Annotated in this window: 49 protein-coding genes and 2 pseudogenes (1 of these 51 cut by a window edge); 28 read left to right on the top strand and 23 right to left on the bottom strand. The window is 66.7% G+C overall.

The window, feature by feature from the left end:
• The 3 genes from ftsY to ODE13_RS13330 all read right to left on the bottom strand — a co-directional run.
• Positions 1–573, bottom strand: the 5' portion of a protein-coding gene (ftsY, locus tag ODE13_RS13340; RefSeq protein ID WP_322479702.1) for a signal recognition particle-docking protein FtsY. 633 nt of this gene lie to the left of the window's left edge; only the first 573 of its 1,206 coding nucleotides appear in the window; it begins with the start codon at positions 571–573; the stop codon falls past the left edge of the window.
• 123 nt (positions 574–696) lie between these two features.
• Positions 697–1,935, bottom strand: coding sequence for a UDP-N-acetyl-D-mannosamine dehydrogenase (gene wecC / locus ODE13_RS13335; protein WP_322479701.1), 1,239 nt, complete (start codon positions 1,933–1,935; stop codon positions 697–699).
• Between the two features lie 217 nt (positions 1,936–2,152).
• Entirely contained in the window at positions 2,153–4,234 is a 2,082-nt protein-coding gene (locus ODE13_RS13330) for an acyltransferase family protein (RefSeq protein WP_322479700.1), read from the bottom strand.
• Between the two features lie 310 nt (positions 4,235–4,544).
• Here ODE13_RS13330 and ODE13_RS13325 point away from each other — a divergent pair, with 310 nt between their 5' ends.
• The gene (locus tag ODE13_RS13325) at positions 4,545–6,704 is read left to right on the top strand and encodes an acyltransferase family protein (protein ID WP_322479699.1); all 2,160 of its coding nucleotides are present in this window, start codon (positions 4,545–4,547) and stop codon (positions 6,702–6,704) included.
• Here the strand turns inward: ODE13_RS13325 and ODE13_RS13320 are convergent.
• From ODE13_RS13320 to ODE13_RS13305, 4 genes are all read right to left on the bottom strand, one after another.
• Positions 6,691–8,085, bottom strand: a complete 1,395-nt coding sequence (locus ODE13_RS13320; protein ID WP_322479698.1) for an ATP-grasp fold amidoligase family protein — start codon at positions 8,083–8,085, stop codon at positions 6,691–6,693. The two genes, ODE13_RS13325 and ODE13_RS13320, sit on opposite strands and share 14 nt — an antisense overlap.
• 140 nt (positions 8,086–8,225) lie before the next feature.
• Complete coding sequence (locus ODE13_RS13315) at positions 8,226–11,036, bottom strand: glycosyltransferase family 2 protein (protein WP_322479697.1); 2,811 nt, start codon at positions 11,034–11,036, stop codon at positions 8,226–8,228.
• On the bottom strand, positions 11,033–11,413 hold the full coding sequence (locus tag ODE13_RS13310; protein ID WP_322479696.1) for a hypothetical protein: 381 nt from the start codon (positions 11,411–11,413) through the stop codon (positions 11,033–11,035). The genes ODE13_RS13315 and ODE13_RS13310 overlap by 4 nt, the downstream gene beginning before the upstream one ends.
• A gap of 145 nt (positions 11,414–11,558) precedes the next feature.
• Complete coding sequence (locus tag ODE13_RS13305; RefSeq protein ID WP_322479695.1) at positions 11,559–14,987, bottom strand: glycosyltransferase; 3,429 nt, start codon at positions 14,985–14,987, stop codon at positions 11,559–11,561.
• 105 nt (positions 14,988–15,092) lie between these two features.
• Here ODE13_RS13305 and ffh point away from each other — a divergent pair, with 105 nt between their 5' ends.
• From ffh to ODE13_RS13240, 13 genes are all read left to right on the top strand, one after another.
• On the top strand, positions 15,093–16,721 hold the full coding sequence (ffh, locus tag ODE13_RS13300) for a signal recognition particle protein (protein WP_179543268.1): 1,629 nt from the start codon (positions 15,093–15,095) through the stop codon (positions 16,719–16,721).
• 204 nt (positions 16,722–16,925) lie between these two features.
• A complete protein-coding gene (gene rpsP / locus ODE13_RS13295) occupies positions 16,926–17,351 on the top strand; it encodes a 30S ribosomal protein S16 (protein WP_322479694.1) in 426 nt (141 codons plus the stop codon).
• A gap of 18 nt (positions 17,352–17,369) precedes the next feature.
• Positions 17,370–17,612, top strand: a complete 243-nt coding sequence (locus ODE13_RS13290; protein WP_179543267.1) for an RNA-binding protein — start codon at positions 17,370–17,372, stop codon at positions 17,610–17,612.
• A gap of 25 nt (positions 17,613–17,637) precedes the next feature.
• Positions 17,638–18,222 carry a ribosome maturation factor RimM gene (rimM, locus tag ODE13_RS13285; protein WP_322479693.1) on the top strand — a complete coding sequence of 195 codons (585 nt, stop codon included), beginning with the start codon at positions 17,638–17,640 and terminating at the stop codon, positions 18,220–18,222.
• Between the two features lie 61 nt (positions 18,223–18,283).
• Positions 18,284–19,072, top strand: coding sequence for a tRNA (guanosine(37)-N1)-methyltransferase TrmD (gene trmD / locus ODE13_RS13280; protein WP_322479692.1), 789 nt, complete (start codon positions 18,284–18,286; stop codon positions 19,070–19,072).
• A 289-nt stretch (positions 19,073–19,361) separates the two neighbouring features.
• Entirely contained in the window at positions 19,362–19,754 is a 393-nt protein-coding gene (rplS, locus tag ODE13_RS13275) for a 50S ribosomal protein L19 (protein WP_179542883.1), read from the top strand.
• A gap of 55 nt (positions 19,755–19,809) precedes the next feature.
• Positions 19,810–20,622, top strand: a complete 813-nt coding sequence (gene lepB, locus ODE13_RS13270; protein ID WP_322479691.1) for a signal peptidase I — start codon at positions 19,810–19,812, stop codon at positions 20,620–20,622.
• Positions 20,612–21,370, top strand: coding sequence for a signal peptidase I (gene lepB, locus ODE13_RS13265; RefSeq protein ID WP_179542881.1), 759 nt, complete (start codon positions 20,612–20,614; stop codon positions 21,368–21,370). The genes lepB (ODE13_RS13270) and lepB (ODE13_RS13265) overlap by 11 nt, the downstream gene beginning before the upstream one ends.
• Positions 21,370–22,044, top strand: a complete 675-nt coding sequence (locus ODE13_RS13260) for a ribonuclease HII (protein WP_322479690.1) — start codon at positions 21,370–21,372, stop codon at positions 22,042–22,044. Before lepB (ODE13_RS13265) ends, ODE13_RS13260 begins: the two co-directional genes overlap by 1 nt.
• A gap of 174 nt (positions 22,045–22,218) precedes the next feature.
• The gene (locus ODE13_RS13255; protein WP_322479689.1) at positions 22,219–22,671 is read left to right on the top strand and encodes a YraN family protein; all 453 of its coding nucleotides are present in this window, start codon (positions 22,219–22,221) and stop codon (positions 22,669–22,671) included.
• Positions 22,668–23,414 carry a magnesium chelatase domain-containing protein gene (locus ODE13_RS13250; protein ID WP_322479688.1) on the top strand — a complete coding sequence of 249 codons (747 nt, stop codon included), beginning with the start codon at positions 22,668–22,670 and terminating at the stop codon, positions 23,412–23,414. Before ODE13_RS13255 ends, ODE13_RS13250 begins: the two co-directional genes overlap by 4 nt.
• A gap of 134 nt (positions 23,415–23,548) precedes the next feature.
• Positions 23,549–25,081, top strand: coding sequence for a hypothetical protein (locus ODE13_RS13245; RefSeq protein ID WP_192477168.1), 1,533 nt, complete (start codon positions 23,549–23,551; stop codon positions 25,079–25,081).
• A 96-nt stretch (positions 25,082–25,177) separates the two neighbouring features.
• The gene (locus ODE13_RS13240) at positions 25,178–26,059 is read left to right on the top strand and encodes a hypothetical protein (protein ID WP_237428433.1); all 882 of its coding nucleotides are present in this window, start codon (positions 25,178–25,180) and stop codon (positions 26,057–26,059) included.
• Here the strand turns inward: ODE13_RS13240 and ODE13_RS13235 are convergent.
• Positions 26,056–26,508 carry a DUF488 family protein gene (locus ODE13_RS13235; RefSeq protein WP_192477076.1) on the bottom strand — a complete coding sequence of 151 codons (453 nt, stop codon included), beginning with the start codon at positions 26,506–26,508 and terminating at the stop codon, positions 26,056–26,058. The genes ODE13_RS13240 and ODE13_RS13235 overlap by 4 nt on opposite strands.
• A gap of 1,046 nt (positions 26,509–27,554) precedes the next feature.
• Here ODE13_RS13235 and ODE13_RS13230 point away from each other — a divergent pair.
• The gene (locus tag ODE13_RS13230) at positions 27,555–28,934 is read left to right on the top strand and encodes an MFS transporter (RefSeq protein ID WP_254590240.1); all 1,380 of its coding nucleotides are present in this window, start codon (positions 27,555–27,557) and stop codon (positions 28,932–28,934) included.
• Between the two features lie 84 nt (positions 28,935–29,018).
• Here the strand turns inward: ODE13_RS13230 and ODE13_RS13225 are convergent, their stop codons facing one another.
• Positions 29,019–30,851, bottom strand: a complete 1,833-nt coding sequence (locus ODE13_RS13225) for a sigma-54-dependent Fis family transcriptional regulator (RefSeq protein WP_192477086.1) — start codon at positions 30,849–30,851, stop codon at positions 29,019–29,021.
• A 13-nt stretch (positions 30,852–30,864) separates the two neighbouring features.
• Positions 30,865–31,923 (bottom strand): alcohol dehydrogenase, encoded by a 1,059-nt coding sequence (locus ODE13_RS13220; RefSeq protein WP_192477088.1) that lies wholly within the window; start codon positions 31,921–31,923, stop codon positions 30,865–30,867.
• Positions 31,924–32,168: 245 nt separating this feature from the next.
• Here ODE13_RS13220 and ODE13_RS13215 point away from each other — a divergent pair, with 245 nt between their 5' ends.
• From ODE13_RS13215 to ODE13_RS13205, 3 genes are all read left to right on the top strand, one after another.
• Positions 32,169–33,104, top strand: coding sequence for an alpha/beta hydrolase (locus tag ODE13_RS13215; protein WP_192477090.1), 936 nt, complete (start codon positions 32,169–32,171; stop codon positions 33,102–33,104).
• Entirely contained in the window at positions 33,025–34,800 is a 1,776-nt protein-coding gene (locus ODE13_RS13210; RefSeq protein ID WP_322479687.1) for a flavin-containing monooxygenase, read from the top strand. The genes ODE13_RS13215 and ODE13_RS13210 overlap by 80 nt, the downstream gene beginning before the upstream one ends.
• Before the next feature lie 98 nt (positions 34,801–34,898).
• Positions 34,899–36,278 (top strand): NAD-dependent succinate-semialdehyde dehydrogenase, encoded by a 1,380-nt coding sequence (locus ODE13_RS13205; RefSeq protein ID WP_192477095.1) that lies wholly within the window; start codon positions 34,899–34,901, stop codon positions 36,276–36,278.
• A 53-nt stretch (positions 36,279–36,331) separates the two neighbouring features.
• On the opposite strand, the gene ODE13_RS13200 is transcribed toward ODE13_RS13205, so the two are convergent.
• A complete protein-coding gene (locus ODE13_RS13200) occupies positions 36,332–36,874 on the bottom strand; it encodes a TetR/AcrR family transcriptional regulator (RefSeq protein ID WP_225668760.1) in 543 nt (180 codons plus the stop codon).
• 204 nt (positions 36,875–37,078) lie between these two features.
• On the opposite strand from ODE13_RS13200, the gene ODE13_RS13195 reads away from it, so the two are divergent.
• Both ODE13_RS13195 and ODE13_RS13190 read left to right on the top strand, forming a co-directional pair.
• Complete coding sequence (locus ODE13_RS13195) at positions 37,079–37,492, top strand: carboxymuconolactone decarboxylase family protein (protein ID WP_192477099.1); 414 nt, start codon at positions 37,079–37,081, stop codon at positions 37,490–37,492.
• Between the two features lie 61 nt (positions 37,493–37,553).
• The gene (locus ODE13_RS13190) at positions 37,554–38,390 is read left to right on the top strand and encodes an NAD(P)-dependent oxidoreductase (RefSeq protein WP_237428431.1); all 837 of its coding nucleotides are present in this window, start codon (positions 37,554–37,556) and stop codon (positions 38,388–38,390) included.
• A gap of 180 nt (positions 38,391–38,570) precedes the next feature.
• Here the strand turns inward: ODE13_RS13190 and ODE13_RS13185 are convergent, their stop codons facing one another.
• The 5 genes from ODE13_RS13185 to ODE13_RS13165 form a co-directional block, all read right to left on the bottom strand.
• Positions 38,571–39,452 carry a 3-hydroxyacyl-CoA dehydrogenase family protein gene (locus tag ODE13_RS13185; protein ID WP_192477103.1) on the bottom strand — a complete coding sequence of 294 codons (882 nt, stop codon included), beginning with the start codon at positions 39,450–39,452 and terminating at the stop codon, positions 38,571–38,573.
• Complete coding sequence (locus ODE13_RS13180) at positions 39,453–40,259, bottom strand: enoyl-CoA hydratase/isomerase family protein (RefSeq protein WP_192477105.1); 807 nt, start codon at positions 40,257–40,259, stop codon at positions 39,453–39,455. It lies immediately after the preceding gene.
• A complete protein-coding gene (locus tag ODE13_RS13175; RefSeq protein WP_192477107.1) occupies positions 40,259–41,482 on the bottom strand; it encodes a thiolase family protein in 1,224 nt (407 codons plus the stop codon). The genes ODE13_RS13180 and ODE13_RS13175 overlap by 1 nt, the downstream gene beginning before the upstream one ends.
• Before the next feature lie 66 nt (positions 41,483–41,548).
• Positions 41,549–42,754 carry an acyl-CoA dehydrogenase family protein gene (locus ODE13_RS13170; RefSeq protein ID WP_192477108.1) on the bottom strand — a complete coding sequence of 402 codons (1,206 nt, stop codon included), beginning with the start codon at positions 42,752–42,754 and terminating at the stop codon, positions 41,549–41,551.
• Positions 42,755–42,820: 66 nt separating this feature from the next.
• Complete coding sequence (locus ODE13_RS13165; RefSeq protein ID WP_192477110.1) at positions 42,821–44,065, bottom strand: CaiB/BaiF CoA transferase family protein; 1,245 nt, start codon at positions 44,063–44,065, stop codon at positions 42,821–42,823.
• 106 nt (positions 44,066–44,171) lie between these two features.
• Between ODE13_RS13165 and ODE13_RS13160 the strand changes: the two genes are divergently transcribed.
• Entirely contained in the window at positions 44,172–45,092 is a 921-nt protein-coding gene (locus ODE13_RS13160; protein ID WP_192477111.1) for a LysR substrate-binding domain-containing protein, read from the top strand.
• 91 nt (positions 45,093–45,183) lie between these two features.
• Entirely contained in the window at positions 45,184–45,615 is a 432-nt protein-coding gene (locus ODE13_RS13155; RefSeq protein ID WP_192477112.1) for an acyl-CoA thioesterase, read from the top strand.
• A gap of 127 nt (positions 45,616–45,742) precedes the next feature.
• On the opposite strand, the gene ODE13_RS13150 is transcribed toward ODE13_RS13155, so the two are convergent.
• Positions 45,743–46,180, bottom strand: a complete 438-nt coding sequence (locus ODE13_RS13150) for a helicase associated domain-containing protein (RefSeq protein ID WP_237428430.1) — start codon at positions 46,178–46,180, stop codon at positions 45,743–45,745.
• A gap of 457 nt (positions 46,181–46,637) precedes the next feature.
• On the opposite strand from ODE13_RS13150, the gene ODE13_RS13145 reads away from it, so the two are divergent.
• The 6 genes and pseudogenes from ODE13_RS13145 (at position 46,638) to ODE13_RS13120 (ending at position 51,238) form a co-directional block, all read left to right on the top strand.
• Positions 46,638–46,889, top strand: a complete 252-nt coding sequence (locus ODE13_RS13145; protein WP_234752110.1) for a helix-turn-helix domain-containing protein — start codon at positions 46,638–46,640, stop codon at positions 46,887–46,889.
• A gap of 246 nt (positions 46,890–47,135) precedes the next feature.
• Positions 47,136–47,660: pseudogene (locus tag ODE13_RS13140) on the top strand (ATP-binding protein); the annotation flags it as partial.
• Between the two features lie 18 nt (positions 47,661–47,678).
• On the top strand, positions 47,679–48,017 hold the full coding sequence (locus tag ODE13_RS13135) for a hypothetical protein (RefSeq protein WP_322479789.1): 339 nt from the start codon (positions 47,679–47,681) through the stop codon (positions 48,015–48,017).
• Positions 48,014–49,402 carry a DNA-processing protein DprA gene (locus ODE13_RS13130; protein WP_322479685.1) on the top strand — a complete coding sequence of 463 codons (1,389 nt, stop codon included), beginning with the start codon at positions 48,014–48,016 and terminating at the stop codon, positions 49,400–49,402. The genes ODE13_RS13135 and ODE13_RS13130 overlap by 4 nt, the downstream gene beginning before the upstream one ends.
• A gap of 62 nt (positions 49,403–49,464) precedes the next feature.
• Positions 49,465–50,457: a tyrosine recombinase XerC gene (locus ODE13_RS13125; protein ID WP_322479684.1), complete on the top strand. Its 993-nt coding sequence runs from the start codon at positions 49,465–49,467 to the stop codon at positions 50,455–50,457.
• A 277-nt stretch (positions 50,458–50,734) separates the two neighbouring features.
• Positions 50,735–51,238 carry a DUF3145 domain-containing protein gene (locus ODE13_RS13120; protein WP_179542875.1) on the top strand — a complete coding sequence of 168 codons (504 nt, stop codon included), beginning with the start codon at positions 50,735–50,737 and terminating at the stop codon, positions 51,236–51,238.
• Positions 51,239–51,461: 223 nt separating this feature from the next.
• Here the strand turns inward: ODE13_RS13120 and fabF are convergent, their stop codons facing one another.
• The 6 genes and pseudogenes from fabF to ODE13_RS13090 form a co-directional block, all read right to left on the bottom strand.
• The gene (gene fabF / locus ODE13_RS13115; RefSeq protein WP_179542874.1) at positions 51,462–52,706 is read right to left on the bottom strand and encodes a beta-ketoacyl-ACP synthase II; all 1,245 of its coding nucleotides are present in this window, start codon (positions 52,704–52,706) and stop codon (positions 51,462–51,464) included.
• 119 nt (positions 52,707–52,825) lie between these two features.
• Positions 52,826–53,071 (bottom strand): acyl carrier protein, encoded by a 246-nt coding sequence (locus tag ODE13_RS13110; protein WP_179542873.1) that lies wholly within the window; start codon positions 53,069–53,071, stop codon positions 52,826–52,828.
• Positions 53,072–53,214: 143 nt separating this feature from the next.
• Complete coding sequence (locus tag ODE13_RS13105) at positions 53,215–54,219, bottom strand: beta-ketoacyl-ACP synthase III (RefSeq protein WP_322479788.1); 1,005 nt, start codon at positions 54,217–54,219, stop codon at positions 53,215–53,217.
• Positions 54,220–54,327: 108 nt separating this feature from the next.
• Positions 54,328–55,266, bottom strand: a complete 939-nt coding sequence (locus ODE13_RS13100) for an ACP S-malonyltransferase (protein ID WP_322479683.1) — start codon at positions 55,264–55,266, stop codon at positions 54,328–54,330.
• A gap of 103 nt (positions 55,267–55,369) precedes the next feature.
• Positions 55,370–56,545 carry a helix-turn-helix domain-containing protein gene (locus ODE13_RS13095; RefSeq protein WP_322479682.1) on the bottom strand — a complete coding sequence of 392 codons (1,176 nt, stop codon included), beginning with the start codon at positions 56,543–56,545 and terminating at the stop codon, positions 55,370–55,372.
• Positions 56,546–56,705: 160 nt separating this feature from the next.
• Positions 56,706–57,106: pseudogene (locus ODE13_RS13090) on the bottom strand (pyruvate dehydrogenase (acetyl-transferring), homodimeric type); the annotation flags it as partial.

The following is a 57,106-nucleotide window of genomic DNA, read 5'->3' as shown; positions in this document are numbered from 1 at the left end:
GAGGCTGCGGTCCAGGGAGGGGTCGACCAGCGCGGTCAGCTCCTCCCGCAGCAGAGAGCGCACCCTTTCGGGGTCGCGGGAGCCTTCGACGGTGACCCGCTCGCGCAGCCGCTCGACCAGCTCCATGGTCGGCTCGGTGCCGAGGTCGGCCATCAGCAGGGTCTCTTCGATCTCGTCCCAGACGTCCTCGTCGATGGAGTCGGAGGAGAGCAGGGCCAGCAGCGACTTGCCGAAGACGTTGTTGGACTTCACCAGCCGGGCGCGCAGCCGCGCCAGACGGCCGGCCACCGGCTCGGGGGTCTCGACCGCAGGGGCCGTCGTCTCAGGGGCCTCCTCGACCGCTTCGACGGACTCGGCCGCCTCGACTGCGGCCTCCTCCTCCGAGGTCAGCGGCGCGGTGTCAGCCTCTGCGACAGCGGTGCCAGTCGGCCCCTCAGGGTGGTCGTCGGCGTCGCGGGTCTCCGGATAGGTCCCTTCGGGGAGCTTCCTGCCGCCCTGCAGCAGTAAGAAGCCGACGGTCCCGGCCAAGATGACTGCCAGAACGATGAAAAGGGTCAGAACGTCAAAATCCACCCGCCCAGTGTGTCACAGTCGGTGACTCTGGAGGGTGGATTTCGCCCGTGCCGCCGCAGGCTTCGGCCGGTGGGACCGCACCGGGGCCGCGGTGGGTGTCGGAAGCCCCTCACGGGGTGGGGATCAGCGCCAGATGCCGCGGGAGTCGATCACCGTATGACCAGCCAACCGGGCCGGATCAATGGCCTTGAACTGCCCATGATCCACCAGCAGCACCAACACCTGCGCAGAATCCAACGCCTGATCGATCCCCGCCAGAGACACATTCGAGGCCTGCGCCAGAGACTCCGGCAGCTCCTCGATATGAGGCTCCACCGCCAAGATCCGCGCCTCCGGAGCACGCTCAGCCAGACGCTCAGCGATCGAGAGCGAAGGAGACTCCCGCAGATCATCGATATCAGCCTTGAACGCCAGACCCATCAACGCCACCGTGGCCTCACGACCATGATGCTCCAAGGCCTGCTCGATCCGCCCCAGCACCCACTCAGGCTTGGCATCATTGGTCTCCCGAGCAGTACGGATCAACCGCGCCGCCTCCGGAGCCGCATCGACGATGAACCAGGGATCCACCGCGATGCAATGCCCACCCACCCCAGGGCCAGGCTGAAGAATATTGACCCGCGGATGATGATTGGCAAGACCGATTAGCTCCCAGACATCGATGCCCAGCTGATCACAGATCACCGAGAGCTCATTGGCGAACGCGATGTTGACATCCCGGAAGCTGTTCTCGGTCAGCTTCGCCATCTCCGCCGTCTTGGCATCAGTGAGCAGCACCTCACCGGTGCAGAAGTTCTCATAGAGGACCTTCGCCGCCTGCGCCGCCTCGACGGTCAGACCCCCCACGATCCGGTCATTGGTGATCATCTCCACCATGATCCGCCCCGGCAGCACCCGCTCCGGACAGTGCGCGACCAACAGATCCCCGGCCGAGAGATCCGGACGAGCCTTCAGGATCCGCTCGGCCATATGCTCCGTGGCCCCCGGCGGAGAGGTCGACTCCAGGATCACCAGCTCCCCACCGGTCAGCTTCGGAGCGATCCCATCAGCAGCAGCCTCGATATAGGACAGATCAGCAGAATGACCCTCGGTGAACGGGGTCGGCACCGCCACGATATAGGCATCCGCACTCGGGGTCTGGGTCGAGGCAGAGAGCATCCCCGCAGCCACCGCACGCTGCAGGACCTCCCGCAGACCAGGCTCCACGAAGGGCACCTGACCATCATTGATCGCCTCGACATTGCCCGCCGAGACATCCATGCCGATGACCCGCACACCACTGTCAGCCAGAATCGCGGCCGTGGGCAATCCGATATACCCCAGACCGATCACACCGACAGTCGAGAACTCCCTCGAAACCACAAGAACTCTTTTCCTCGAACTACACGAAACAAGACCATGAGACCTCAGCCGCGAGACCGGCCCACCCCCGCTCCGGGCCAGGCCTGAAGAGATTCCGCAGGCAGACAAGGGAGCGCAGACGGGCACAGCACGGCAACGCCAGCAACTCTATATCACGTCACTATCACCAGCCCCTCCACAGCGCCGACCGGAGGCGGCGGATGACCGGGCCGTGCCCTCAGCGGAACAGCTCCGGGATCTCCTCCTGGAGCTGGTCCTCCAGGATCGGGGCGAGGGTCTCCACGTAGTAGGTGCTCAGGTGGCTGCCGTCATACCAGACAGGCACATTGCCGACGACGGCGTCACAGGTCCGTCCCGGGCAGATGTGCTCGGTCAGGTCCACGGTGTGCACTCCCTGGGGCAGGTCCTGGACCTCCAGCGGATCGGTCTCGGCGATCTGCGCAGGATCGCCTCCGCAGTCCTGCGGAGTGCCGCCCTCTGCGAGGCAGTCGGCGACCCGCTGGGAGGGACGTGGGGTGCCGCGGATCAGCAGCATCTCGGCCCCGGTGTCGACGATCTCCTCCCAGCGTTCCGGAGCGTCGTCCACGATGAACTCGCCGTCCCGGTCCATGACGGTGCCGGGAGTGACCACCAGATCAGGCGCCCGCTCGGCCACAGCGTCGATGAGGTTCTCGTTCCAGGCCGCACAGGCGTTCGTCGCGGCGTTCTCGGTGGACTGGAGCCGGCAGCCGGACTTGTCGGCGATGATCAGTTCCCAGCCATAGGTGTCGGCGAGCATCATCCAGGCGTGGTGCCACTGTCCGGCGTGGGAGCCGCCGGTGATCATGACCGTCCGTGAGGGATCCGGCGGCGGATCCGGATCCTCGCAGATCAGCACCTCGGCGGTGTCCATGCCGCCGTAGGGAGGCTGCCGGCAGTCCCAGGTGTAGTACTGCGGCCGGTCGGCGGCCAGCAGCTCGGGTCCGGGGAACATCTCCGCTCCCGCCGGGGCGGAGTCGGCATCCTCGACGGTCACGGCGGCTCCGGGGTGCTGCTGTCGGTCTGCGCCGGCCATGGAGTAGCCCTCGGGAAGCTGCAGCGTCGTGCCGATCAGGGCGATCGTGGTGGCCGCTGCGCCGATGGCCAGCGATCCCGCGGCCGCAGTGAGCGGAACGCGCGGCGCCAGTGATCCCCCGGATGCCGTGCGGCGTTCGATCCCCTGGAACGTGGCCCAGCCAGCCAGCAGCGAGAGTGCCACCAGGGCCATCCCGTCGAGCACGCCCACCTGATCACGGCCGGAGAGCTCGAGATGGAAGATCAGCAGGGGCCAGTGCCACAGGTACAGGCCGTACGCGATGTTGCCCACCCACGCCAACGGTCGCGTGGAGAGCATCCGTGTCGCCGACGTCGCGGGGTCTGCCTGTCCGCCCTCCGGGCCTGCGGAGGCCAGCACCAGGGCCAGGCCGAGCAGCGGCCAGAGCGCCCAGGGTCCCGGGAACAGGGCCGCGCCGTCGAGGACGAATCCGCAGGAGAGGATCAGCAGCAGTCCGGTCCATCCTGCCGCCCCGCGCAGTCGACGCGGCAGGGTCAGGCGCGCGCCGAGCAGAGCCAGCAGCCCGCCGAAGGCCAGCTCCCACATCCGGGTGCGGGTCATCAGATAGGCGGCCTCCTGGTGCTGCTGCTGCATCAGCAGTGCGTAGGCCAGGGAGGCGATGAGCACCAGGGAGACACATACCGTCATGACCTGGATCGCGGGTCGGCGCAGCGCGCGGGCCACCAGGACGGAGAGCACAGCCAGGATCGGCCAGAGCAGGTAGAACTGCCCCTGGACCGAGAGCGACCAGAAGTGCTGGAAGGGGCTGCTTCCGGGGCCGGCAGCCTCATAGGCCAGTTGGGAGGCCACCAGCTCGATGTTCTCGAAGTATAGGAGCGCCGCGCGTGCCTCGGTGAGCATCTGGTGGTGCTGAGTGCTGGGCAGGATCAGCAGTCCGGCCATCGTGGTCACCGCGACGGCGACGACGGCCGGCGGCAGGATCCGCCGGGCCAGCCGGGCGAGATACCGTGCCAGGCTGATCCTCCCGCCACGGGAGGCTGCCTCACGCAACAGCATCGCGGTGAACAGGAACCCGGAGATCGCCAGGAAGATGTCGATGCCGCCGGAGACACGTCCACCGCCGAAGATGTGGAACAGCACCACGCCGAGGATCGCCACGCCACGGACTCCGTGCAGCTCGGGCCGGAAACGGCTGACGGGGACACCGCGGTCCAGGGATCGGGAGTGGGCGGCCGACGACGGCGCAGAGGGCGGCGGTGTGGACAAGGTGGGGTGCTCCTGGAGTCTCGTGGCGGCATCCACTGTAGTCCGACCATGATCAGGTCAGGAGACTTCGTCGGTGAGTCCCCCGTCACCTCCAGCCGCAGCGTGACGAGGCGGACCGGCACGTGGCGGACGTGCAGGTTGGCGGAGAAATCTGGGAAGTCCCCATGAACTTGCTGGAAGAGCCGCCGAATGGATCCTCGCTGCGGCGGCGCATCGGCTACTGTTCGCTGGGACGGTGCGACGCCAGGACTCGGGCCGACCGCCACTATCCCTCCCAGATCAGATCCGCTGAGACAGGACAGCCACGCAGATGACCGCATCCTCCACCACGCCCCAGGCGACGCCGGCCCCCACGCCGTCCATGTCGGGTCGGTCGCGGCGGGGGAGCCGATTCCAGCCCGAGATCCAGGGGCTGCGTGCTCTTGCCGTGCTGCTCGTCGTGGCCTACCACTTCTGGCCCGAACGTCTGCCGGGCGGCTATGTCGGCGTCGACGTGTTCTTCGTGATCTCCGGATATCTGATCACCGCTCACCTGTTCAAGGAGGCGGCCCGCACCGGCACCTTGAAGCTCGGACAGTTCTGGGCCCGTCGGATCCGTCGCCTGCTGCCGCTGAGTCTGCTGGTGCTGCTGGTCACCGCTGTCACCGCTGTCCTTGTGCTGCCCTCCACCGCGTGGCAGTCCACGCTGCGCCAGATCGTCGCCTCCACCCTCTACGTGCAGAACTGGATCCTCGCCGCTGACTCGGTGGAGTACTCCAAGCTCGACGAGCAGGCCACGGCGGTGCAGCACTTCTGGTCCCTCTCCGTCGAGGAGCAGTTCTACGTCCTCTGGCCGTTGCTGCTGGTGCTGGCCCTGCTGGTCACCCGGGCCCGCGTGGCCCGCACCCCTCAGGCTGTCCGCACCACGTTCATCGCCGTGCTCTCCGTGCTCGGCGTGGCGTCCTTCGTCTTCTCCGTCTGGTACACCGGCCAGGATCCCGCCCAGGCCTATTTCGTCACCCCGACTCGGATATGGGAGTTCGCGCTCGGCGCGCTGCTCGCGCTGGTGATGGGTTCCAGCCAGTTCACCGGCCGGCTGGCCGACCTGCTGGGCTGGCTCGGCCTGGCGATGATCCTCTCCTCGGCCTGGTTCTACTCCGAGACCACGGCCTTCCCCGGCTGGGCCGCGCTGCTGCCCACTGTGGGAACTGTGCTGATCCTGATGTGCGGTGGGCGAGGGGCCGGCACCGGCATCCACTGGTGGCTCTCGCGGCGCCCCGCCACGGCTGTGGGTGACTGGTCCTACGCGATCTACCTCTGGCACTGGCCGGTGGTGATCTTCTCGCCCTACCTCAGCGATGAGGCCGATCGCTGGTACGTCAAGGGCCTCCTCATCCTGGCTGTCATCGGTCTCTCCGCCTTCAGCACCCGGTACGTGGAGACCCCGCTGCGTCGTGCGCGCCTCCTGCGCCCCACCTGGGGCAGCCTGGTGGCCGCGGCCGCCGGGATGGCCCTGGTGATCTCCACCGCGCACGTCGCCGTGGCCGCCGTGGAGCGGGGCTTCGCGGACACGGAGCTCTCCGAGGACCACCCCTGCTACGGGTATGCCGCGCTGGCGAACCCGGACCAGTGCGGGGATCCGCTCGAGGGCGATCTGGGACTGATGCCGAATCCGGCGCAGGTGACCGCGCAGAACAGCGAACCCGCCTACCCGGACTGCCAGGCCGAGACCGACGCAGAGGGCATTCCGGAGTGCTGGCTCGGTGCCGGAGCCTCTGCTGCCGAGGGCACCATCGCCGTCGTCGGCGACTCCCATGCCACCATGTGGCTGCCGGCCCTCGACGAGATCGCTCAGGAGCACCACAAGCGCCTGCTCGTGCTCACCCGGTCGGCGTGCACGCCGCGAGCCGGCGAGATCGACGAGGACTCCGGAGAATGTGCTCGGGCCAACGCCGAGATCGTCGAGAAGCTGGCTCAGGACGAGGACGTCGAGACCGTGGTGATCGCGGCCAGCCAGATGCACAGTTCCTTCGGGGATCCGGGCACGGACCTCGACCTGCCTGCGCACGACATCGAGCTGACCGACACCGCTCGGGCGATGTACGCCCCCATCGACGCGTGGCTGGAGGCCGGCAAGGAGGTCGCCGTCTTCGGTGAGGTCCCACGGATGAACAAGGAGAGCCAGGAGGAGCAGACCCTGCCCGAGTGTGTGGCGCTCCACGAGGACGACGTCACCGCCTGTGATGACGACCTGGAGGACACCCGGGTCGGTGACCGCTGGCTGACCCGGTCTGACGAGGTCTTCGGGGGCGTGGAGAACTTCCACTTCGTCCCGACCGAGGATCTGCTCTGCGACGAAGTCACCTGCCATGCGGTGCTCGGCGGGGCGATCACTTTCCGGGACAACAGCCACCTCTCGGAGAACTTCGTGCGTTCCGTCACCGATGAGATCGGTCAGAGGCTTGAGGACGCGATCCTCAGCGCGGACTGAGCGCGGAGGGCGTCGCCGCATCCTGGTGCGGCGCGGGCACGCCGTCGACGGTGGAGCCCTGGGACTCCTCCAGGGTGGGGCGCTGCCCGGTCTCCTCCGGGGCGGTGAAGTGCTTTTGGGCCTCGGCCTGCAGCCGCGGCCAGGTCGAGGGACCCTGCGGCTCGGCAGAATCCCTGGCGTCGGCATCGACCTCCGGGTACCACCAGGTGTACTCCTGAGGGCCGAACAGCGTGCCCGCAGGCCGACCGCGGGCGATGTCGCGGGAGAGCCGGACCTCGGCGCGCATCCAGGCCGCCCCGAGCGCCAGGTCATGGTCCAGCAGGTACTCCTGGGCGCCGCCCGGAGTGGGCGTGAGCTCACCGAGCACGGGGCCGTCCTGGGTGGCGTAGAGGTCCACGCGCACGAAAGGGGTCCCCACGGCGACCGAGAGTCGACGGGCTGCGGCCATCAGATCCGCCCACTGCCGCGGCGCGGTGATGGTGTCGTCGTAGGCGGCTCCGGGGAGCACCTCTCCGAGGCACCTGGCCTGCGCGTCGAAGTACCGTCGGGTGAAGGACTTCCGGTCCATGATCTCCACACCCTGGGTGCGCATCACCAGCACCTGGAGGATCTCTCCGTAGGCGGTATAGACCTTGATGTCCTCGGGGATCCGCACCTCGGCATCGGGAACTCCGTCCGCGACGGCCCCGGGAGCAGACCCGGAAGCTGACTCAGGCTGGAGGAAGGACTCCAGGAAGAACGGCCCCCGGGCGCGATCCAGCCGGCGCATCACAGGGGCCTCGAGCACGCCGTCCTTCGACGCACGGTGCCCGGTCAGGGTCTCCCATCCGTGGGCGGTCCGCCGCAGCGGCACGACAGCAAGCCCACTGTGACCACCGTCGGCCTTGAGCACGAAGTGGTCGACACCGTCAGCGCTGCCGAGGTCGTCCTCGAGGCGGATGTCCTCGGCGCGCTCCCACACCCGGTGGACGGTCGGGATCCTCACCCCGTGGCTCTGGGCCAGCGCGTAGCTGCGCAGCTTGAACGGCAACTGCGTCGCCGGGGAGGTTGCCTGCCAGCCGGAGAACTTCGCGGTGTTCACCGCAGCGATGTGGGAGGAGAGCTTCGCCTTGAACGAGGAGCGACGATAGCGCGCGCGGTCCTCTTCCGCGGCCTCGAGCCTCCGTTGGGTCTCCTGCAGCTCCTCACGGAGGCGGGCCTTCTCGGCATGGGACTGCTGGAGCCGTTCCCGGAACGAGGTGCGTGCCGCGGAGAGCAGGTCCTGCAGCTCCTGCCGCGAAGCGGCCAGCTGGTCGACGCGGGTCTCCAGGAACGCGATCTTCCGGTCGCGCCAGCCGATGCCTGGGATCCTGCGGCGCAGCCCCGGAGGGACATGAGGCATGGCATTCCTTCCCGTGGCTGACAAGCGTCGACCGTCCCGGCCCGCGGTGGCGGACGTCGCTGGATCCAACGTACTGTGCGGCCGCGGTTTCGGGAAGTCGCCGCAGGCGGAGTTCTGGGCTGAGCGGCGGCTGGGGAGGCTCAGCGGCGCTTCGCCGAACTCTTCCGTGCCTCCTCCAGGTCATCCCAGAACTCCAGCGCGGCAGGGTCGGTCCAGACATGCTCGCCGTAGCAGGCGAGCAGCTCCGCCAGGTTCTCCGCGGCCTCGTACCACTCCTCGGGTCGGACCTTCTTCAGCTTCGGCAGGTGCCAGGAGACCAGGAAACGCTCCAACCGGTCCCGGCGGTAGGCCTTCAGCAGCCCGACGTCGTCCAGCCACCGGGCCCGTGCGCTGTCCAGCGGCAGGTACTTCTTGAAGTAGCTCGGATTCAGGGTGTTGATCGTCGAGTTGCTCACGGCCATGTAATACGTGTGCACGCCGACGTCGAGGGTCCGGATCCGATGCGCATAGTGCAGCATCTGCTGGAAGAAGTAGGAGTCCTGCCCGACGGCCCCGGGGGGCTGGCTGATGCCCAGCCCCTTGAGCCAGTCGGTGCGCGCGACGACGGTCTGGATGCCCAACGGACGGAAGCTCAGCGTTTCCAGCGCGCGGTCAGGCACCGCCAGAGAACCGTCCTCCTCGATCTGGGCGGCGAAGGTCTCCGCAAGGATCCCCGCGTAAGGCAGCCGGGTGTGTCGGCGCGCCCATTGCGACATGTTCCCCAGCACGAAGTCCACGTCCGGGTGGGCTGTGATCTCCTCGTGGAGGCGGGCATAGCCGTCCTCGATGGCCTCATTGTCCGGGTCCAGGTAGGTGAGGTACGGGGTCTGCGCCAGTTCGAGTCCGGTGTTCCGGGGGCGGGAGGCCGAGCCTGATCCGCCACGGGCATGGTGGAAGGAGCTGACGTTGCGGTGCGCCGTGGTCAGCTCCTCGACGGTGTCCAGGGTCACCGGGTCGGTGGAGCCGTCGTCGATCAGCAGGATGTGCATCTGGTCGAAGACGGTGGACCGCCGCAGCGAGGCGAAGGCCTTGTGCCGCAGGTGCTCGCCGTTGTTGTAGACCGGGACGATCACCGAGAGGTCCAGCTCTTCACGTGCGGCCGTCCGGACGATCTCCCTGCGGACCGCCTCGAGGTCCTCACCGTGGGTGAGAGCGCTCGGGGCCCGCCGGACGGTGTCTTCCGCAGGACCTCCGGCAGAGTCTTCTGCCGCCGTGGTCTCGTGGGAGCGGACGTGGATCTCCGTGAGCCCCGGCTCGCGGAGATGGTGCCCCAGGTGGTCCTGCAGGTGGATTCGGCCGGCACCGGCGCACAGCGCCTCGGGCGAGGCCAGCCGCGCGGCATCCGGGTGCAGCCACGCGCTGAGCGAGATGTCGGTGAGCGGCCCGTCAGGGGCCGCTGCCGGCCAGGCCCGATCGGCGCTCAGCCCGGGACCCTCCAGGTCGCGATGGGCGTGGCGGTCTGCGGCCTCTGCACTGTCGGCGTCGATCTTCCCGGTCACCGGCGCGGACTGGTACGAGAGCGCGGCCAGGTGGTCGTCCACATAGGTGGGGGAGTAGCGTCGGCGGGCAGAGACCGGCAGCAGCACGTCGAAGGTGCCTTCTCGTCCGGGAAGTTCGGACCAGCTCACGAGCTCTACTGCGCCGGACTGCTGGACCTGCAGCTCCTCCGCCAGGAGCTGGTCGGCGCGCTCGTCCTCGGTAGTGACCGCCAGGACCCGGTCCGCGGCGTCCGGGACCCGGAGCCCGGCGATCCTGAGTGCCTCGCGCAGCACGTCGACGGCGTGGTGCCGGCGGAAGGCATGGCGCACGCCGTCGCCCTGAGCGCGGCGAAGCTCCTCCAGGTGCAGCTCCTCCAGGCCTGCGGCCACGTCCTCGGCCGAGTTCGCGATGTGCACTTCCGGGTAGTGCGAGTTGAGCCCTTGGTTGTAGGTGGAGAGCACCAGGGAGCTCGAGGCCAGCAGGTCCAGCGTCCGTGGTGAGAAGAAGGTCTGTGAGCCGGCCACCTCCTGGGTCACCACGCTGACCGGGGCGAGCCGGTCCAACTCGGAGACGAGCGTCCGCGCCGAGGGAGCAAGGTGCGGTCGGTGCCGCACCGGGGTCCTGTGACGCCAGGCCCCACGGCCGTGGACGTTCTCATCGATCAGCAGCTGTGACCCCGAGGCGATGACCCCGTCGTGGATCCACTGCAGGCTGCAGCGGGCATCCTTGTCGAGAGCTCCGGCGCGCCGGCTTTCCAGGTGTGAGACCAGGCGCATCGGCTGCTGACGAGATCCCAGCGGGGATCGGCGCAGCGGGCTGATGGGGTGCACCAGCTCGGCGACCTGCACGGAGGCGGGGACCCCGCCGCGGTATTCCTCGGCTGCCGTGTCCGAGACGGCCAGGACGACGTCGCAGCGCGCGGCGAGCCTGATCTCCGGCGGCTGGGGCACCGGGAGCGTGAGGTCCAGGTAGATCAGCGGGATGGAGGCCTCCCGGGCGGCGGCGATGACTCGCCCGCGCGCTCGCGGTGACTTCACCGTCTGGGGGGAGAGCAGCACCGCGTCGGCAGGAGCCACTGCAGACTCCCAGTCGTCCGGGTCGACGGCCTGCAGATCGGCCGAGCCCTGCAGGATCTCTGCCAGCTGCGGATCACCGAGGACGGCGATCGAGCAGGGCAGGGCAGGCCGTGAGGCGCCGGACTCCAGCGCAGGGAGTGCCCCCACGGCGGGGAGCAGCTCTGTCACCAACGCCTCGGTGCCCGACCGTCCGCCCCAGAAGGGGGACGAGTCCCGGACGCCGAGAGTGTCCAAGGAGCCGTGGACGCGCAGCGCCGCCAACGGATCGGCTGAGCTCATCAGCTGGCCGACCTGCTCGCGCGCGCGGTCGAGCTCGGCCTGACGCGCGGCAGGGCCCACCAGACGGGTCGGGGTCACCGGGAGAGCCCTGCTCGTCGGGCAGCCTTCCCGACCTGGCGGCGCACGCGGCGCTTCGCCGCTCGGAAGGTGCGCTCCGGCTCCTGGACGGCGTTCTCCACACGTTTGAGCACCTGGCCGACGCGGGAGTCGGCGGAGTCCGGTGCCGAGGGCGCGGAGGCGGGTGCGGTGACATGCCTGCCTGCGGCCACGCGGTGTTCGAGCTTGGCGACGCGGGCGCGGAGCTCGACGATGTCGGACTCCTGGGTCCGCTCCAGCTGGTCGTAGGCCCAGCGGAGCTCGGCGAGCAGAGCCTCCTGCTGGCCGAGCAGCGCGACGATCACGTCGCGTGCGTCCTCCGACAGGGGCTGCTGCTCGGTCGCGGCATCTGCACTCATGCGGGTCCTCAGTACTCCTCGTCATGGAACGGGCCGGGCCCTGAGCTCCGCAGGGGAGACAGGACCCGCGCGGGGCGGTGGGCTCTGGTTCACGCTAGCGGCTCTTCCTGGGAGAGGCGCTAGCGCGGTGCACACATCCGGATGGTCAGTCGAGCTGGCCCTGGATGAAGCTGCGGGCCTTCGGTGACGTCCAACTGTACTCGCCGTAGGCGTCGGCGATCTCCCGCAGCACGGCGGCGGCCTCTTGGCGCTCATGCGGCAGGACGCGCTTGTACTTGCTCAGGTACCAGGTCACGAAGAAGCTCTCGAAGCGCTGCTCCATATAGGCCTCCAGCAGCCCTGTCTCGCGGAGCCAGGCGGAACGCGCCTGCTCGAGGATCAGATACTTCCGGAAGTACTTCGGGGACACCACGTTCACGATGGAGGTGTCCACCGCGCCGTAGTAGGTGTACACCGGGCGGTAGACCGGGGCGTAGGCCCTCGTGTGGTAGAGCAGCTGCTGGAAGAAGTATGTGTCCTGACCGACGGCTCCCTCGGGCTGAACCAGCTGCAGCGACTTGAGCCAAGCGGTGCGGGCCACGAGGGCTTCGATGCTCGCGGGCCGGAAGCCGATCGCGGGGAGCGTGTCCCGGTCCACCCGGAAGAGTCCGTCGCGGTGAGGGATCGAACCGGCGAACCAGGCGTGGTAGTCGTGCACTGTGCGCCGGGAGGTCCAGACGGCCATCGTGCCCAAGGCGAAGTCGGCGTCCGGCTCCTCCTCGAGACGTTCCATGAGCTCCCAGTAGCCGTCGTCGAGCTCCTCGTCATCCGGGTCCAGGTAGGTCACGTACGGAGTGAAGCTCAAGGCGAGGCCGGTGTTGCGAGGCCGGGAGGCGGAGCCTGATCCGCCACGGGCATGGTGGTAGGCGGTGACGTGGGGCCAGTCGTGGGCCAGCTCCTCCACGGTGTCCACCGTGGCCGGGTCCGTGGAGCCGTCGTCGACGAGCAGGATGTGCATCTGTTCGAAGACGCTGGAGCGGCGCAGCGAGGCGAAGGCCTTGTGCCGCAGATGGTCTCCGTTGTTGTAGATCGGCACCACCACGGCGAGCTTGAGGTCGAGCTCTTCGGCGGTGCGCCGGGCCTGCTCCTGCACCTGGGGCAGATCGTCGCCCTGGTGCGGATCCGGCAGCGGGCGGCGAGGACGTGCCGCCGGGGAACCGGGGGCGGGGGCCACCGCGGTGGATCCGGCGGAGGGGGTGGGTGACGACTGGGAGGACGGCGACGGCGCCGACGAGGGCCGCGCAGCGTCTCCCCTTCGGCGCATCACCGTGGGGGTGTGCCTTGAGGTGTGGGCCTCCCCGCGGACCACCTCCCAGAACGAGGGCCGGGCCATGGTGGTGCCCGGTGAACCCTTGGTGCCCGACGACGCCTCTCCGCTCGACGATCCGGAGATCCTGCGCGCACGGTGGTGTCCCAGGTGGTCCAGGCAGTACACCCGCTCCTGCTCGGCGGCCTGGTGCAGCGACTCCACCGAGGAGAGCAGCGTCGGTTCCGGCCGCCACCAGGCGGTCAGGTCCAGGTCCACGACGCCGGTGCGGTGCCGGTGGGCCTGCGCGTCGGTGGCGGCGGCGTCACCGACGAGCTTCTGGGTGACCGCAGCCGACTGATAGCGGAACGCCGCCACATGGTCGGCCACATAGGTGGGGGAGTGCTGTCGGTCCGCAGAGACCGGAAGCAGCACGTCCAGCTCGGCGGCCACGGTCTCGGCGCCCTCGGCGGTGATGCGCCGTTCCAGCTCCTCCCAGGTGATGAGCTCGACCTCGCCGTGACTCTGCTCAGCCATCTCGCGTGCCAGGGCCGTGGTGTGCTCGGTCGTGACGGCGAGCACGCGTTCACGGACCGGAGCGACCTCGAGGCCGGCACGGGCACAGATGCGGCGCAGCACATCCGAGGCGTGGTGGTCCGTGAAGACCTTCCGGATGCCGTCGGCCTGGACGCGGCGCAGCTCCTCCCGCGACGTCAGCTGCAGGGTCTTGGCCACATCCTCGGCGGAGTTCGCGATGTAGGTGTGCGGATGGTACGAGTTCAGCCCCTGGTTGTAGGTGGCGATGACCATGGTGCCGCAGGCCTGCAGCTCCAGCACCTGGGGGTCGAACACCGCCTGGGAGCCGACCACGGCGTTGATGGCGAGCGCCACGTCCATGCCGCGCTGCAGGCTCTCTGTGCCGTAGGTCAGGTCGATGTCGGCGGCCTCGTCCGCGGAGATGGTCCATGGGCCGTACCGGGTGGGGATCACCCAGTGCTCGGAACCCGGGGCCTGGGAAGGGTCCGGCTGGAGGAACACCGCCGGACGGCCGGAGATCAGCGCTCCGTCCAGCAGGGCCGGGGCATAGGGCGGTCGGGAGAGATGGGGGGCGGGATGAGACTGCTCGCAGCCCAGCAGCGCCACCAGGTCGGTGCGAGCAGGGCGGGTCCCGAGGGGGCTGTGGATCAGCGGATTGACCCCTGCGGGCACCACGTCCACGCTGATCGACTCGGTCTCCTGGGCGCGGTACAGTGCGGCGGCCTCGGCATCGGTGGTCACGATCCGGGAGCAGGCGCGGGCGAGCTCCCCGGTAGCTGCGATGTCGGTGCCCGCCGTGGAGAGCAGCACGGTCGGGATGCCGCGTCCGCGGAAGGCGGGGATCACGGTCTGGGCCAGGTGGCGCAGTGCCAGGGCGTGCTCGAGCGCCTGCCGCTCCCCGGGCTCCTCGGCCTCGTCCAGGGTCTCGAGCAGCGCGCGGGCCTCGGGGTCGGCCGCCAGCGCCTCCTCCCACTGCAGCGGCAGCGGGCCGGTGTCGGTGGCCACCAGGAGCAGGTCCAGGTCGTCGAGGAGCTCCCGCCAGGTGCCCCCGGTGAGCCCGACGACGTCGGCGAGGCCGGTGAAGCGGGCGTGCACCCGTGGCGAGGCGATGAGCCCCACTCGGACCGGCAGCTTCGGCCGGGAGATGCCCAGTTCGCCGTCGGGCAGGCCCTGAGACGCCTCGAGCGCGTCCTGGAGCTGGCGGGCGGGCGTGTGCAGAGCCTCGGCGCCGATCTCGGCCGGGACGGTGAGCGCCTCGAGGTCCTGCGCGCCGAGTGCTGACACCGCCGAGGGGGCGATGGAGGAGATCTGGTCGAGGAACTCGTGGCGCTGCCGGTGCTCGTCGGCCCGCAGCCGGTGGGCCTGGGCGTGGGCTCGGCGCAGCCGGTCCGTCGGGCGGGCCGAGGAGTCGGCGGCGGCAGCATCGGCTGAGCTGCCCGCCCCGGTCGCGAGGGAGCGCGCACGGCCGTTGCGGGCTGTGGCGGAGGCGTCGTCGGAGGTGCCGGACTCCCAGCTGCTGGCGGCCCGGTGATGGGCGTCCTCCACTGTGCGCAGCATCGCCTGGTGGGTGCCCAGGGCGGCCGCGACGACCTCGGCATCCGTGCGCGTGCCGGCCGAGGCGACCGCGGGTGAACCGTCGTCCGAGTGCCCGTCCGCAGACGGAGCAGGGGCGGGTGGGGAAGCCGACGAGGCGGCGACATGGGAGGCGGGCACCGTCTGCGGCCCTGCCGGGGGAGTCTCTGTCCAACGCACATTGCTACTCTAGAGGTTCGGCAGTTGACACGCCCGGTCGGCCACGCAGGCCGGAGCTGCTCTGCCATGCCTGCCCCAGCACTGTCGATCAAGGACCTGCACCCCGTGTTCAACTCCCTCTCCGATCGCCTCACAGCGACTTTCAAGAACCTGCGCGGCAAGGGGCGCCTCACCGAGGCTGACATCGACGGCACCGCCCGTGAGATTCGTCGTGCCCTGCTTGACGCCGACGTCGCCGTCCCGGTCGTCCGCGAGTTCATCGCCCGTGTGAAGGCGCGCTCCCTGGGCTCCGAGGTCTCCGAGGCCCTCAACCCGGGCCAGCAGGTCGTCAAGATCGTCAATGAGGAGCTCGTCGGCATCCTCGGCGGGCAGACCCGTGAGCTGCAGTTCGCCAAGCATCCGCCCACGATCATCATGCTCGCCGGCCTCCAGGGCGCAGGCAAGACGACTCTGGCGGGCAAGCTGGCCTATCGCCTGAAGAACCAGGGCCACACCCCGATGCTGGTGGCCTGTGACCTTCAGCGACCCAACGCGGTCAACCAGCTCCAGGTGGGCGGAGGCCGCGCCGGCGTGCCGGTGTACGCGCCGCACCCGGGCGTGTCCTCGGAGGCCGAGACCCCCACCGGTGACCCGGTGCAGGTCGCGCGCGCCGGCGTCGCGGAGGCCCGTGAGAAGCTGCACGACGTCGTCATCATCGACACCGCCGGCCGGCTCGGCGTCGACACCGAGCTGATGCAGCAGGCCGCCGACATCAAGAGCGCCGTCGGAGCACATGAGGTCCTCTTCGTCATCGACGCGATGATCGGCCAGGACGCGGTCACCACCGCCCAGTCCTTCAACGAGGGCGTCGACTTCACCGGTGTGGTGCTCTCCAAGCTCGACGGCGACGCCCGCGGCGGTGCGGCGCTGTCGGTGGCCTCGGTGACGGGGAAGCCGGTGATGTATGCCTCCACCGGCGAAGGTCTGAAGGACTTCGAGGTCTTCCACCCGGACCGCATGGCCCGGCGCATCCTCGACATGGGCGACGTGCTCTCGCTCATCGAGCAGGCCGAGGCCAGCTGGGACAAGGCCGAGGCCGCCAAGATGGCCCAGAAGTTCGCCGACCAGGAGGACTTCACGCTCGAGGACTTCCTCGCGCAGATGCAGCAGCTCAAGAAGATGGGCTCGATGAAGAAGATGCTGGGCATGATGCCCGGCGCCCAGGGCATGCGCCAGCAGCTGGAGCAGTTCGACGAGTCCTCCATCGGTCGGGTGGAGGCGATCATCTACTCGATGACCCCCCATGAGCGGGTGGCCCCGAAGATCATGAACGGTTCGCGTCGGGCGCGTATCGCCAAGGGCTCCGGCGTCCATGTCTCTGAGGTCAACCAGCTCCTCGAGCGGTTCGCCCAGGCCCAGAAGATGATGAAGAAGATGGCCGGCGGCGGGATGCCGCAGATGCCCGGCGGCGGAGCGATGCCCGGCGGCGGAGGCATGCAGGGCATGGGCGGGATGCCCGGCATGGGTCCCGGAGCCGGCAAGGGGAAGAAGAAGGCCGTCAAGGGCAAGGGGAAGAAGAAGGCGCGCTCCGGGAACCCTGCCCGCGCCGCGCAGGAGGCCCAGGAGGCCGAGCGCCGGAAGGCCGAGGCCGCGAGCAGGCGCATGGACGGTTCGAGCTTCGGGGCCGGTGCGGAGGATGACTTCGACCCGTCCCAGCTGAACCTGCCCAAGGGCTTCGAGAAGTATCTCAAGTGAGCTCAGTGCCGTCAGCGCGCGCCGAATCGCGCGACGGCGGTTTCTCTGACAGAATAGGCAGGTACTTTGATCAGCCGTGGCGACCCTCTATTCCCGCGGCGGGTTCATCGGCATTGAGCGGTCGCATCGATCTGAGCAGCAATCCCCACGCAGCGCGATGCTCGACCGCGCCCCTGACACCAGAAACAGGAGTGGACCACTCAAGTGGCAGTCAAGATTCGTCTGAAGCGGATGGGCAAGATCCGCGCACCGTACTACCGTGTCGTCGTCGCCGATTCCCGCACCAAGCGTGACGGTGCGGCCATCGAGCAGATCGGGAAGTACCACCCGACCGAGGAGCCCTCGTTCATCGAGATCGACTCCGAGCGTGCCCAGCACTGGCTCTCCGTCGGCGCCCAGCCGACCGAGCAGGTCCTGGCACTGCTGAAGATCACCGGCGACTGGCAGAAGTTCAAGGGTCTCGAAGGTGCCGAAGGCACCCTGCGGACCCGGGCCGCCAAGGAAGAGTTCGTGATCCCGCAGAAGGGTTCGGTCCTCTCCGAGAAGGCCGGCGCCCCCAAGGCCGAGGCCACCGCCGCGGCCCCCGCCGAGGAGGCTGCGGAGCAGGTCTCCGAGGACAAGGCTGAGTGATCCACAGTGGCTGATGCAGTGCTGTCCGACGCCCTCGAACATCTCGTGCGCGGCATCGTCGACTCGCCTGACGACGTCGACGTGCGCCGCCGCAGCGGCCGCCGCCACGATGTGCTCCAGGTCCGGGTCCACCCGGACGACCTCGGCCGAGTCATCGGCCGGGCCGGACGCACCGCCAAGGCACTGCGCACCGTGATCGCGGCGCTCCCCGACGGGGACCACGTCCGGGTCGACGTCGTCGACACCGACCGTCGCCGCTGAGCGGCGTCACGGTCATCGGACACCCATGAGCTCTGCTCATCAGCGCCGGGAGCACCCCGACACGAGCGACCCGCAGGCACTGCCGGAGACGGCGGAGCGCCTGCGGGTCGCTCGTGTCGGCAAGCCGCACGGCGTGCGCGGCGAGGTCACCGTGCAGCTGTTCACCGATGAGCCCACGGTGCGTCTCGCACCGGGCGCCGTGCTCATCCGCACCCCTGGTCGCGACACCCCCGACCGCACGACCGCCTCGCTGACCGTCTCCGGCCAGCGGTGGAACAAGAGCATCTGTCTGCTGACCTTCGCCGGCATCGGCGACCGCGACGCCGCGGAGGCGCTGCGCGGCTCCTTCCTCCATGTCGAGGTCCCCGCCGAGCCGGAGGACGAGGACGGCTGGTACAGCCACCAGATCGCCGGCTTCCGCTGCGTGGGAGCTCAGGAGCAGGACCTCGGTACGGCCCGTGAGATCATCACCGGCGCGGCCCAGGACCTGCTGTCCGTCGAGACTCCGTCCGGCGAGGAGGTGCTCGTGCCCTTCGTCGAGGAGCTCGTTCCCGGGATCGACGTCGAGGCTCGCACGATCCGACTGGACCCGCCGGTCGGGCTGTTCTGACATCTCCTCCGCTTCGACGCTGAAGGCGCCGCGGCGGAAGCACAGGAAGGCATCCCTCACGATGCGCATCGACGCCGTCTCGATCTTCCCCGAGTTCTTCGACGCCCTGGACCTCTCGCTCATCGGCAAGGCCCAGCGTGAAGGCCCGCTCGACCTGCGCCGTCACCAGCTGCGCGACTTCACCGTGGATCGGCACCGCACCGTCGACGACACGCCCACCGGCGGAGGAGCCGGAATGGTCATGACCCCCGAGCCGTGGGCGCTGGCACTGGAGCACGTCCTCGCTGATGCCGGGCGGAACCCGTCCCCCCGAGAAGACGAGCCCGGTCAGCGGCACCCTGCCGGCGAGCCTCCGGTGCTCATCGTCCCGACCCCCGCGGGGGAGCTCTTCACCCAGCGCACCGCCGAGGAGCTGTCGGAGCGCGAGCACCTCGTCTTCGCGGCGGGCCGGTACGAAGGCATCGATCAGCGTGTCACAGCCTGGGCCGGACATCACTTCGAGGTCCGCCCGATGAGCATCGGCGACTACGTCCTCAACGGGGGAGAGGTCGCCATCATCGTCATGGTCGAGGCCATCACCCGCCTGCTGCCCGGAGTGCTCGGCAACCCGGAGTCGCTGGAGGAGGAGTCCCACGCCGACGGTCTGTTGGAGTATCCCGTCTACACCAAGCCTGCGGTCTGGAGAGGCCTCGAGGTGCCCGAGATCCTGCTCTCCGGCAACCATGCCCGGATCGAGGAGCATCGCCGCGAGGAGCAGCTGCTGCGCACGCGCCGCATCCGCCCCGACCTCTATGCCAAGCACATCGTCGCCCAGGAGCAGGCGGCGAGGCGCGAGGCGGAGGGAGACTGAGTCGGCTCGTGCGGCGATTCGCAGGGGCTCACCTGCCTCGGCGCCTCATTGGGCGTGCCCCTGGTCGCCACTCCCTGCGCCGATCTGGCATAATAGGTCCCTGTGCCTGCTGGATGGCCGCATCTGCCACGGGGGATGACCATCAACAGCCGGGCCGCCGGTGCCGCTGATCCTGTCGGCGCCGGAGAACCAGCCTGATGACCCCGCCGCAACGGCGCGCCCGCACTCCGGGCGAGAGGTCTGTGACCAAGACGAGTGACCTGTGGCAGTCGTCTGAGGAGAAAGCACCATGCACACTCTCGACTTCGTCGACGCGGCCAGCCTGCGTCAGGACATTCCCGCGTTCGGCCCCGGCGACACCGTCAACGTGCACGTGAGCATCGTCGAAGGCAAGACCACCCGTGTCCAGGTCTTCAAGGGCTATGTGCTCGGCCGCCAGGGACACGGCGTCGGTGAGACCTTCACCGTCCGCAAGGTCTCCTTCGGCGTCGGCGTGGAGCGCACCTTCCCGGTGCACTCACCGGTGACCGAGAAGATCGAAGTCGTCGCCCGCGGTGACGTCCGCCGTGCGAAGCTCTACTACATGCGCGACCGCCACGGCAAGGCCGCCCGCATCCGTGAGAAGCGCGAGTCGGCCATCGCCCGCCAGAAGTCCGAGGGCGCCGAGGCCCCCGAGGCCTGAGCGGTCCGGGGCCGGCCTGAGCGACGGGCGCGTCCCTGAGATCAGGCTCCTCATCATGTCTGCCTCCACGAGCCCCGAGTCATCCGGCGACGCCGGAACGACTCGGGGCTCGTCGCATGCTCACCCCCCGGCGGTGGGGGCGGGGCGCCGGCGCGTACGTCTGCGGCTGTGGCATCTCGGGGTGCTCACCGTGCTCGTCGCCGTGCTGGCCGCCACCGCGGTGCGCACTCTGGTGATCGACGTCTACACGGTCGACCAGGTCTCCATGCAGCCCACTCTCGACGACGGCGAACGGATCCTGGTGGACCGGTCCTACCCCGATGAGGACGGAGTCCGGCGTGGTGACGTCGTCGTCTTCGACGGCACGGGGTCCTTCGCCCCCTATCAGCGCGACCAGGGTGCCATGGTGCGGTTCGTCCAGCACATCGGTCACTGGTTCGGGCAGGGGTCTCCGCCGCAGACCTACGTGAAGCGGGTCATCGGAGTCGGCGGCGACACTGTGGCCTGCTGCGATGCCCAGGGTCGAGTCACCGTCGGGGACGAACCCCTGGAGGAGCCCTACCTGCTTCAGCCGGCCACCCGGTCCACCCCGGCCTCGGAACAGAGCTTCGAGGTCCAGGTGCCTGAGGGACGGTTCTGGGTGATGGGGGACAACCGGACGGAGTCGGTGGACTCCCGTGCCCTGCTCGGAGCCCCCGGTGGCGGTATGATCAGCGAAGATCGGCTGATCGGCCGGGCCACCGACGTCTTCCTGCCCTGGAGCTCACGACGCCATCTTGCTGAGCTTCCCGCATCGGAGGCAGTCCGCACCGGCGGGCAGGCCTCTGCCGACGACCACGAGAGCCAGGAGATCCCGGATGACCAGTGAGGACGAGACGTCCGCGGTGCCGCACGAACCGGAGGACACGTCCTCGCACGAGCGCCCCGACGGGACCCGTCGTCGCCTCAAGGACAGGAGTCCTGCTGCGGCGTTCCTGGTCGAGGTCGGCACCATCATCGTGCTGGCGCTCGTCATCTCCTTCGTGGTCAAGACCTTCCTGATGCGCGCCTTCTACATCCCCTCGGAATCGATGGAGGCCACCTTGGAGGTCGACGATCGCATCGTGGTGAACCTGCTGGCGCCCGAGGTCATGGACGTCGAGCGCGGTGACGTCGTCGTCTTCGAGGACACCCGCGGCTGGTGGGGCTCGGCCGAACAGACGGAGACCACCGCGGCTCAGGATGCGCTGGTCTTCCTGGGACTGATGCCCGACACCTCCGCCCACTACGTGGTCAAGCGCGTCATCGGCTTGGACGGCGACGAGGTCGAGTGCTGCGACGACTCCGGCCGGCTCAGCGTCAACGGCGAACCCGTCGATGAGCCGTACCTGTTCCCGGGAGACGTGCCCAGCCAGGCCGAGTTCGCCGTGACCGTGCCCGACGACCACGTCTGGCTGCTCGGTGATCATCGCTCCGCCTCAGCAGACTCCCGAGCGCATGTCCAGGACGGAGACATGGGCGCGGTGCCGATGGAGGACGTGATCGGGCGGTCCACTGCGATCATCTGGCCCCTGGATCGGTGGTCCGGCGGCGGCTCGGACAGGGAGCCGTTCCTCGACGTGCCCGAGGCACCCTGATGCCGGAGGACGCGACCCTGCTCCCCGAGCTGGAGCTGGCCGCCGCCACTGGGGCCCGCTACGTGGCCGGGGTCGACGAGGTGGGCCGCGGCGCGCTGGCGGGGCCCGTCAGCGTCGGGGTCACCGTCTATGACCTGCACGAGCCGGAGCTGCGGCTCTGCCGGGCCACCGGGGTGGCCGAGGGGCTCCACGGCGTCCGGGACTCCAAGCTGCTCACGGCCAAGGCCCGCGGGCGCTGGGCCCCGATCGTCACGGCGCGGGCCGCTGCATCCAGCGTGCAGCATCGGGCGGCAGCCAGAATCGATGAGGTCGGCATCACCGCGGCCCTCCGCGAAGCTGGTCTGGCCGGGCTCGACGAGGTCGAGGACCGGCTGGGACGGGCCGTGGACGCGGTGATCCTCGACGGCTCCCATGACTGGCTCACCGGTGGGCGGTCGTCGCGGGTCACCTCCATGGTGAAGGCCGATGTGAAGGCGCTCTCGGTGGCCTCGGCGAGTGTGATCGCCAAGGTCCGGCGTGACGCCCTGATGGAGGAGCTGGCGCTCCAGCACCCCGGCTATGGGTGGGACTCCAACCGGGGCTATGGCTCGGCGGCTCATCGCGCTGCTCTCGTCGAGTCGGGGATCACCCCGCATCATCGACGGTCCTGGAACCTGCTGCCTGTTCCGGCGTGAGCGGAGGAGGGCCCCACGAGCGGGACCGCCGAGGCGGGACCCGCCGGTGTTCCTCCACAGCCGGCCGCGTTCGGCTGACGACACGCCCGACATTCCACAGACGCCGCTGCGGCGTCGTCCCGACAGGCCGCGCAGCGGCACAGTGGTGCTCACCGAAGAAGGGAGCACCACCGCATGGACATCACACCGCCGCCGAGCGTGCCGAAGGCCTCGTCAGGTCCGCTCCGGACGGCTCCCACCAAGGATGAGCTCGGAATCCTGGGGGAGCAGCACGCGGAGGCCCACCTCGTCGCACGAGGGCACATCGTCCTGGAACGGCGGTGGCGCAGCCGGCACGGCGAACTGGACCTGATCACCCTCGACGACGACGTGCTGGTCGGCGTCGAGGTCAAGACTCGTCGGGGACTGGGATATGGGCACCCCTTCGAGGCCGTCACCGGGGTGAAGCTGGCTAGGCTGCACCGTCTGCTGCGGGAATACGCGGCCCAGCACCCCGGAGTCCGAGTTCCGCTGCGCATCGACGTCGTCGCGGTGCTGTTCCCACCTGGTCGTCGCGGTGCGCCGGCGCTGGCCGAGGCAGGGCTCGGGGTGCCCCAGATCGAGCACCTGGAGGATGTCCGGTCATGAGCATGGGACGCGCGCGGTCGGTGGCGCTGGTCGGGGTGGAGGGGCATCTCATCGAGGTGGAGGCCGACATCGGCCAGTCCCTGCCCGCCTTCATCCTGCTGGGGCTCCCAGACGCCTCGCTGCGGGAGAGTCAGGACCGCATCCGATCTGCGGCGAAGAACACGGGTCTCGACCTCCCGGCCCGGCGACTCACGGTGAACCTGCTGCCGGCTTCGCTGCCCAAGTCCGGCTCTGCGCTGGATCTGGCGATCCTGATCAGCGCATGGGCGGCCCAGGGGCTGGTCGTCGGCACGGAGGACGTCGTCTTCCTCGCCGAGCTGGGCCTGGACGGTCGGCTGCGACCCGTGCGGGGCGTGCTGCCGGCTGTCGCCGCGGCGGCCCGGGCAGGAGCGGTGCGGTTCGTGGTCTCCCGGCAGAACGCTGCGGAGGCGGCTCTGGTGCCCGGCGTGGAGGTGCTCGCCGCCTCGCACGCCTACGAGGTGGCGAAGGGCTTCGCCGCCCCGGCAGGACGTGACGGGGGCGTCGACGCCGTCGACCGGAGCCGTCTGCCCCTGGACCCTGACGCTGGGATGGACCGGCACATCGGCGGTGCCGCCGCTGGGCTCGACACCGAGGACCCTGGTCCAGACGTGGCCGATCTCGCAGACGTGCGCGGACAGCATCAGGCACGATTCGCACTGGAGGCGGCGGCCGCAGGGGGTCATCACCTCCTCCTCATGGGAGCTCCGGGTCCCTGTCCTTAACCATCGATATGACGTTGCGCTCGTATATCAGGATTATCTGGTGTTGGCACTGTCGCCGTGGACGTTCTGTAACCGAGTGATCAGTGGCAGTGTCAAAGAGAACCGGGCACCGACCAGCCCGTTAGGATCGGAGCATGATCATCACCAGCAGCACACCTGGATATCCATATCAACAAGGACGGAAATCTGCTAGCTGGGAAGACTTCAAGGGCCAAATCCGCAGCGTTGATCGCGATACTCTCCTGATTCAATGCGCCGCGGCGAGTGCGGCGATTACTCCCAATGACGACCGCGACGATTCCCTGAGTCGGCGGGGGCTCAACCCGTGGAATATTGCCGACGTTGCGCGCACGTCACTTGCATGGGGATCGTTCCAACGACCACAAGCTGACAGCAAAGTCCTTCTGCGCCTTTGTAATATGAACGTGCACCTGACCGATGAGGAACTTCGCTCAAACCCCGATCGGTCTGATGCTTTCGCGAAGACCCTCACGCGGATGTACTTCGAGCAGTTCCCCGGCCAGCGAAATATTTTCCCGGCGCTCTCAAGAACCATTCTCCTCTTTGGCTCAATGAGCGAACATCCAAACGGCTTTTCGCCGGAAAAGATGACCGCAGGTTGGTTCGAGGAGATCACGAACGGCCTGACGCTTGACGACTACGTCGAATCGGTGTTTGTCATATCTGTTGGCGCTCATTCCAACAACGGCGTATTTAGTCTTCAGTGGCTAACCGGTGAGGCATTTCAGGGGCTGGGGGAGGTGCTCTCGTTTAAGGCGCTGCGGCAGACGTTTACTGAGCAGCTCGTCACCTCCGTGGCCGAGTTCAAGCGGGTGAACCGTCAGTTCCAAGACCATGCGACCTCGGCTCAGAAGAAGTTCGCGTTTAACCCCCTTGCGAATCGACCATTCATCGACGGAATTACTGATGATCCGATCGCGCCTTGGTGCCAGGCGATCATTGCCAAGGCCCTTCCGCCGGCCATCTATTTTCTCGGCGTCCAAGCATTCGGCGACGGTTTCGCTCGAGATCTGGGTCACGTGTTTCAGCATTATGTAGGCCGTCACCTGGAACTCGTCAGCGGTGATTGCTCGTCCAAGCCTGAGGTTCCGTATCTTTTCAAGAAGAACCGCATCGATTCTTGTGACTGGTTCCTTGACCTCCCCGGGTTGCTCGTGCTGATTGAGTGCAAGGCAAGACAGCCCATTGAGGCTCTTAGGGTCGGTAGGGACAGCTGGCTCGATTCGGTCTCCGGCTCAATCGGCAAAGGCATTGACCAGCTGAACCGGTCGCATCGAGATATCGAAGCTATCGCAGCCGTCAACCCGGAAATCGACCCGACAAAAACACGCGTAGGGCTCGTCATTACCTTGGAACCGTTCTATATGGACCAAAACTGGCCGATGCGCGCGCAACTACCGGATGCGGATTTCCCTGTGGGGGTGCTGTCCATCGAAGAACTGGAGTCGCTTGTCACGCTCTCGGGCGATGAACTGGCCGACCTACTAACGAAAGCAGCGCACGATTCCGTTGACGGAGTATTGCTGATGACGCCTACCCTGAAGGCGGCGGCCGGACGGGAGAACCTGCTCCTGGCGTCCACCTGGGATTCAATTGGGCTGTTCAAGCGCATTGATGACGAGCAGAACCGCAAGGCAGCTACCTAAGTGTGCTTCGAAGCTTCCGCGTCGATGTTGCCCGGTGCAACGCCAAGGCACAGTGGCACCGACCGCTAGGATCGAAGGGATGGTCCCGATAGTCGAATGACTGCGGGTTATTTTTTGGGGGCAGCTGAAATGATGTTCGGGGAAGGGCTGTTCGCCAACGGCCGGCCTGAGTATGAAAAGGAACTCGGAGCGGGTATCACGGAGGCGAAAGTGCTGATTACGGTCAAGGCCGCTCCACAGCCCTCGGCTAACCATGGTGACACTGTTTGCGTGGCCGGTCTCAGACTTGCGGAAGGTGGCCCGGAATGGATCCGTCTTTACCCGATTCCTTTCCGCTATCTCCAGGCTGACGCGAAATTCAAGAAGTACGACATCGTGAAGCTAAAGCTCACACCAGCGGCCAAAGATCGACGACCCGAGAGCTACACCCCTATCCTTGATTCCTTGACCATCGACTCCCACCTTGAGCCGTGGAAGCCACGGCACCCACACGTTGACCCGCTTATCGATGCATTCAACACCTGCGAACTCAACTCCCGCGCTTTGAACGGATCGGCCGGCCCATCCCTGGCTGCCGTAGTGCCGGCGGACATCGACAAGCTGGAATTACGACTTTTCGACGGGTGGACCTCGGAGCAACAAGCCAAGATGGAAGCCCATCTGAACCAAGACACACTCTTTGGACCCAAGACGGACAAATCGATCCTGTCCCCGCCGAGGTTTGAAGGTCATTATCGCTACCGCTGCACTGGCAGGATTTGCAAAGGACACCGGCAAGGTCTGCTGGATTGGGAATTCACCGAACTTCAGCGGCGGCACGCGGGGGACACCGATGAAGCCGCCAAAGCGGCAATCCAAAAGAGATTCCTGGATCAGCTGTGCGCTCCGGCCCGCGGTCCGGTGTTTTTCCTGGGTAACCAGCTGAAAAGACCCCAGGCGTTCGGAGTCTTGGGCGTTTATGCAGCAGGGGTTCGTTAGCTGCCGACCAGAGCCGCCAGGCGTTCTTTTACGCGCGTGAGAACGTATTTGCGGTGGCAGCACAGCTCGCTGGCCTCAAAGCACAGCACGGCCACACGCTGCCGGGAGGCAAGGTCGGTGAGCTCAATAATCTTTTCAGCAGCTGATTCGCTGTCAAGCAGAGACTCGAAACGCTCGCCCGCAACCTTTGCAGCCGGAGTTCCCGGAGCCCAGAAACCTTCACGGTTGTCTTTGGGATTCCCTAACGCCGGCATGTGGCTGTAGCCGATGCCGGCTTCGGCTAGTGCTTCGCTCAGCGCCCTCTTTGAGAAGCCTTTTTTCCTTGAGATCGGGTTCAACCGAACGTCCACGACCGTCCCGATTTTCCAAGCCGTCAGTTCCTCAAGGAACGACGCAATGTCCTTCCCTTCGTAACCAACACCGATGACGCCGCTCGTTTCAGTCCACATGGTTTCATTCTTGCACGGGCGCAAAATCGGCCGACGTCGCACCGCTTTGCCGCAGCCTCTACCGGTGCGGTCAATCCCATGTCTGGCCGCACCAGCAGCGGCCCTCCTGGTGCTCCTGGATGACAAGGACACGTTCCTCTCCGAGCAGGATGATGTCTTCGTAGCTGAGCATGCCCCCAGTGCAGCATCAGCGGGCCGGCTGCCGGTAGGGGCGTCTTGGTCTATGTGGAAAACCGCAGGTAACGGCATCGGAGCCCTCTGTCCGTGAGCCTGCTGTGACTACCACCGAAATCCGAACGGCGGCGAACCAGGGACGAGTCTCCAGTTCCGGGGACCTACGCTGATGCACCATCAACTCTTTCCCTCACCCTCGACGGCGGGTTTGGCCAGCGTGTGCTGTCGGAACTCGACAGTTAGTGAACATGTGGTGATTGCAGTGGAAGGGGGACGTTTGTGCTGATTTCGCAGGGATCTTCCCCCCTCGTTTATGAGGTGGGAAACATACCCCTCACATAGACCTCCGGGGGTATGACCTTAAACATGTATATGAGAAGGGGCCAGCACGCCAAGCCATCTCACGGCCGTCTCTGGTCTTCAGATGGTCCTGAACTCCATCAGCCCTCGGCCTCGGCCCGTTCTTCCGCACGCCTGCATCGACCCGAATGCCTCTAGGACGACGGGGCCTCCAAGAGGAGAAGGTTTTCGCCCCGACGCGTCAGGTTGTGGTGTGTGCCCTAGCCGGACTCGCCTAGCGCCTGCGTCGCTGTGATGTTAGACGGGAAGGGCGTCCCTGCCGACATCTCTGAACAGTAGCTGGGATTCATGCGTCACTTCACGACTGGGGCCCGGTTGATAGCGGCGGAGGCTGTTTCACAGTTGGAACACTGTGGGCTGCGACACACTCTTTACCGTGGATACAGATGCCGTGGCGGCTGTCACATTTGGGGGCGCCGCGGCATGACTACCCGCGCTTCTTAGAGCGGGTGCAAGGACATTCCCACCTATCTGTTCCGCTGGCCAATGAGCCTGTTTCAAGGGAGAAACACATGACAAGCACCAAAGCATCGCCGCCGGCGATGACGCCCCGCCGGGCGGCGACAGCCGCCCTCCTCGGTAGTGCACTGGAGTACTACGACTTTTTTGTTTACGGCGCGGCAGCGGCCCTCGTTTTCAATGTGCTGTTCTTTCCTTCCGGAGATCCCGCTGTTGCCTTGATCGGATCGTTCGCGACTTTCGCGGTGGGTTATGTGGCACGGCCCGTCGGCGCAATGGTGATGGGGCACTTCGGCGATCGTCTTGGCCGCAAGAAGGTCATGCTCGCCACGGTGGTCATGATGGGTGCCGCCTCGTTCTCCATCGGATGTCTTCCGACATTTGACCAGGTGGGACTGCTGGCCCCGGCACTGTTGGTGGTCTTGCGAGTGGTCCAGGGTTTCTCCGCGGGGGCTGAATCCGCAGGCGCCTCGACGTTGACAGTTGAACATTCCCCCGTTGGACGCCGGGGCTTCTTCACCAGCTTCGTTATGGTTGGCTACGCGGTCGGCTGCTCGTTGGCGACCATTGTTTTCCTTCCCGTGGCGCTCCTGCCCGCCGAACACCTCTATGGCTGGGGCTGGCGGGTTCCCTTCTGGCTCAGCGCGGTCGTTGTCGTGATTACTTACTACGTGCGGAGCCATCTGGAGGAAACGCCCGTGTTCGCTGAAGCGAAGGAAGAACGCGCAGTCCGGAAGCTGCCGCTGAGCGATGTTTTCAAGTACCACTGGCGCAGTGTGATTTGTGTTGCCGGGGCATCGCTGATGGCAGCGATGCAGACTTTGTTCGCTGTTTTCAGCTTGTCCTACGGAACCTCGGTCGGGGTGGACCGGAGTGCGATGCTCGCGGTCATCTCGGGCGCCATAGCGCTGTCCGTCTTCACTCTTCCGGCAGCGGGCTACCTCTCTGATGTCATCGGCAGGAAGCGGACGATGCTGATTTCCTCTGTAGGGTGTGCGGTCACGATCTTCGGTTACCTTTGGGCGATATCGACGACGGACGTCCTGCTGATCGGGGTCTCCGCGTTCATCAACATGACGTTGTTCTTCAGCTGCTACAACGGGGTGTGGACGTCGTTCTTTGCCGAGCAGTTCCCGGCACCTGTGCGCTTCACAGGCATGGCTGTCAGCAATCAGCTGGGCAATCTCCTGGCCGGCTTCGCGCCGATGGTCGCGGCGATGATTCTCGTGCCGGGCCCGTCCGGCTGGCTGCCGGTAGCAATCTTTGGTGCGGTAGCCGCCGGCATCGCGGCCGTCGCAGTCCTCGGGATGCGCGAGACTTCCAAAACCCCCACAGAGCTGCTCGGTGGGCCGCGGGCTCAACCCACAAATCCCAAACGTTCCCTGGACGAGCCTGCCGGGACCAAGAGGACCGTTCAGGCGGTAACGGACTAGACCCAGTAGACCCTAAAAGGATGGGCCCCCGACGGTTTTTCGTCGGGGGCCCATTTATTTTGGCCTGTGTTGCTCGTTCCCGGGCTAGGGTCCCGGAAGGATCATTCGTTCGTCGTCGTCAATTTTCAGGGCACGCATTTTCCGGTACATGGTGGTGCGCCCGATACCCAGAATTTCCGCGGCACGGGACTTGTTGCCGTTGGCTTCCGCCAGGGCGGCGACGATGGTATCGCGCTCGGATTGCTCGTAGCGGCTGAGCGAGGAGAGGGTTGTCTGCCGCATGGGGGCTGGCAGGTCTTTTGTTTGGATCAGGCCGGTGCCGGCCGAACGTCGCAAGTGGGCAAGGAGCCGTGCCATCTCGGCGACGTTACCGGGCCAGCGCCAGGCCAGCAGGCATTGGAGGGCTGCGGGGGAGAACCGTGGCGCCGGCGCCCCGGGAAAGAGTTCGGCCGAAACCTCACGCACGATGTCCAGCAACTCACCGCGCAGTTCCACAAGGGAAGGCAGTCGTACCAGCCCTTGAAGGTCCTCGGCTTCGTGATTGGGGTTGAATGGGCCGCTGGTCCGTTCGGTAAGGATGACACGTGCCCCGGGGTGGACGCCGGGGCGGTGGGCCGCCGCAAACTCGGTGAGTCGGTCCACCAGATCGTGGCCGATGCCTGGTCCGGCGGTAACGAGGATTCCGCAGCCCTCGGCTAATGCCGCTTCCATGAGGGCCCAGGCCGTTGGGTCCTCGGTGAGCATTTCTGCGGTGAATGTCTTGGGCTCTCGCCCAGTGTGCTGGCGCAGCCATTTTGAGGACTGGTGATGCTTCCCGGTACCAGGGCCCCCGGTGACGCGGATCAGGCCATCGGCCGTGGCGGCAGCGGTGAGTTCGCGTTGGAGCACGCCGTAAGAAGTCGTCGTCCGGGCTTGGCGGGAGGATAGGCCGTCCAGCACTTCGCGGAGCGCGGGCGCAGACCTTTGCTCTGGGTGTTTGCCGACGGAAACCCCGCCCTCGGCGGGCGCACTGGCTGGCTCCGTAAATTCCAGCGCGAAGATCGCGTCCTGGCCAGCGCGGCCGAGACGGCGCACCATGGCTTCGGTTCCGAGCACCGGAAGTTCGAGTTGCAGCTTGTCCTGGTCCCAATGGTGCATGCGCAGCATCTCCCACAGGTAGGCGTGGGACTCGGCGTCAAAATGGGCGAGTGCGGGAAGGTCTGTCATCACGGTTTCTGAGTTCATGACCAGGACCGGATGCTTGGAGGACCGGAACTGGCGGTACGTTCGGGCCAGCTCGAGGTTCCGGGAATCGGCCATCAGCTCAAGCGCCTCGGCGATCTGATGACCGGCCTGCCGGGCCATGGAAACCATCAAGGGGCTTGAGGCGTCAACGTGGGAGGCGATGGACAGCGATCCCACGATCCGGCCCGTGATGGGGTGCTTGATGGGCGCTCCCGCGCAGGCCAGTCGGGCCAGGGCATCGTTAAAGTGTTCGTGGCCGCGGACGAAAACCACTCCGCGCCCCTCAATGGGGGTGCCGAGCCCGTTGGTGCCCAGAGCCTGTTCGGAAAAGACGAACCCCTCCGCGGCGTTGGCGTTGTCCAGTGTGCGCGTGTCCTGGGCATCGACAATGCGCCGGGAGACGATCCGGCCCTCCTCATCGGCGAGGAAAAGGGCCATCCGGGTGTCGGTGAGATTGTTTTGCCACTGGTCCAAAATTCTTCCGGCAGCGCGCAGGATTGCACTGTCCGGATCGACTTCGCCAAGGATGTGGGGGCCGGTTGCAGGGTTGACGTGGTTCGAGACGGATCGCCGCCAGCTTTGTTCGATTTCTTCAGCTACCAGCGACGCGGGGATGGAAGCCCTGACGAGGCCTTCCGTGATCAGCCGCTCGCGGGCGCTCCGGAGCGCGTCTTCGCGGCGTGATTTGTCCATCACTTACTCATTCTCAAGCAGTCAAAACGATGCGTCCAGCAATCCCGCCGGCGGTCAGGTCGTCCAGGGCCCGGGACACTTCGGCCGCAGACAGGGTCCTTTCGGACACCGGGATGGTGGGAAGTTCCCCTGCTTTGGCAATCCGGACCAGATCCTGCAGTTGTGAAAGTGTCCCGACAAAGCTGCCTTCGATGCGGATCATGCGCAGCGCCAGCATGGCAGTCGGAAGGGTGACTTCACCGCCGAAGAGTCCTACCTGGACCATTGTCCCCGCTTTGGCGAGGGCGTCGAACGCGGCCGTAGCGGTGGCACCGTTGTTGACGAAGTCGACGACGGCGCTGGCCGGCCCGCCTGCCGCGCGTTGAATGTCGGCTGCCCCGCTGCCGGCTCCGGAAAGGACCGTGCTGGTGGCGCCCATGTCCCGGGCCAGGGCCAGGTTCCGTTCCGCGACATCGACCGCGCAGATGTTCCGGTGGCCCCGGGCACGGAGGATCGCTATGGCGGTCAGGCCCAGCCCTCCTGCCCCGAAGATGACCACAGGCTCGTCCGGCTCAAGCGGAAGAACCTTGTCCACGGCACTGTGGGCGGTGAGGCCGGAACACGCCAAGGTCGCTGCCCAACTCGGGTCAAGGCCCTCAATGTCCACGAGGTACTTCTCGTCGGGCACGATGATGTACTCGGCGTAGCCGCCGTGGCGTGCGACCCCAAGGTTCTGTCCGGCGGCGCAGCGGTTATCGTGGCCTTCCCGGCATTGGCGGCATGTGCCGCAGCCGATCCACGGGTAGATCAGTCGCACGTCTCCGGCGCTGACGGATGCAACGTCAGCACCTACCTGTTCGACAACGCCGACTACTTCGTGGCCCAGTACCATCGGGTACTGGATGCCGCGGTCTTTCATGCTCATGTGTCCGCGGCTGCCCAGGTCGTAGCCGCCTTCGCGGAGGTGGGTGTCGGTGTGGCAGACGCCAGCCCGCATGACCTTCAGAAGTACCTGCCGCCCCTCGGGGCGTGGCGTCGAGAACTCCAGGTCATGGATGGTGGCATCGTCCGGGAGGACGGCGAATGCATGCATTGCGGAACACCTCTTCATTGTGGCAATCGGTATCCATCCATCATGACCAACTATTGCTGCAGCTTCCAATACCAATCCGGGACCCCTTTAGTGGGCGATCCGGTATCAATGCATCCGCTGGAGTGTTTCACATTGGAACACGTGTGGCATGGAACACAGACCTACCTTTGATTCAGAGGCCGCGGCACCCACCACAACAAAGGAGGGCCGCAGGCACCCACAAACCACGTCAAAGGAGACCTACCATGACCACCAACCTTGTTGAACAGTCCGGCACCGCTTCCGCCGAAGCCGGGAGCCAGGACGTACTGCGGAACCTCTACGCTGATTGGGCAGAGATCATGGCGACCACGCCGGACCTGACCATGCGCCTGTTCCGTTCCATTTTTGACGAGTGGCACCAGCCAACGGTCGAGCCCGAGGGCGTCATGTACCGTGAGGACACCGTTGGCGGGGTTCCGGGCATCTGGTGCCTGCCCGAGGGGGCGGACCAGAGCAAGGTGCTCCTGTACACCCATGGCGGTGGATTCGCCGTAGGTTCGGCCTCCAGCCACCGCAAACTGGCAGCCCACGTCGCCAAAGCACTTGGATCCGTCAGCTTCGTGCTGGATTACCGGCGCGCCCCCGAATTCCAGCACCCGGCACAGATCGAAGACGGCGTGGCCGCCTTCGATGCCCTCGTCGCCTCCGGCATCGCCCCTGAGGACATCACCACCATCGGTGATTCCGCCGGCGGCAACCTCGCCATCGCCATTGCCCTCGCGCTCAAGGAACAGGGCAAGCGCACCCCCGGCCGAGTCATCGCCTTCTCACCGTGGCTGGACATGGAAAACAAGGGCGAAACCCTCGTCACCAACAACGACACGGACGCCCTGATCACCCCCGAGCTGCTCGAAGGCATGATCGCCGGCGTCCTCGGCGGCACCATCGATCCCAGGACACCCCTGGCCAACCCGCTGCACGCCGACTTCAACGACTTCCCGCGTCTGTACATCACCGCCGGCAGCGTCGAGTCGCTCCTGGACAACGCCACGCGTCTGGAGCAACGCGCCAAAGCCGCCGGCGTGGACGTCACCTTGTCCATCGGCGAGGGCCAGCAGCATGTCTACCCGTTCCTGGCCGGGCGGTCCGCCCTCGTGGCACAGGAGTTCGACAAGCTCGCGGCCTGGTACCGGAAATAACCCGGCCACCTTACGAAGCCACACCATCCACTATTTCGTCCCCTGCATCAGAACGACAAAGGAGTTCGCCATGACTGCACAGAACACTTTCCAGACCGTTGACGCCGTCGTCATCGGCGCCGGCTTCGGCGGCATCTACGCCGTCCACAAGCTTCACAACGAGCAGGGTCTGACCGTTGTCGGCTTCGACAAGGCCGACGGTCCCGGCGGCACCTGGTACTGGAACCGCTACCCGGGCGCTCTCTCTGACACCGAGAGCCACGTCTACCGCTTCTCCTTCGATAAGGGCCTCCTGCAGGACGGCACCTGGAAGCACACCTACATCACCCAGCCCGAGATCCTCGAGTACCTTGAGGACGTCGTTGACCGCTTTGACCTGCGGCGCCACTTCCGCTTTGGTACCGAGGTCAAGTCCGCCACCTACCTCGAAGACGAGGGCCTGTGGGAAGTGACCACCGGCGGCGGCGCGGTGTACCGGGCTAAGTACGTCATCAACGCCGTGGGGCTGCTGTCAGCCATCAACTTCCCGAACCTGCCCGGGATCGACACCTTTGAGGGCGAGACCATCCACACCGCCGCCTGGCCGCAGGGCAAGTCCCTCGCCGGTCGCCGCGTGGGTGTGATCGGCACCGGTTCCACCGGCCAGCAGGTCATCACGGCGCTGGCACCGGAAGTTGAACACCTGACCGTCTTCGTCAGGACCCCGCAGTACTCCGTCCCGGTGGGCAAGCGCCCCGTGACCACCCAGCAGATTGACGAGATCAAGGCCGACTACGACAACATCTGGGCACAGGTCAAGCGTTCCGGCGTAGCCTTCGGCTTCGAGGAAAGCACCGTGCCGGCCATGAGCGTCACCGAAGAAGAACGCCGCCAGGTCTACGAGAAGGCCTGGGAATACGGCGGCGGCTTCCGCTTCATGTTCGAAACCTTCAGCGACATCGCCACCGACGAGGAGGCCAACGAGACTGCGGCATCCTTCATCCGGAACAAGATCGTCGAGACCATCAAGGATCCGGAGACGGCACGGAAACTGACGCCGACGGGCTTGTTCGCCCGTCGCCCGCTCTGCGACGACGGCTACTTCCAGGTGTTCAACCGGCCCAACGTCGAGGCTGTCGCTATCAAGGAAAACCCCATTCGGGAAGTCACGGCCAAGGGTGTGGTGACGGAGGACGGCGTGCTGCACGAGCTGGACGTCATCGTCTTCGCGACCGGTTTCGACGCCGTGGACGGCAATTACCGCCGCATGGAGATCAGCGGGCGCGACGGCGTGAACATCAACGACCACTGGGACGGGCAGCCCACCAGCTACCTGGGCGTTTCCACAGCGAAGTTCCCCAACTGGTTCATGGTGCTGGGACCCAACGGCCCGTTCACGAACCTGCCGCCGAGCATCGAGACGCAGGTCGAATGGATCAGCGACACGGTGGCCTACGCGGAGGAAAACGGAATCCGGGCGATCGAGCCGACCCCGGAGGCCGAAGCCGAGTGGACCGAGACGTGCACACAGATCGCGAACATGACGGTGTTCACCAAGGTCGATTCATGGATCTTCGGCGCGAACGTTCCGGGCAAGAAGCCCAGCGTGCTGTTCTATCTGGGCGGCCTGGGCAACTACCGCGGCGTCCTGGACGATGTCACCGCCAACGGATACCGCGGCTTTGAGCTGAAGTCGGAAGCCGCCGTCGCTGCCTGACCCGGCAGCCCTCACCGCTGCCGGCCGGCGCCATCGACCTGATGGTGCCGGCCGCCGGCCTTGATTATTACGTCATTCACCACAGAGGAGAACCACCCATGGGTGTGTACACCACGATCGACCCGGCCACCGGGGACGCAACCGCACAATACCCGGAGATCTCCGACGCCGAGCTGGACACTCTCATCAAAAACAGTGCCGCGGCCTACCGTTCCTGGCGCACCACAACCCTGGAACAGCGCCGTGCCGTCCTGACCCGCACCGCCGAGATCCACCGCGAGCAGGCAGAAGAACTGGCCAAGCTCCTCACCCTGGAAATGGGCAAACCAATCGCGCAGGCCAGGGGAGAGGTGGAACTGGTCGCGTCGATCTACCAGCACTACGCCGACAACCTGGAGGAGTACCTGGCCGATGAATCCCTCACCTTCAGGGGCTCCGGCACGGCTGTCGTCCGCACCGAACCGATAGGACCACTCGTCGGGGTCATGCCATGGAACTACCCTTACTACCAGGTCGCCCGGTTCGCCGCCCCGAACATCGCCTTGGGCAACACCATCATCCTCAAGCACGCCCGTAACTGCCCCCAGTCCGCCCTTGCCATCGAAAGAGTGCTCACTGAGGCCGGATTGCCGGCGGGTGTATACGCCAACGCGTTCATCTCTTCGGCCCAGGTCGCTGCCGCCGTCGCTGACCGGCGCGTGCAGGGAGTGTCCCTGACCGGATCCGAAAAGGCCGGAGCTGCCGTCGGCGAGGTCGCCGGCCGGAATCTGAAAAAGTGCGTCCTGGAACTGGGCGGGTCAGACCCGTTCATCGTCCTCGATGATGCCGACATCGACGCCGCAGCGGCCGCCGCCGTTATCGGCCGGCTCTCCAACGGCGGCCAGGCCTGCACGGCGTCGAAGCGGTTCATCGTCGCGGACAGCGTGTACGAGGAATTCCTTCAAAAGTTCCTCGACGCGATGGCCTCCTGGCAGACCGGGGATCCCACCGACTCCGGGACCAAGCTCGGACCACTGGCCTCGGCCGCGGGCGTCGAGGAACTGGACGAGCTTGTGCAGGACGCAGTCTCCCACGGCGCGAAACTCCTGCTCGGTGGGGAACGCCCCGACGGTCCCGGCGCCTATTACCCTGCCACGGTCCTTGCAGGCGTCACACCTGCAATGCGTGCCTTCACCGAGGAACTGTTCGGCCCCGTAGCCGTCGTCTACCGCGTCGGCTCCCTGCAGGAAGCGATCGATTTGGCCAACAACTCACCGTTCGGACTGTCCTCCAGCGTGTTCACATCTGATGCCAGGAACGCGGAGCGGCTGGCCGAGGAGCTTGAGGTCGGCATGGTCTGGATCAACAGCACCAGCAAGAGCTCGCCCGACCTGCCGTTCGGCGGCGTCAAGGGCTCGGGCTTCGGGCGGGAACTGGCCGGGTACGGCTTCAACGAATTCGCCAACAAGAAGCTGGTCCGGAATCCGGGAGCTCGCTGAGTTATGGAAGCGTCATGCTGCGGGCTTATCTGCCTGCAGCATGACGCACCCAGTTAAGCAGGGTGAGGTTCCTTTGCGAAAGCGGGGAAGAGGGCAGCGACAAGCCGTCTGCCAAACCCTTCATCCAGGGGAGAACCGCTGAGGAACAAGCGGTAGTAGATCGGGCCGAGCAAGAGGTCGGTGACCAGCTCGGGGTCAAGTCCCTCCCTCAGCTCTCCTCTTGCAATGCCCCGTTCGACGAGTGCCGTGACCTCCTGGACGCGTTGGCTCACCACCCTCTCCCGGTAGGTTCGGGCAAGCTCTGCATCGGCGGCAACTTCTGAAACCAGGCCCTGCATGATCCGCCCCAGGAGCGTGTTGGACATGAGGTCCACGGTCCGGTCGACCAGCCGCGTCAGTTCAGTCAGTGTGTCAAGAGCATACGGCTGCGTGCTAACGTCGCCGACCATGTCCAGCAGCACAGCAAGGGCCAGATCATTCCGTGACCGGTGGCGGCGGTAGATGGTGGTCTTCGCGACCCCGGACCGTTCAGCCACTCCTTCAATGGTCAGGCTGCCGAAGCCGGATTCCGCCAATAGCTCCCGGGCAGCGTCCATAACCGCCCGTTCCGTCCTGGCGCGCCGCTTCTGATGCCCCGACACTACGCCCCCAGCTGATGCCCCCTGGCCACCGCCTAAAGAATTCATTGGGATACCGCCCTTCCGTCGCCGCGCCATCAAGTGCTAATATTGCTACGCAACGTAGCGTTTTATTTCTATTGTAAGGCTACCACCCCCGGACCAGCCTAGAAGGGCAGCATCATGGCCACAGATCGATACCAGCGCGGGCTTGACCGCATGATGGAACTCGTCTCCACGGAACACTCCAACACGTTCGACCACGCCAAGCTGGTCGAGTCATACCAGGCTCTGGACTCGGAACTGGGGGACTACATCGTGTCCTTTGCCTTCGGTGACATCTACTCCCGCGACAGCCTGACCCAGCAGGAACAGACGATGGTGACCATTTCCACGCTGGCCGCACTGGGCACGGAGGTCCAGCTGAAGCTTCATATCAACGTTGGCTTCAACGTGGGCCTGACGAAGGAGAAGATCGTCGGCGCCCTGATCCAGTGCATCCCCTACATCGGTTTCCCCCGCGTCCTCAATGGCCTGACCCTCGTCAAAGACGTCATGGCAGAACGCGGCAGGACCTCCGAAGCCGGTACCGACTGAGGCCTGACCTCGGGCTCTCCTGCGTCCCGACGCCCCACTACTACGACGAAAAGATCACATCATGAGCAAGAAAATCGGTTTCGTAGGACTCGGAACCATGGGACTTCCCATGGCAGTCAACCTGAATAGGGCCGGCTTCGAGGTGATCGGGTACGACGCCTTCGAGGGATCCCGCCAGAAGGCTATTGCGGCGGGAATCACCATGGCCGAAACCTTGAAGGACGTCGCCGAACAGGCCGACGACGCGATCGTGTCCATGGTCCGTGACTACGCCCAGAACGTCGACGTCATCCTGGGCCAAGACGGGCTCCTGTCCGCCAATCCCAAAAACCTGACCATCATCGTCATGAGCACCCTGGACCCGGACACCATGAACGAACTGGGCCAGCAGGTCGAGGAACACGGCGAGGTCAGGCTCATCGCCGCCGCCGTCAGCGGGGGTTCGACCGGGGCCGAGGCCGGCACCCTGTCGATCATGGCATCCGGTGCCGAAGACGTGGTGACCGCCGCCTCGCCGTACTTCGACGCTGTCGGATCCAACACCTTCTACTACGGCAGCAAGCCCGGCAACAGCCAGGCAGCGAAGCTGGTCAACAACCTCGTCCTCGGCATCAACATGAACGCCGTCGCCGAAGGGCTCAAGTTTGGCGCGCAGTACAACCTGCCCGAAGCCGAACTGCTCAACCTCTTCAAGGTCAGCACTGGCGACAGCTGGGTTGCCCGGAACTGGGACGCAGTCTCGGAGTGGACCGCTGACACCGCCCTCGCAGTGCTGCTCAAGGACCTCAAGGCCGCACACCTGAAGGGCCTCGAGCACCACGTGGCCATGCCCTTCAACGCCCTGTCCTCCACCCAACTGTTCGACTCCATGGGACAGAACAACCTGCAGACCAAATAGCCGAACCTGGAGCGGACAGCACGGCGGAAGCGCGGTCCACCACGCAGTAGTGGTGGGCCGCGCTTGGGTGGAGTAACCGCAGAACCGCACCTGGCGTCCTTGAAGCCGGCCGACGGCAGGGTCATCGACAGGGGCTGCACGGCGGCTGGCGAAAGCGTGGCGTGGGGGCAGCCTGCTGATTCAGCTCCAGTCGAAGAAGCCCTTGCCGGTTTTCCGGCCGAGTTCGCCGCGGGCGACCTTTTCACGCAGTATCTGTGGGGGAGCGAACCGCTCACCGAGGGTTTCATGGAGGTATTCGGCGATGCCGAGGCGCACGTCCAGGCCAACGATGTCTGTGGTGCGCAGCGGCCCCGTGGGGTGTTTGTAGCCGAGGACCATGGCGTTATCGATGTCCTTAGCTGAGGCAACGCCTTCCTCGACCATGCGCATCGCTTCCAGGGCAATCGCTACACCGAGCCGGGATGACGCGAAGCCAGGGGCGTCGTTGACCACGACGGCGGTCTTGCCCAGCCCCTGGACCCAGCTCCGTGTCTGCTCGACGAGATCGGGCCGGGTCTGCTTGCCAATGACCACCTCAATGAGGGTGGAAGCCGGGACGGGGTTGAAGAAGTGCAGCCCCAGGAAGTCCTGCGGCCGTTCCAGCTCCTCCGCCAGGCCGGACACCGACAGCGAGGATGTGTTCGAGGCCAGCACCGCGCCAGGGGTGAGTTGTTCTTCGACCCTGCGGAGCGCTGCCACCTTCAGTGTCCAGTCCTCGGGTACGGCTTCCACGACCAGCTCGCGGTCACCGAAGTCCGCGTAGTCCACAGAAGTCTTCAGGCGGGAGACCATCTCATCGAGGTTGCCACTGTGGGGGTCACGCTCGATGGATTTCGCTGCTGAGGATGCGACCCGCTCACGGCCTGCTTGCGCGGAGGCTTCATCACGTTCGATGACCACCACGTCTGCCCCCTTGATGAGGAAGGCGTGGGCGATGCCCGCTCCCATGCGACCGCCGCCAAGGACGCCAACGCGCGCAGGGAGCTCGCCGGTTCGACCGGATGGCTCTGATGGATTATTCATTTACTTCTTCTTCCTGTCGAGGAACGCCTGCATGCGGTCGAACTTTGCCTGGGACTCGAAAAGCATGCCCTGGGCCAGGGTGTCGATGACGGGATGGACCTCCCGTGGGGCGTGGAACACGGCCTTGGTGAGGCGTACTGCCAGCGGATCCTGCACCGCAATGGCGTCCGCCAGGGCGTGCGCCGAGTCCATCAGTGTGCCCGGCTCCACGAGTTCGGTGATCAGCCCGACCGCGAGGCACTCCTGAGCCGTGAGGACTTTGCCGGCGAGCAGGATCTGCTTGGCTACCGGCTCCCCGACGAGCTCCTTCAACCGCCAGGTAGCACCGGCCGCGGCCAGGATGCCCAGGTTCGCCTCGGGGTTACCCATCCGCAGGGCAGGAGTGCCGATCCGGAAGTCGGCCGAGTACGCCAGTTCCGCGCCTCCGCCGAGCGCGTATCCGTCCAGCGCGGCGATGACCGGCATGGGCAGCTTGGCGATCCGGTCGAAGATCCCGGAATTGATTCCGGCCAGCGCGTCATCACGGCGCCGCTCACGCAGCTGTGCGATGTCAGCCCCGGATGCGAAGACGGCTTTGGTCCCCGTGTCAGGGTTGCCGGGCGTGCCCGAGAGGATCAGGATTTTCGGTGTGCGTTCCAGGTGCGCGCACACTGCGTGCAGCTCATCCACCATGGCCTGGTCGATGGCATTCTTCACCCCGGGGCGGTGCAGCCGAACCGCTAAACGGTCCCCGCGCTCCTCAAACAACAGCGTCTCGAAACGTGAGCCGTCCAGCCTTGTCCCGGCGTCGTTCACTACGGCTGTCATCAGATGCCTTCCAGGAGCAGGGCCGTGCCCTGTCCGACACCCACGCACATCGTGGCCAGGCCCAGCTTTCGGCCATCCGTGGCCTCGCGCTCGAGGCGCCCGAGCAGCGTGATGACCAGCCGGGACCCGGAGGAACCCAGCGGATGCCCGAGCGCGATGGCGCCGCCGTCGTTGTTCACCGTGTCGGGTTCGAGCTTCAGCTCGCGCATGCAGGCCAGGGCCTGCGAGGCGAAAGCCTCATTAAGTTCTACGGCAGCCAGATCGGCTACCGCGACGCCGGTCCGGTCCAGGACTTTGCGGGTGGCCGGGACCGGGCCCATGCCCATGATTTCCTGGGCGACACCCGCGGACGCGCCATCGAGGATGCGTGCCCGTGGAGTGAGGCCATACTTTTGCACGGCTGCCTCGGACGCGACGATGATCGCCGAGGCGCCGTCGTTGAGCGTCGATGCGTTCCCGGCGGTGACGACGCTGCCGCCCTTCACTACCGGGCGGAGGCCGGCGAGGACGTCCACTGAGGTTCCGGGGCGAGGACCTTCGTCGGTGTCCACGTTGGTTTCGGCGCCCTTGCGGCCCCTGACCGTGACTGGGACAATCTCGTCGGCGAAGCGCCCGGATTCGATGGCTGCGAGGGCGCGCTCGTGGGAGCGGACGGCGAACTCGTCGCAGTCAGCACGGGAGATGTTGTATTCCCGGGCCACTTCCTCTGCTGTTTCGGGCATCGAATAGGTTGCCTTGCCATCACGTGAGAGTTCCCCGGACAGGAAGGCAGGGTTGGGGAAGCGCCAGCCGATGGAGGTGTCAACGACGGCGCCGGGTTTGGCGAAGGCTTTGTCCGGTTTCTCCATGACCCACGGAGCGCGGGACATGGATTCGACACCACCGGCAACCACGATGTCCGCGGCACCGGCCTTGACCATGTGGGAGGCCATGATGATGGCGCTCAGCCCGGAGGCGCAGAGCCGGTTGACGGTAACACCGGGGACCGTGTCGGGGAAGCCGGCGAGCAGCCAGGCCATGCGGGCAACGTTCCGGTTTTCCTCGCCGGCGCCGTTGGCGTTGCCGAGGATCACCTCGTCCACGACGGCCGGGTCAAGGCCTGCGCGTTCGACGGCGGCCCGAACAGCGATGGCAGCCAGATCGTCCGGGCGGACGGAGCTCAGGGCGCCGCCGTAACGACCGACAGGGGTGCGTGCCCCGCCGATGAGGAATGCTTCAGTCATGGAAAAGCTCCTTCAGTGAATCTTGGTAAGGGTGAAGATGAGTCAAGGCAGGGCCATGTCCTCGGGTCAGCGGAAGGCTGAGATTCCCGTGATGTCGCGGCCTACCAGCAGTGCCTGGATGGAGTCCGTGCCCTCGTAGGTGGACACGACCTCCATGTCGGTCAGGTGGCGGGCGACATGGTTTTCGAGCAGGAGGCCGTTGCCGGCGAGCAATTCCCGTGCCTCGTTGCAGATCCACTTGCCTTTTTGCGCGGTGGCCATTTTGACCATGGACGCCATGGCGTTGGTCAGGGTGCCCTTCTCGGCCAGTTCAGCCATGCGGTTGACCATCAGTTGCATCGCGGTCAGCTCGCTGAGCATGTTGGCGAGCCGGTGCTGGACCAGCTGGTAGCTGGCGATCGGGTTGCCGAACTGGACCCGCTTGGCGGCATAGTCGGCCGCGATCTCGAAGCACGCCATTGCGTGGCCGACGGCCTCCCATGCAGCGCCGCCGCGGGTTGCCTGCAGGACGCGGGAGACATCGGCGAAGGACCTGCAGTTCTCCAGGCGGTTGGTCTCAGGGATCCGCATGCCCTCGATGACGATGTCGGCCTGCAGGATGGCGCGTTTGCCGATCTTGCCGGTGATGACGGTGGGGTTGTAGCCGGCCGGGTGGTTGCCGTCAGCGTCCTTTTCGACGACGAAGGCGTTGACCTTGCCGTCTTCGGTGTTGCGGGCGAAGAGGACCACGACGTCGGCCGCGTGGCCGTTGCCGATCCAGCGTTTGTGGCCGTCGATGATCCAGGTGCCTCCCTCTCGGCGGGCGCTCGTTTCCAGCGCCACCGTGTCGGACCCATGGTTGGGCTCGGTGAGGGCGAAGGCACCCGTTTTCTCCAGCCGGGCCATGGCAGGCAGCCAGCGCTGCCGCTGCTCCTCGTTGCCCAGCATGTACAGGGCGCCCATGCAGAGATTGGAGTGGACCCCCAGGAACGTGTTGATGCTTCCGTCAGCCCGCGCCATCTCGCGCGCGACCATTCCCGCGCCCTTGCGGCTCATCCCCGGGCATCCATATCCCTGAATGTAGGTCCCGATGATGCCGAGATCCGCGAGGCCGGGCAGCAGTTCGTCCGGGAACTCCGCACGTTCCCAGTAGTCGTTGATGATGGGAAGGACCCGCTCTTCGGCGAACTGGCGGACTTTGTCGCGGATGGCCAGCTCTTCTGGGCCCAACTCGTCGTCGAGGTTGAAGTAGTCGGAGTTTACGGTGCTGCGGGCAGTTGCAGTGGTTGTCATGAGAGGTCCTTTATGGTTCCGCGGACGGGGTGCTGGTTGCTTGTGGGGTGGCTGCTCGGGAGCGGGCTAAGCCTGCGGCGTCGACTGCAGCCACTGGAGAATGTCCCCCCGGTCTGCGTCGATGCCGGGCGGCACCAGGTCATAGCTGGCGGGTGTCGCTGAGAAGGTGATCGGGTTACGGACGCCGGGGATGGTTTCTTCACCGGTTCCCACGTTCACTACCGGTTCCAGTCCCAGGCGCTGGGCAAAATCAATCCCACCGCGGACATCGTTGATCGGAGCACATGGAAGCCGTGCCTCGGTGAAGATGTCGAACCACTCCGATGCGGTCCTGACGGCCAGCAGTTCCTGCAGGATGGGGCGCAGCGCCGACCGGTTGAGGCTGCGGTCCGGGGGTGTGGAGAACCGGGGATCGTCGGCGAGCTCGGGGGCGGCAATGACGTTGCAGAGCGTCCGGAACTGCCGGTCGTTGCCGATAGCCAGGACGATTTCCCCGTCCGCGGTGGGGAGCGGTTCATAGGGGTAGATGCTAGGGTGCTCGTTACCCATGCGGGTGGGCACGTTTCCGCTGAGCAGGTATCCGCCTGTCTGGTTAACCATGCCGGACAGGGCCGAGGACATAAGGTTCACCTCGATGCGTTGTCCGCGGCCGCTCTGGCTCCTTTCATGCAGCGCTGACAGGACGCCAATGGCGGCATGGAGTCCTGTGATGACATCAAAGACCGCAACACCGGAACGGTACGCGGGGAACTCCGGGTCCCCGGTGAGGCTCATGAGCCCGGACATGGCCTGGACGAGCAGGTCGTAACCCGGCAGGGCCGCTCCGCCAGCGGAGCCGAACCCGGTGATGGACGCGTAGACCACAGCGGGGTTGCGTTCGGTGATGGACGCGTAGTCCAGGCCGAAACGGTCCAGCCCGCCAGGTTTGAAGTTCTCGATGACGACGTCGGCGCCCGCAGCAATGTTCCGTGCCGTGTCTATGTCATCCGGATCGCCGAAGTCCAGTGCGATGGATCTCTTGTTCCTGTTGATTGAGAGGTAGTACGTGGATTGGCCATCGAAGACCGGGGGCTTCCAGGCCCGTGTTTCATCGCCGGACCGGCTTTCCACTTTGATGACCGTGGCACCCATGTCCGCCAGGAGCATGGTGCAGTACGGTCCGGCGAGGACCCGACTGAAGTCGGCAATGACGATTCCCGCCAAAGGACCGCTGGCGTTGCGACCGAAGGCGTCCCGGCGTGCGTGATCGGGCTGGCGGTCGTGAGCAGCAGCCCCTGGAGCCAGGGGAGCGGCGTTGCTCTGCAGTGTCATGGGTCCTCTTCCATAGGCGGTTCTTTTTCACTATCCCACCGGGCATTACAGCGCGTCCAATACTTATTGGGAGCCCGATTATTGATGCTCCTGCAATAATGGCGGGATGGAGATTCAACAAATACGGGTGTTCCTCGCCGTGGCGGAGGAATTGCATTTCGGCCGGGCTGCAGCCCGGCTCCATATGGCTCAACCACCTGTGAGCCGGATCGTGCGGCAGCTGGAGCGGGATCTCGGGGTCGACCTCTTCATCCGGAGCACACGCAGCGTCCAGCTAACGGCGGCCGGAGTGGCCCTGATGGCATCAGCCCGGGAGATCCTGGCTGCAGCGGAGCGTGCAAGGGCCGGCGCACTTGCCGCTGGCCGCGGCGAGGCGGGAATGGTCAAGCTCGCCTACGCCGGCGCATCAACCCATGTTCTCGTGGGAGTACTGGCACGGGAAGTCCGAAAGGCCCACCCAGGCATAGAAGTTCGCCTCAACAGCCAGGACTTCGCACTCCCAGCCCTCGCCCGGGTCCTCCGCGGTGAAGTTGATATCAGTCTCGGCCGTTGGGACTTTGTGCCCGCGGGCATCAAGTCCCGCATCGTCGTGGAGGAACATCTCGTGATGGCCGTCCCTGCATCACACCGCCTGGCCTCGCAAGGCGAAGTTCGTTTCGCAGAACTAGCTGGCGAACCGTTCGTCGCACTGCCCCCGCATGAAGGTTCTGTCCTGACCGACCGCCTGCGCCGGTTGAGCCTGGGAGCCGGATTCGATCCCGACATAGTGCAAAGTGCACCCGATTCGTGGACCGCAATGGCCCTGGTGGGAGCCGAAGTAGGATGCTCCCTAACGGTTTCCTCCGTCGCGGAAAACGTAACCGACCCGCATGTACGGTTCTTGCGGGTGCTCGACGAGACCCTGCCGGTCTACCTCAGGATGGCGTGGCGCGGGGATTCGGACAACCCGGCGCTCCCACCGGTCCTCACGCTTGCGGAACAGGTTTGGGTCGGTCGTCCCGACAGCCTCGCCGGTGTCGAGTCATAGCCCACCAATCGGTGGACGCTGCTACGACCGCCAGAACTGGTCTCAAAGACATAAAACCAAACCATCTTCACCGCAGAAGTAAGGTCACACCATGGAATCCTCCGATATAACCTTCCGCACTCGAAAATGGGTGCGCCCAGAAGACCTAAACGCCAACGGCACCCTGTTCGGTGGCAGCCTCCTCAAATGGATCGACGAGGAAGCAGCGATCTATGCCATCCTCCAACTGGGCAACGGCAGGGCGGTGACAAAGTACATTTCGGAAATCAACTTCGTCAGCTCCGCAGTCCAAGGGGACCTCATTGAGATGGGTCTGACAGCAACTAAATTTGGCCGAACCTCACTGACCATGCGAGCGGAAGTCCGGAACATGATCACTCGACGAAGCATCCTCACCATCGAGGAGATCGTGTTCGTGAACCTGAACATCGCGGGTAAGCCAGAGCCGCACGGCTACAAAGAAATCACCTACGACAGAGACAGGATACCCACGCACCACCTTACGGAAACGCCACACGGCTAGGAACGGTAACTGTCTCGACCGGTTGGTGCGCGTTGCAGAGGTCTTGGGCCCCCTGAACGTCTGTTCCACTAGATACCTGCACCGGCCGGAGCGAGTGCTCTGAAGGTATAGAGCTGCTTGCTTCCCGCTATCTGCGCCGGCCGCCCCGGTGACCTCTGCCTTCCCGCCACCCTGGCAGGCGCCTGTCCAGCTGCTCCGCCTTGGCCTGGTCGATTCTGCCAGCGCGGTAGTCGATGCGCTGGGCGTGCAGCCACACGCCCAGCGTGCGTTCGTGGGCATCGTCCGTCTTCTGGTGCCGCGGCCACTCACCGCCGGCAGCCCTGATTCTCTGGAGCTCCTCCAACCGATGCTGCCAACGCGCCTCATCCTCGGCCTTGCGGGTTGAAGGCTTGTCCCAGCCGGCGATCACCGCCAGGGCGTCCCTGTAGGTGGGGGAGAGGGTCTTCTCGGCGGACTGCCGGCGGCGGTTTGCCAGCCATGCTGCCAGCGCCCGCTCGCGCGAGGTCTTCCCGTGGCTGACCGGCAACCGGTCATGAGCCTCATGGAAGGCGAGGACATCAGCCAAGTTCCTCAGGCCCGCCTCGGATGTTCTCGGAGCTGCAGGGGCCAGCGCCGCTTTGTGCTCTTCCCGTATGCCCGGCTCTGCCTTTGCAGCAATCTGGAGGTGATACCGAACGGTCGTTTCCGCGGCGCCAGCCAAGGCGGCAATCCTGGACGTCGGGATACCCTGCCGGTACATCTGCACCCATTCGAGGTCAGGTGCGGTGCGCCTTAAGCCAATCATTGCCGTCCGGAATCGCCCTTAGGTGTTCCAAGTATCCCGAGTATTCCCTTCACGACTTCCCCCTGTGTTGAATTTGACGGGTCGCCCCGGCCAGAGAGCCTGCACAGGTGACTTCCGTTCTAAGCCTAGGGGAAAGCAACGCGACCCTAGCGAAACGTCGCGCGCCGGCTGTCTCCTTTCGCCCTTTCACCATTTGTTCCTGCACTCAGCCGGGCCAGCCCAAACTTAGGATGGTCTGGTGACAGACGAACCCACAAAGCGCCGCTTCCTGACAGTCGAGCAGGCGGCCGAAGAGCTCAACGTGAAGTCGAGCCTCATCCGGGGCCTGATCAGCAGTGGAGAGCTGCGCGCAATTCAGGTCGGCGGGAGGGGCCTGTGGCGCATCGGCCTCCAGGATCTGGAAGACTACATCGCCGAAGCGTACCGGCGCACAGCCTCACACATTGCCGCTGGCGATCTCCCGGACGACGGGGAACAGGACAGCCAGTAGCCGTTTACTGGTGCAGCCTGATGATCAGGGTAGCGACCTGGGGTTCGTTCAGGTCCGGGCTGGTTACGTTCAGGAGGTAGGCGTACTCGCCGTCGGTTCCTTCCGAGTCGCAGACAGTCGTGGGGCCGATGGCGTTCGACCGCCGCTGGCAGATCTGGCTCTTCTTCATCTCAAAGCCAACCTTGGAGACAACCGCCGCGACTTCTGCGGCGCTAGCAGGGCGCGCACACATGGTCTTTACGCTTTCCTGCACCTCCGGGAGCCGGCAAGACGATGCTCGCCGAACGACTGCCGGGCATCCTGCCGCCGCTGTGCGACGACGACGCCATGGAGGTCACGGCGATCGGGTCGGTGACCGGGCAGGCAGGCCCGGTCATGCGACTGACCCGCCGGGCGCCCTTCGAATCGCCGCACCACAGTGCCAGCACCGCCGCGATCGTCGGTGGCGGGGCCAGACTGGCCCGACCGGGCGCGGTGACCAGGGCCCACCGTGGTGTGCTCTTCCTGGACGAGGCGCCCGAGTTCCAGCGGCCCACTCTCGATGCGCTGCGGCAGCCCCTGGAGACAGGAGCCGTGACATTGCACCGTGCTGCGGGGACGGTCACCTACCCTGCTCGTTTCCAGCTGGTCATGGCCGCCAATCCGTGTCCGTGCGGCATGGCGGTCGGCAATGGTCGGGACTGCAGCTGCACGGTCCTGCAACGTCGCTCCTACCTGACACGGCTGTCCGGGCCGCTGCTGGACCGCATAGACCTTCAGGTGCAGGTGGAGAGGCCGAGGTCCGCCTCGATGGCCCTGGCGCAGAGCGGGGAGAGCTCCGCCGAGGTCCTGAGCCGAGTAATCCAGGCCAGAGCCTCCCAGCGGGAGCGGCTGGCACCCTGGGGCATGAGCACCAACGGGGATCTGCCCCTGCGCCTGCTGACCGGGCAGCTGCGTCTCGATCCGCACAGCACCCGTGCACTGGACGCCTGCCTGGACCGTGCCGTGCTCTCGCTGCGCGGATACGTCCGGGTGCTCCGGCTGGCCTGGACGCTGGCAGATCTGGTCGGGCTCTCCCCGCCCGGCGCGGATGAGGTCGACGCCGCCATGCAGCTGCGTCAGACGGCTGAGGAGAGGAGAGCCGCATGACCTTCCCCGAGGACACCTGCGCTGCGGGAACGGGCGACGTGGAGCAGCTGCTGCGCCGACGTGCTGAGCTCAGTCGCCTGGTGGAACCCGGCGACGCCCTGGCCGGCCTGCTCATCGGTCATCTGGGGGCGGAGGACGCCCACCGGCTGATCCAGTCCGACTCCAGGCCCGGGGCGCGGCTGAGGACGGAACTCGCCGTGCAGGGGGAGGCCGCGGGCCTGGGGCGGCGACAGCGGGATCTCGCCGAGGGCCTCGCGCGCTGGCGCACCCGCCGTGGCCAGGCCGACGGAGCCCGGGACCTGGGCACCATCCGGCGCGCGGGCGGCGGCCTCGTGGTCCCGGAGGACCCCCGATGGCCGCGCGAGCTCGATGACCTGGGAGGGGCGGCACCAGTGGCTCTGTGGCACCGCTCCACCGGCGGCGACAGGGCGGAGGGCCTGGCTCGTCTGCCCCATGTGGCGCGACGGGCGGCTGTGGTGGGGTCGCGGGAGGTGACCGACTATGGCCTGCGCGTCACCGCGGAGCTCGTCGAGGACCTGGTGGGCCATGGCGTCTGCGTGGTCTCCGGCGGAGCCTACGGGGTCGACGCCGCCGCGCACCGGGCCGCCCTGCGGCGACACGAGGCGATGACGGGGAGCAGGCCCGGGGCCCCTGCGGCGGGCGGGGCTGCGGCGGGTGCGGGCGGGGCGAGGCAGCCTCGACCTGCACCAACGGTGGCCGTGCTCGCCGGCGGGCTCGACCGGTTCTACCCGGCCGGCAATGAGCCCCTGCTGCGGAGTCTGGGGGATTCCGGGCTGCTGCTCAGCGAGATGCCGCCGGGAGGAAGCCCCACCAGGCATCGCTTCCTGCAGCGCAACAGGCTGATCGCCGCCCTGACTGCGGTGACCGTCGTGGTCGAGGCGCGCTGGCGCAGCGGAGCCCAGAACACCGCGCATCACGCGCTCGCCCTCGGACGCCCGGTCGGAGCGGTCCCGGGAAGCGTGCACTCGCCCAGTTCTGCGGGGTGCCATCGACTGCTCCGCGAGACCCCGGCGGAGCTGGTCACCGACGCAGCCGATGTCGTCGAGCTCATCGCAGGACTGTCGGGAGCCCTGGGCACAGGAGAGGCCGGGTCCTCGGTCGGCGGCGGCGTGCAGACGGAGCAGCTCCCCCTGCCCTCCGGCGGGGCGAGACCGGACGTGGTGGACGGACTCAGCCAGGCTGACCGGCTGCTCTTCGATGCCCTTCCGCTGCGACGACTCAGTGCCCCGGGCAAGGTCTCCGAGGTCGCAGGGCTGCCCATGTCCCAGGTGCTGGCCGGGCTCACCAGGCTCCAGCGCCGCGGCCTCGCCCGTGAGTCCGGTGGCCACTGGGGCAGGTCGCTGGGCTCCCAGCCGGGCGGGTGACGTCCACCGTCGAGTGTCATGGCCGGGACCGCATCCAGCGCCGTCGCCGATAGACTGCGCACATGAGCGGACAGGCCATCTCCGACCCTGAGGGGCCGCAGCCCGACAGGCGACGGCCGACAGGACCGTCGCGATCCGACGAGGACCCGCTGCTCGAGGACTTCATCGGTCATCTGGAGCACGAGCGGGGACTGTCCCCGCACACCGTCCGTTCCTACCGCACCGACCTCCGTCAGCTCGCGCAGGCCTGCGGGCCGCTGGCCCAGCTGGACCTCCCGCACCTGCGGACCTGGCTGGCAGACCTCCACGACGGCGGCCTGAGCCGAGCCTCGCTCAACCGCAAGACCGCAGCGGTGCGCAGCTTCACCGCGTGGGCACACCGGAGGGGAGCCCTGCAGGAGGATCCCTCCGTCCGGCTGCGCACGGCACGGCGCGGGGGACGCCTTCCCGACGTGCTCCAGGACCGACACGTCGAGGAGCTGACCCGTCGGCTCGCGGAACGGTGCGCATCCGCTGCCGCAGAACGCGAGCAGCACCCCGAGCACCACGCTCTGGCGCTGCGTGATCTCGCCATGGTGGAGATGCTCTATGCCACCGGGATGCGCGTGGCCGAGCTCGTCGGACTGGACCGTTCCTCCCTCGCCGCAGACCGCCGCATGGTCCGGGTGCTCGGGAAAGGGAACAAGGAGCGCATGGTGCCCTACGGCGTGCCTGCCGAGCGGGCCCTGATCAGGTGGACCTCTGAAGGACGTCCCGTCCTAGAGACCCCGGGCTCGGGAGACGCGGTGTTCGTGGGCCGTCGCGGGGGCAGGATCGACCAGCGGGTGGTCCGCAAGGTCGTGGACGACGCTCTCGAGGCCCTGGGCACCACAGCCGCCCGGGGACCGCATGCGCTGCGGCACACCGCCGCCACCCATCTGCTCGACGGCGGCGCTGATCTGCGCACCGTCCAGGAGCTGCTCGGCCATGCCTCACTCTCCACCACTCAGCTCTACACCCATGTCTCGGTGGAGGGCCTGCGCGAGGCCTATGGTCAGGCCCATCCGCGGGCCTGAGCGGACCTGGGTCCCTGCCCTTACGCTCCTGCCCGCCGGGAGCCGGACACAGCAGGCTCAGAGGGTGTCCTCCTGGCAGCTCACCTGTTAAGCTGTGCACGGAGTCCGGGTCAGTCGCCCGCTCCACGGGCCGGAGAAGACTCCGGGCCCGGCTTGGCAGATGAGCTGCACGTCATGCACAATTGTCGAGCCACAACTTCACACCAGCAATCCATCATCCGGATCAGCGCTGTCGGTCGTAGGGGAAGACGTACCAACAGCACTACGGAGGATGGATATGTCTGTACACACGGCCCGGGGTGTCCTGCACATCCACTCGGCGCCCGCCGCGCTCTGCCCACACATCGAGTGGGCGGTCTCGTCGGTGGTCGATGCCCGAGTGGACTTCCAGTGGGAGCCCCAGCCCGCCGAGCCGGGAACCTACCGTGCCGAACTCAGCTGGCGCGGCCCCCAGGGGGTCGGCGCCACGCTCGCGTCCACCCTGCGGAGCCTGGCGCACCTGCGTTTCGAGGTCACTGAGGACCCGAGCGCGGGCTGCGACGGCAGCCGCTGGTCACACACCCCGGAGCTCGGCATCTTCCACGCCACCACGGACGTCCACGGGAACATCATGGTCTCCGAGGACCGCGTCCGTTACGCCTATGAGATGGGCGCCGGTGATCCCTCCGTGGTCTACCAGGAGCTCTCGCTGGCCCTGGGAGAGGCCTGGGACGAGGAGCTCGACCCCTTCCGTCACGCCGCCGAGGGCGCTCCGGTCCGCTGGCTCCATCGGGTCGGCTGAGCTCCCACGTCGATGCTGCCGCGCCACCTGCACGCGCGGTGCATCACCACTCGGCCTGGTGAGGCCCTCCTCCGCTCGCCGGTCCCATGATCCGCCGCTGAACCGCCTCCGGGCGTTCGCTTCCCACGCGGCTGCGCTTCCCACAGCGTGATACAGGGCGGCCTGCCAGGATCTCAGATCCTGGCAGGCCGCCCTTCTTCTGTCCTCTTCTGTCCTCAGCGACTCAGACGGTGCGGAAGGCCACCACCGAGTTGTGACCTCCGAAGCCGAAGGAGTTGCACAGCGCGACCTGGTCGCCGGAGGGCAGCTCGCGCGCCTGGCCGGTGACCACGTCGAGCGGCATCTCCGGATCCTGGTTGTCCAGGTTGATCGTCACTGCGGCCTTGCGGTCGTGCAGTGCCAGAACGGTCAGCAGCGACTCCACTGCTCCGGCAGCGCCCAGCAGATGGCCCGTCTGTGACTTTGTCGCAGAGATGCAGATCTCGTCGAGACGATCACCGAAGGCGGACTTCAGAGCTGCGTACTCCGGCTTGTCGCCGACCGGGGTGGAGGTGGCGTGCGCGTTGACGTGGCTGACGTCCTCCACGGAGGCGCCGGCATCGTCGAGGGCCTTGCGCAGCGCCCGCGATGCCCCCATCGCCTCGGGGTCGGGGGCGGTGATGTGGTGCGCGTCCGAGGTCACGGCCGCGCCGGCCAGCTCCGCATAGATCTTCGCGCCGCGGGCCTTGGCGTGCTCCTCGGTCTCCACGACCAGAGCCCCCGCACCTTCTCCCATGACGAAGCCGTCACGGTCGACGTCGTAGGGACGTGAAGCCGCCGCCGGGTCGTCATTGCGGCGGGAGAGTGCCTGCATCGAGGAGAACGCGGCCAGCGGCAGCGGGTGGATGGCAGCCTCGGTGCCGCCGGCGAGCACGATGTCGGCCTCGCCCTCACGCAGCATCCGGATCGCGACCTCCAGAGCCTCGGTGCCCGAGGCGCAGGCGGAGACAGCGGTGCGGGCGCCGGCACGGGCACCCAGGTCCAGGCTGATCGCACCTGCCGCGCCGTTGGGCATGAGCATCGGAACGGTCATCGGCATCACACGGCGGGGTCCGCGCTCACGCAGCGTGTCCCAGGAGTCCAGCAGGGTCCACACCCCGCCGATGCCGGTGGCGAAGGAGACGCCGAGACGTTCCGGGTCGACGTCGGCCTCGTCGAGGCCGGAGTCCTTCCAGGCCTGGCGGGAAGCCACCATGCCCAGCTGGGTGGAACGGTCCATGCGGCGAGTCTCGGGACGGGCGAGCACCTCGGCGGGCTCGACCTCGACCTCCGCGGCGAAGGTGACGGGGAGCTGGTACTTCTCGACCCAGTCGTGCTCGAGGGTCTTGGCGCCCGGGGTCCCGGCCAGGGCGTTCTTCCACAGGGTCGGCACGTCGCCGCCGATGGGAGTGGTGGCGCCGAGGCCGGTGATGACGAGACGGCGTGTCATGGATCTACCTCTGGTCAGTGGTGGGTGGTGGGTGCTTCAGTCGGGAGCGGGCCGGCGCCGCGGCCGAGATCATCGGCGCCATGGCACTGGCCCGCTCCCTGGACACCGAGGTCAGGTGGTCAGCCCTGGGCGTCGGCGATGAAGGTGACGGCGTCGCCGACCGTGGAGAGGTTCTTGACCTCTTCATCGGGGATCTTCACGTCGAACTTCTCCTCGGCGTTGACCACGATGGTCATCATCGAGATCGAGTCGATGTCCAGGTCCTCGGTGAAGGACTTCTCCAGCTGGACCTCTTCGGTCTCCAGGCCGGTCTCCTCATTGACGATCTCAGCCAGTCCGGCGAGGATCTCGTTCTTGTCAGCCACGGGGCTGCTCCCTTCTTCTCAGTCGTACGTGTCGCTCGTACGGGTGGTGATGTGCGCCTCAGGTGTCCCTGACGCTCTCGGCCTGGCCTGCGGCGCGTGTGCCGGGGGCCAGGACATCTGTGGTGGTCTCCTCAACGGCCCGATCAGGGCAGCCGGATGACCTGGGCGCCGTAGACCAGACCTGCGCCGAAGCCGATCTGCAGGCACAGACCGCCGGAGAGCTCGGGGTTCTCCTCGAGCAGGCGGTGGACGGCCAGCGGGATGGACGCCGCCGAGGTGTTTCCCGCGTCCGCGATGTCTCGCCCCACGGTGACATGCTCGGGCAGCTTGAGCTGCTTGACCATCTCGTCGATGATGCGGATGTTGGCCTGGTGCGGGGCGAAGGCGACCAGGTCCTCCGCGGTGACCCCCGCGGCGTCGAGGGCCTTCTGCGCGGTCTTGGCCATCTCCCAGACCGCCCAGCGGAACACGGTGGGTCCGTCCTGGCGAAGTGTCGGCCAGAGGTCCGTCTCCGGGTCCAGCAGCTCGGAGGCGTCGCCGCTCGCTCGCGCGTCGCGGAGCGCATCGCGCATCGGAAGCAGCGAGCCGGTCATGGCCACGGCGTCCCACTTCTCGCCGTTGGATCCGAGCACGCTGGGGGAGATCCCGGGAGTCTCAGAGGGGCCGACGACGGCGGCGCCTGCACCGTCGCCGAGCAGGAAGGAGATGCTGCGCTCGTGGTTGTCGATGACGTCTGAGAGCTTCTCCACGCCGATGACGAGCACATGCTTCGCCAGGCCGGAGCGGACGAAGGAGTCTGCCTGGGCGATGCCGTAGCAGTACCCGGCGCAGGCGGCGGAGATGTCGAAGGCCGCGGCCGGGGTGGAGCCGATCTGGTGAGCAACGGCGGCCGCCGCCGACGGGGTCTGGTACGGATGGGTCACGGTGGCGACGATGATGGCCCCGATGTCCTCACCGGTGAGGCCGGCCTTCTCGATCGCCTCGCGGGCGGCGCCGGTGGCCATGTCCACCACGGAGACGTCGGCGGGAGCACGGTGGCGGGTGCGGATGCCGGTGCGCTGGCGGATCCACTCGTCCGAGGAGTCGATCCACTGGCAGATCTGATCGTTGTCGACGATCACGTCCGGGCGGTAGGCGCCGATGCCCATCACCTGTGTGCCGGTGACGGTCTCTGGCTGGTTGAGGGTGGCTGTCACGGAAGCTGTCCTTGCCTGCTCAATGGTGCGGTGGTCGATGCGCTGAGTCGGGGACTCGACTCAGGCATGGTCTCGGATGAAGTCTCGTGCGGAGTCGAGGTCTGAAGGGGACTTCACGGCGAGGGACGCCACACCCTTGAGGCCGCGCTTGGCCAGACCGGTCAGGGTTCCTCCTGGGAGCAGCTCCAGTACACCGGTCACGCCGGCGGCCTTCATGGACTCCATGCAGAGGTCCCACCGGACCGGGCGGGTCACCTGGTCCACCAGGCGGTCCAGCACCTCGGCACCGGAGGCCACGGCCTGCCCGTCACGGTTGGAGAGCAGGCGCACCTCGGGGTCGGCCACCTCGAAATCGGCGACGGCGTTCGTCAGGGCCTGCTGGGCGGGAGCCATATGCTCGGTGTGGAACGCTCCGGCGACCTTCAGCGGAATGACCCGAGCACGTGCTGGGGGCGCCGCTTCCAGGGCCGCGATGCGCTCGGCGGTGCCGGCGGCGACGATCTGGCCCGGTCCGTTGGCGTTGGCGGGGGTCAGCCCATGGGAGGTGATGGACTCACGGACCTCGTCCTCGATCCCGCCGACCACGGCGGCCATCGATGTGGACTCTGCGGCGGCCGCCTCGGCCATGCCCTGGGCGCGTACCCGGATCAGCGTCAGCGCCTGCTTTTCGGTGAGCACTCCGGCCAGCGCGGCGGCAGGGACCTCGCCCACGGAGTGGCCGGCCAGCATCAGCTGGGCGGCGTCCGCATCGCCTGGGCGCATGCCGGGCGCGAGGCCCAGTGCGCGGGCGGCGAGCAGCGAGGCGGCGACGATGAGGGGCTGTGCCACGGCGGTGTCGCGGATGGTCTCCTCGTCGGACTCGGTGCCGTGGAGGAGCAGATCCGTACCGGCGACCTCGGACCAGGCCTGGAGGGTCTCACGAGAATCGGCTTCCTCGAGCCACGGGGCGAGGAATCCTGAGGTCTGGGAACCCTGTCCTGGGCATACGATCGCTAGCACGTTACCAACTTTCCATATCGCGGCTGCTCGGAGCGGGGCACGGTGAGACCAAGCTCTCCGGGTACTTTTGTGGGGTCTCTACAAACCGGATGCCTGCACGAGTCTACAGGCGACCGACGGCCAGAGCGGTCTGGAGGACGTACGCGTCGCGAGGCTCGGTCGGGTCCCAGCCGGTGATGTCGGTGACCCGCCGGAGTCGGTACCGCACCGTGTTCGGGTGCACGTAGAGTTCGCGCGCGGTTCCCTCCAGAGAGTGCCCGGCGCTGATATAGGCGGTGACGGTCTCCAGAAGACCGTTGCCGGCCTCGGCGAGGGGGGCGAAGATCGCGTCGCGGAGCATCTGGCGGGCGGTGTCGTCCCCGGCCAGGGCTCGCTCGGGAAGCAGGTCGTCTGCGGGCACGGGGTTCGGTGCGAGCGTCCAGGCGGGGGCCGCAGCGTGACCGGAGTAGGCGGCCTGGGCGCAGCGGTGCGCCTGGTCGATGGATCCCTCGATGCGGGAGTAGACGACGTGCCCTCGGCCGAAGCTGGACATGATGCGCTCCAGACCGGTGTCGAGGTCCGTGACCCCGCCGAGCAGCAGCACCAGTCGATCCCCCTGGACACCGACCACCGCGTCCGCGGCGAAGCGCACGCATTGGCGGCGCAGGTGACTCATGAAGGCGGCGTCGGCCTGGTCCGGGGCGGGCCCGACGACGACTACGACGCCACAGGTGCTTCCCCAGCCCACCGCCGAGGCGCGGGAGGTGATCTGTTCGCTGGCCTCTCCGCGAAGCACCGCATCCACCAGCAGCGCCTCCAGGCGGGAGTCCCAGGCGCCGCGGGACTCCGCCGCGCGGGCATAGACGTCGGCGATGGCGAAGGCGACCTCGCGGGAATAGCGGAGCACGGCTTCGAGCATGCCCTGCTGGTCCCCGACGGGAACGAGACCAGGCAGTCGGTGCTCCACGGCCTCGACGATGGTGCGGATCAGCTGCAGCGCCCGCTGCAGCGAGATGCTGCGCATCAGGTCCGTGGGTGCGGAGCCGAGCAGCTCGTTGACCAGCGGCAGGGAGCGGGTCTGCGGATTGTCCAGCCAGTTGACCAGCCCCATGATGCCGCGCTGGGCGATGAGCCGCAGCGAGGCGCGCTCATCGGTGGTGAGCTGCCGATACCACGGCAAGGTGCCCTCCAGATGGAGGTTCACAGCGGTGGTCAGCTGGTCGGTGTGCGACCGCAGCACGTTCAGTGACGCCTCGGAGACCCGGACGCGGGGAGGCACCTGCGGTGCGGAGGCGGTCATGGCCCCCGAGCCTAGCCCGTGGGGGAGGTGACCGGCCAGTTGTCCATCACCTACAAAGCCGCTCCGCATCGCCTCCGGACGCACCGGAGGGTGCCGATGTCCTGCGTCAGGACGCCGGCACCCTCCGGTGCGCACGGTACTTCAGTGGTGGTGGTGTGGTTCAGGCGTCTCCACCAGTGCTTCCAGTACTGCCCGCATTGACATCAGCCAGGCGATACTTGCGGATCGCTTCCTCAGGGACCCCGGCATCGATCTGGCCCTGCTGGACCAGCATCTGCAGCCCACGAATCACCATGGAATGAGCATCAATCCGGAAATGCCTGCGCGCGGCAGCCCGGGTATCAGAGATCCCGAAATCATCAGCACCCAGCGTGGCGAAGTCATGAGGCAGGAACTGCCGGATCTGGTCCGGGACCTGAGTGGAGAAATCAGTCGTCGCGATGATCGGACCCCGCGCCCCGGCCAGCTGCCGGGTCACGAAGGGCTCCTCAGGCTCACGCTCTGGATCCAGCATCGCTGATTCCTGGACCCGCAGAGCCTCACGACGCAGCTCATTCCAGG

Origin of the sequence: Nesterenkonia sp. HG001 (genome assembly GCF_034438835.1) — a bacterium.
GTDB lineage: Bacteria > Actinomycetota > Actinomycetes > Actinomycetales > Micrococcaceae > Nesterenkonia > Nesterenkonia xinjiangensis.
This window is presented reverse-complemented; position numbering and strand designations above follow the sequence as displayed.

What these genes read in the sequence shown, in the direction of transcription:
- fabF (WP_179542874.1), bottom strand. Translation starts at nt 52,706, where the DNA reads ATGACACGCCGTCTCGTCATCACCGGCCTCGGCGCCACCACTCCCATC.
- ODE13_RS13310 (WP_322479696.1), bottom strand. Translation starts at nt 11,413, where the DNA reads ATGAGTGCAGATGCCGCGACCGAGCAGCAGCCCCTGTCGGAGGACGCA.
- ODE13_RS13185 (WP_192477103.1), bottom strand. Translation starts at nt 39,452, where the DNA reads ATGAATAATCCATCAGAGCCATCCGGTCGAACCGGCGAGCTCCCTGCG.
- ODE13_RS13235 (WP_192477076.1), bottom strand. Translation starts at nt 26,508, where the DNA reads ATGTGGACTGAAACGAGCGGCGTCATCGGTGTTGGTTACGAAGGGAAG.
- ODE13_RS13195 (WP_192477099.1), top strand. Translation starts at nt 37,079, where the DNA reads ATGGCCACAGATCGATACCAGCGCGGGCTTGACCGCATGATGGAACTC.
- ODE13_RS13120 (WP_179542875.1), top strand. Translation starts at nt 50,735, where the DNA reads ATGTCTGTACACACGGCCCGGGGTGTCCTGCACATCCACTCGGCGCCC.
- ODE13_RS13220 (WP_192477088.1), bottom strand. Translation starts at nt 31,923, where the DNA reads ATGCATGCATTCGCCGTCCTCCCGGACGATGCCACCATCCATGACCTG.
- ODE13_RS13165 (WP_192477110.1), bottom strand. Translation starts at nt 44,065, where the DNA reads ATGACACTGCAGAGCAACGCCGCTCCCCTGGCTCCAGGGGCTGCTGCT.
- ODE13_RS13170 (WP_192477108.1), bottom strand. Translation starts at nt 42,754, where the DNA reads ATGACAACCACTGCAACTGCCCGCAGCACCGTAAACTCCGACTACTTC.
- ODE13_RS13105 (WP_322479788.1), bottom strand. Translation starts at nt 54,219, where the DNA reads ATGGGCATCGGCGCCTACCGCCCGGACGTGATCGTCGACAACGATCAG.
- ODE13_RS13200 (WP_225668760.1), bottom strand. Translation starts at nt 36,874, where the DNA reads ATGGACGCTGCCCGGGAGCTATTGGCGGAATCCGGCTTCGGCAGCCTG.
- lepB (WP_322479691.1), top strand. Translation starts at nt 19,810, where the DNA reads ATGTCTGCCTCCACGAGCCCCGAGTCATCCGGCGACGCCGGAACGACT.
- rimM (WP_322479693.1), top strand. Translation starts at nt 17,638, where the DNA reads ATGAGCTCTGCTCATCAGCGCCGGGAGCACCCCGACACGAGCGACCCG.
- ODE13_RS13250 (WP_322479688.1), top strand. Translation starts at nt 22,668, where the DNA reads ATGAGCATGGGACGCGCGCGGTCGGTGGCGCTGGTCGGGGTGGAGGGG.
- trmD (WP_322479692.1), top strand. Translation starts at nt 18,284, where the DNA reads ATGCGCATCGACGCCGTCTCGATCTTCCCCGAGTTCTTCGACGCCCTG.
- ODE13_RS13125 (WP_322479684.1), top strand. Translation starts at nt 49,465, where the DNA reads ATGAGCGGACAGGCCATCTCCGACCCTGAGGGGCCGCAGCCCGACAGG.
- rplS (WP_179542883.1), top strand. Translation starts at nt 19,362, where the DNA reads ATGCACACTCTCGACTTCGTCGACGCGGCCAGCCTGCGTCAGGACATT.
- ODE13_RS13180 (WP_192477105.1), bottom strand. Translation starts at nt 40,259, where the DNA reads ATGACAGCCGTAGTGAACGACGCCGGGACAAGGCTGGACGGCTCACGT.
- ODE13_RS13155 (WP_192477112.1), top strand. Translation starts at nt 45,184, where the DNA reads ATGGAATCCTCCGATATAACCTTCCGCACTCGAAAATGGGTGCGCCCA.
- ODE13_RS13130 (WP_322479685.1), top strand. Translation starts at nt 48,014, where the DNA reads ATGACCTTCCCCGAGGACACCTGCGCTGCGGGAACGGGCGACGTGGAG.
- ODE13_RS13160 (WP_192477111.1), top strand. Translation starts at nt 44,172, where the DNA reads ATGGAGATTCAACAAATACGGGTGTTCCTCGCCGTGGCGGAGGAATTG.
- ODE13_RS13320 (WP_322479698.1), bottom strand. Translation starts at nt 8,085, where the DNA reads ATGCCTCATGTCCCTCCGGGGCTGCGCCGCAGGATCCCAGGCATCGGC.
- ODE13_RS13225 (WP_192477086.1), bottom strand. Translation starts at nt 30,851, where the DNA reads ATGGACAAATCACGCCGCGAAGACGCGCTCCGGAGCGCCCGCGAGCGG.
- ODE13_RS13190 (WP_237428431.1), top strand. Translation starts at nt 37,554, where the DNA reads ATGAGCAAGAAAATCGGTTTCGTAGGACTCGGAACCATGGGACTTCCC.
- ODE13_RS13205 (WP_192477095.1), top strand. Translation starts at nt 34,899, where the DNA reads ATGGGTGTGTACACCACGATCGACCCGGCCACCGGGGACGCAACCGCA.
- ODE13_RS13245 (WP_192477168.1), top strand. Translation starts at nt 23,549, where the DNA reads ATGATCATCACCAGCAGCACACCTGGATATCCATATCAACAAGGACGG.
- ODE13_RS13230 (WP_254590240.1), top strand. Translation starts at nt 27,555, where the DNA reads ATGACAAGCACCAAAGCATCGCCGCCGGCGATGACGCCCCGCCGGGCG.
- ODE13_RS13260 (WP_322479690.1), top strand. Translation starts at nt 21,370, where the DNA reads ATGCCGGAGGACGCGACCCTGCTCCCCGAGCTGGAGCTGGCCGCCGCC.
- ODE13_RS13240 (WP_237428433.1), top strand. Translation starts at nt 25,178, where the DNA reads ATGACTGCGGGTTATTTTTTGGGGGCAGCTGAAATGATGTTCGGGGAA.
- ODE13_RS13255 (WP_322479689.1), top strand. Translation starts at nt 22,219, where the DNA reads ATGGACATCACACCGCCGCCGAGCGTGCCGAAGGCCTCGTCAGGTCCG.
- ODE13_RS13135 (WP_322479789.1), top strand. Translation starts at nt 47,679, where the DNA reads ATGGCCCTGGCGCAGAGCGGGGAGAGCTCCGCCGAGGTCCTGAGCCGA.
- ODE13_RS13210 (WP_322479687.1), top strand. Translation starts at nt 33,025, where the DNA reads ATGTCTACCCGTTCCTGGCCGGGCGGTCCGCCCTCGTGGCACAGGAGT.
- lepB (WP_179542881.1), top strand. Translation starts at nt 20,612, where the DNA reads ATGACCAGTGAGGACGAGACGTCCGCGGTGCCGCACGAACCGGAGGAC.
- ODE13_RS13325 (WP_322479699.1), top strand. Translation starts at nt 4,545, where the DNA reads ATGACCGCATCCTCCACCACGCCCCAGGCGACGCCGGCCCCCACGCCG.
- ODE13_RS13215 (WP_192477090.1), top strand. Translation starts at nt 32,169, where the DNA reads ATGACCACCAACCTTGTTGAACAGTCCGGCACCGCTTCCGCCGAAGCC.
- ODE13_RS13095 (WP_322479682.1), bottom strand. Translation starts at nt 56,545, where the DNA reads ATGACCGCCTCCGCACCGCAGGTGCCTCCCCGCGTCCGGGTCTCCGAG.
- ODE13_RS13175 (WP_192477107.1), bottom strand. Translation starts at nt 41,482, where the DNA reads ATGACTGAAGCATTCCTCATCGGCGGGGCACGCACCCCTGTCGGTCGT.